Source organism: Actinomycetospora sp. TBRC 11914, from assembly GCF_012933465.1.
Lineage (GTDB): Bacteria > Actinomycetota > Actinomycetes > Mycobacteriales > Pseudonocardiaceae > Actinomycetospora.
In genome coordinates, this window is record NZ_JABBND010000028.1 from 1 (window position 1) to 55,002 (window position 55,002).

The following is a 55,002-nucleotide window of genomic DNA, read 5'->3' on the forward strand; positions in this document are numbered from 1 at the left end:
AGTGCTCACGAGCGGCGGAGCCGCACCTCTGTCGCCTCGGTGACACAACGGGGGTCGGGCAGGAGACGGACGGGCGCGCCCGCCCGGGAGAGGGTTCTCCTCGCACCGCACGCGGACCGCGAGGAGGCCGACCAGATGACCGTGACGACGGACTCGGTGATGACCGACCCGATCCTGCGCGTCGTCGACGGCTCCGGTGGCCTCCCGCTCCACGCCCCCCGCCCGCCCGAGGAGCACGCCGAGTACGCCATGGACGCCCACGCCCTCGCCGAGACCGTCTTCGGCCGCCGCCTCTCCACCCACGAGCGCGGCGAGCTCGACCGCTTCTGGCGCACCGACTGGTCGGCCCACCGGCTGGTGCTCGACGACCACGCCGACCGCTCGCTCGCCGCCACCGCGATCGCCTTCGGCACCCCGGTCTTCCACGGGAGCGGGCCCGGCTACGCGCTGACCTGCCACCCCGACGCCGAGGTGGTCCGCGCGGTCCGGCACGCCCTCGGCCGCCCGTCGACCTGGACGCCCGCCGTGACGACGACCCGCGAGCTCCTGCCGTCGCTCGTCGACCCCGACGCGCTCGAGCCGTCCTTCCTCGCCGCGCTCGACGAGCGACTCGCCCGGGGGCCGGTCGCCCTCACCGTGCCGGCCGCGCCCGGCGTGCCGGCGCACCTCACCAGCCGCGTCGACGGGGTCGCCACGCTCGAGGTCGTCGTGCCCGGCGCCCGCTGCACGTCTGGCGCCCTCGTCGCCGCGGCCCTCGGGCGGGCGGGCACGCGGATGCTCGCCACCACCCGGCCCTACGCGACCTGCCCGACGACGGGGCGGCGCGGCCCGGCGCTCGACCGGGTCGCCGAGATCCAGCGGACCTTCGGGCGGATGCGCCCCGGCGCCGTGGTGCTCGCGCACCGCAGCGAGTGGCGGGCGCGGCGGCGCCAGGTGCCCCTGGCCGACGCCGGCTGACCTGACCCCTGGTTCGCTGGTCCGCCCCGAGTGGACCGCCACGGCTGTTCCGGGAGCCCTGTGTGTCCACTCGGCGGGCGGGCCCGACCCGAGTGGACCGCCACGGCGGCGCCGGGAGCCGTCAGCGTCCGCTCGATGACGCGACCAGCCGGCCCGCGCCCAGCGCCGCACCGAGCTCGACGACGGTGCGCACGTGCGCGGGCATCTCCACCCGCGCGGGCTGGGTCTGCACGACGAGCATCGTCGCCCACTCCCGGGCCGGGTCGGACGCCCAGCGCGCCGCCACCGCCGCGGCGTCCTCCCCGGCGGCCACGGTCCGCGACACGGCCACCCGCGGTTCCTCCGCGCGGCACCGCGTCCAGTAGCGCTCGAGCTCCGCCGTCATGTCCGGCCGGCCGGAGACCAGGCCGATGCCGCGGGCGGCCGCCGCGTCGACCCCGGTCCGCGACGACGTCGCCCACCACAACCGGTCACGCAGGCCGTGCGCCTCGGGCACGACCGGCACCGCCTCGCCGTCGTGACCCTCCAACAGTGCGCAGACCCGGTCGGCGACCGCGGTGCACCCGTCGTGCCGCCGGGCGTGGTCGCGGCCGAAGACGGCGGCCGCCGCGGCGTCCGCCCCGGCCCCCAGCCCCAGCTCCAGCCGGCCGCCGGAGAGGACGTCGAGGGTGGCGGCGTCCTCGGCGAGCCGGCGGGGGTCCTCGAGCGGCGCCGCGACCACGGCGGTGCCCAGGCGGAGGGTGCTGGTCCGGGCGGCGATCGCCGCGAGCAGCACCAGCGGCGAGGGGAGCAGACCCTCGAGGGCGCCGCCGTGGTGCTGGGCGACCCAGAACGCGTCGAACCCGTGCGCCTCGGCGGTGACCGCCAGCTCGATCGTCTCGCGGAACACCTGGCGCGCGGGACGGTCGCCGGCGACGTGGCTCAGGTATCCCAACTGCACGCACCGACCGTAACGAGCGACCACGGAGCGCAGCGGGGCGGGCGTCGCACGACGCGGGGTGTGCCCTCGTGATCATCGGGCACCCTGCGCGGCATGAGCGAGAACCCCGTCGTGCCCGCCCCGTCGTTCGCCGTCACGGGCGCCACCGGCCACCTCGGCCGGCTCGCCGTGGACGCGCTGCTGCGGCGCGGCATCCCCGCCGGCAACGTCTTCGCGCTGGTCCGTGACCCGGAGAAGGCGAAGGACCTGGCCGACCTCGGCGTCGGGATCCGGGAGGCCGACTACGACCGCCCCGACACCCTCGGCCCGGCGCTCGAGGGCATCGAGCGGCTCCTGCTCGTCTCCAGCCCCGACCCGGGGGACCGGGTCCGCCAGCACACCGCGGTGATCGACGCCGCGAACGCCGCCGACGTGGGCCTCGTCGTGTACACCAGCGTGCTCCACGCCGACGAGACCGAGCTGGTCCTCGCCCCCGAGCACGCCGCGACCGAGGACGTCCTGCAGGGCTCCGGACTGCCCTTCGCCGTGGCCCGCAACGGCTGGTACATCGAGAACTACACCGGGCGGATCGAGCAGTTCCTGGCCGACGGCGAGATCGTCGGCGCCGCCGGCCAGGGCCGCATCTCCGCGGCCACCCGCGCGGACTACGCCGAGGCCGCCGTCTCGTTGCTGACCGGCGACATCGCCGACCAGCAGGGCTACTGGGAGCTCGGCGGCCCGGCCTTCACGCTCACCGAGCTCGCCGAGACGATCACCGCGGTCACCGGGACGACCGTCGTCTACCGCGACCTGTCGGTCGAGGAGCTCACCGACCACCTCGTGGCCGCGGGGATGGACCGGGCGACCGCGGAGTTCGTCGCGTCGCTCGACGGGTCGGCGGCGCGCGGCGAGCTGGAGACCGACAGCCCGGCGCTGGAGAACCTCCTCGGCCGGGCGCCGACGCCGTTGGTCGACGCGGTGCGGGCCGCGCGCCTGTAGACCAGGCACCCCGCTGCAGGACGATCAGGCGGATCTCGGGACGATGGTGACCATGACATCGCGCGGGCTCGCCGCCCGGTCCGAGTCCCGCGGTCGGTTGCGCCAGCTCGCCGCGATGGTGGCCGACAACCGGCCGTGGCGGATGGTGCTCGGCATGCGCAGCGCACTCGCCGCGGTCCTCGCCACGAGCGCCTACCTGGTGATCACCTCGACGGTCTGGCAGCTCGCCAGCGCGCTGAGCTGGACCAAGCTCGTGATCACCATGGTGGCCGCGATCGTGATGATGGTCGTCTGGATCATCGGGGCCCACGACCTGTGGCGTCGTCCCTCGCAGCTGCGCGACGACGAGGACGCGGCGCTGCTCAACGCCTCCACGGTGCTCACGCTGCTCGTCGGGGTCCTGACGATGGCCGTGACGGTGTTCGTCTTCAACATCGTCGCCACGGTCTTCTTCCTCGAGCCGCCGGTGTTCGCTACCGACGCGCTCACCCCGGAGGGCGCCGCGGACCACGTGCGGCTGGCCTGGCTGGCGACGGCGTTCGGGACGGTCGCCGGCGCGCTCGGTTCGGGCCTCGACAGCGACGCGGCGGTGGAGGCGTCGACCTACAGCGACGACGAGCAGCGGCGTCGGGAGCGCTCGAGCGTGGACGACGGCGGTCAGTAGCGCGACGAGCGCGCGTCCGGCCGCTGAGTCGCCTGCGCCTCGGCCACGGCGGCGAGGCGGGCGGTGCTCGCCTCGGGGTCCAGCCAGGCGGCGAGCCGTGCGCGGGTGGCGGCGTCGGCGGGGACGAAGGTCTCGACGGACAGCTCGTCGAGCGTGACGTCCCACGCCGCGCCGAAGTGCGTGATCGTCGAGAAGAGCCGCAGGTCGCCGTCGGGGTGGGCCAGGTGCAGCGGGAGCACGACGTGCTCGGTGCGGTCCGGCGCGCGGCCGTCGTCGGGGACGTGGGCCCGGACCTCGGCGAGGAGCTCCGCGAGCCGCGGGTCGCCGGTGAGGTCGGTGAGCCGTTCGAGGCGGTGCACGAGGTGGCCGGCCCACTGGTCGAGGTTGCGGATGTGGGGGGCCAGGCCGTCCGGGTCCAGGCTCAGCCGGTAGACGTTCACGGGCGGCCTCGACCAGGCCGGGTCCAGCATGCGCAGCAGCGGCCCGACGGCCCGGTTGCTCATCACCACGTCCCCGCAGCGGTCGATCACCAGCGCCGGGAACGGTTCGTGGCCGGCCAGCAGGTGACCCAGCGCCTCCCGCACGGCGTCGAGGCCCGCGTCGTCGAGCCGCGTCTCCCCGTACACCGGCGCGTACCCCGCCGCGAGGAGCAGCGCGTTGCGCTCGCGCAGCGGCACCTCGAGGTGGTCGGCGAGGTCGAGCAGCAGCTCCCGGCTGGCGCGGGAACGCCCGGTCTCGACGAAGCTGAGGTGCCGCGTCGAGACCCCGACGTCGAGCGCGAGGTCCATCTGGCTGCGCCGCCGGCGGGTCCGCCAGCCCCGCAGCAGCGCGCCCGGCGCGGCCACCGTGGAGGTCATGGGGGTCGACGGTAGGAGCGCGGGGCGGCGCGATCCATGACCTCGGAGGTCATCGACGCCGCTACCCGGCCACGGCCAGCGTGGTCTCCCACACCGATCAGCCTCGAGGTCCGGGAGGACACCATGACCGAGTTCGCCGACGTCGCGCAGCGCTACATCGCGGCGTGGAACGAGACCGACCCTCAGTCCCGTGCGGACCGGGTCGCGGCGCTGTGGGCCGCCGACGGCAGCTACGTCGACCCGCTGGCCGACGTCCGGGGCCGCGAGGCGGTCGCGGCGCTGATCGCCGGGGTGCAGGACCAGTTCCCGGGCTTCGTGTTCCGGCTGGCCGGGGACGTCGACGGCCACCACCGGCAGGCGCGGTTCTCCTGGGAGCTGGGTCCCGACGAGGGCCCGGCGCCGGTGGCCGGGTCGGACGTGGTCACGCTCGACGACGACGGCCGCATCACCAGCGTGCTGGGGTTCCTCGACCGCGTCCCGGCCTGAGCCGGCCGGGTCGGAGCGCTCCCGCGCGACCGAGTCGCGGCGACCCGGTCGCGCGGGACGTGGTCGGCCGCGTCCCGCACCGAGCCGAGCGAAGGGCACCGTCGCTCGATCTGTCCGACCGACGGTGCCCTTCGCTCAGCACGGGGGAGCGCTCAGTTCTGCGCGGCGATCCCGTTCCCGCAGCCCTTGGCGTTCGTCCCGCCGTTGCCGTGCTCGGTCGCCGTCGAGAGCAGGGGGATGCCCAGGCCGAGGTCCTGGACCGGGACCTGCACGCCCGCGGCGTTGACCGGGACGTCGTTGTTGCAGAGGTCGCCGGTGGTGTTCGGCGCGAAGTCGCTCGAGTTGATCAGGCCCTCCTGGTAGGTGGGGCCGTCGTGGCCGTGGTCGTTCGCCAGGGCGAGCCCGGCGGTCGAGACCATGCCGGTCGAGATCATGGCCGCCGCGAGGACGGTGGTGCGGAGGGTCGCCATGGGTGGCGGGTCCTTCCTGGTGGGGGAGTCCGACCACGGGGACGGGTGTCGGTCGCGGCCGTTGGATGACGTGTCGACAACTTGGAGATCCGCTCGCGGGTCACGGCGTCGATCACCCGTTCACCGCAATGAGTGGTGCGCGGTGCGTCCGCGGGAGGGCTCCGGTGCGGGGCACTTCGTCGGTACCTTGACGCCGGAGCAGACCGGGTCCCCCACGTGACCTCGGCGAGGAGGTCACGCGATGAGCACCGAAGCGCTCCTGCTGGGCCTGGTGAGCGCCGTGCGCGCCACCCCGCTCGCGGTGATCTACGCGTTGCTCCTCGCCCGGCGGCCCGCCCGCCTGCTCCTCGCCTACGTCGTGAGCGGGCTGGTCGTCAGCCTCGCCGTCGGGATCGCGATCGTCGCCGGGCTGCACGTGAGCGCCCCGAGCCGCACCGCCGGCACCGTCCGGGAGGTGATCGACCTCGGGCTCGGGCTGGCCGCCCTGGCCTACGCCGCGGCGTCCGTGGCCGGGTGGGCGCCGCCGTGGCTCGGGACGCGGGAGCCGCGCCGAGGGTCCTGGACCGCGAAGCTGCGCAACCCGTCGGTGCCCCTCGCGGCGACGGCCGGCGCGGTGACCAACCTGCCCGGCGTCTTCTACCTCGCCGGCCTGGTCGCGATCCTGCAGACCGGCCCGAGCTTCGCGAACGGCGTCCTCCAGGTGGTCGTCTACAACCTGCTGCGCTTCCTGGTGCCGGTCGCGGTGCTGCTCGCCGTCGCCCTCGACCCGGACCGCACCCGCCGTCAGGTGGACGCGGTCCGCGCCTGGGGCTCGCGGCACAGCCGGCACCTGACCATCGTCCTCGCGACGGTGCTCGGGCTGTACCTCACCGGGAAGGGCCTGTCGGGGCTCCTCGGTGCCTCCGGCTCGTGAGCACTAAATGTCGGTATAGCGACATTTAGTGCTCACGGGCGCGAAGCGCACCTCGCGAGACCGGCCGCGTCCAGCACGACGATGCGGCCCCGACGCAGCTCGAGCAGCCCGTCCGCGGCCACGGAGCGCAGGACCCGGTTGACCGTGGCACGGCTCGCACCGGCCAGCGACGCGAGCTCGTCCTGGGTGAGCGGGATCCGTGTCGGGTCCCCGCCGGTGCGGTACTGCCGCTCGAGGTCGGTCAGGCGGCGGAGCACCCGCGTCTCCACCGGCAGGTGCAGCGCCTCGACCAGCAGCCCGGACAGGCGCCGGACGTCGGCGGCCAGCGTCTGGAGCACGAACGCGTCGGCGCCCGCGTTGGTCCGCCGGAGCCGGTGGAAGGTCTCGGCGGTGAACGACCAGGCCTCGGTCGCCTCCAGCGCGACCACCGAGGCGCTGCGCCGGGCCCCGCTGTCGATCAGGGCCAGCTCGCCGACCACCTCACCCGGCCCGACGACGGCGAACGTGACGGTGTCGCCCAGCGGGGTCGCGGCGCGCACCGCGAGGCGGCCGACGTCGATCAGCAGGAACGTGTCGGCCGGGTCGCCCTCGTGGAAGACCACCTCGCGCGGCGCGAACCTCCGGCGCCGTCCGCTCGCGAGCACCTGACGCCGGTCCTCGGCCGACATGCCCGCGAGCAGCTCCACGGCGTGGACCCTAATCGGGGGTCCGGAATGTCGTCGCCGTGACACTTCCACCGTCGTCGGCGGGACGGACGGAAGGGACGGAACGGGCGACGCTGGTGCGGTCGATGACGACCGACCACCCGGAGCGTGAGTCCCATGACCGTCACCACCCCGCCCTCGTCCTCCTCCGCCGACGACGCCGCGCGCGACGCTGCCGGTGTCGCCGCCGTGCCCGGCCCGCGCCACGAGCGCGCCGAGCCGGCCGCCGGGTCCGCGACGTCCCGCTCCGAGGCCGCCCCGCCGGGCCGGGTGTACGCCCTGGCCGGGCGGGGCGCGGCGATCGCCCTGCCGCTGGGCGCGGTGCTCGCCGCGGTGTCGACGGTGTTCGACCCGCCCTCGACGGAGCCCGAGCCGCGCGGGATGTACGTCGCCTACGGTGCCGACCCGGCCGGGGCCGACGTCGCGGCGACGATCCTCCACTACGGCTTCCTCTTCCTGGGGGTCGGTCTGCTGCTCGCCGGCCTCGCGCTCGCGTCCCGCCGCGGCCGGGTCCTGACGATCCTCGGCGGCGCGCTGGGCGCCCTCGGCTTCGTGAACCTGTCGGGCGCCGTGGTCGAGGACTGGTTCGACGCCCAGATCGCCGCCGCGTTCGGGCCCGACACCGCGATGGCGATCGGGCAGAAGGCCCTCGGCATGCCGGCGCTCACCGCCGGGTGGCAGATCCCGATGATGGTCGGCTTCACGCTCGGCCCGGTGCTGCTCGCCGTCGGCCTGGCCCGCGGCCGGGTGCTGCCCTGGTGGTCGGTCGCGCTGCCGGTGGTCGGCACGGTCCTGTTCCTGGCGGCCCACGGGCTCGGCCCGGCCGGGTTCCTCGCCACCCTCGCGCTGTGGCTGGTCTTCGGCCTGATCGCCGGTCGGGCGCTGTGGACCGCCCCTCCGCGGTGACGCAGGACTGACGACCTGCCCGACGCGGCCGGGCCCGGGGACGCTCCCGGGCCCGGCCTCGTCGTCGCGCGTCAGGCGGCCGGGACCTCGACGGTCGTCGCCATGACGGCGGCCTCGCGGGCGGCCTTGCGGTTGTGGGCGAGGAAGTCCGGCGCCGTGCAGAGGAACAGGGTGCGCCCGTCGGCGCCGCCGAGCCCGCACGCGTACACCCCGGTGCCGGGGGAGACCTCGTCGAGGATCTCGCCGCCCTCGCGCACCCGGATGGCCCGCCCGTTGCCGGCGTCGGCGATCCAGAGGCAGCCCTCGGCGTCGAACGTCGAGCACCCGTCCGGTGCCACCGACAGCGACCCGAGCACCTTCTCGAGGTCGGTGTCGTCGGGCAGCGGACCGAAGGAGGCCCAGGTGCGGCGGCGCCCGAGGCCGCCGTCGTCGGCGATGTCGAACGCCGAGACGCGGTTGCCGAAGGTCTCGTCGACCACCAGCGTGCGGCCGTCCGGGGACACCGCGCTGCCGTTGGGGAACCACAGGTCGCTCGCGGCGAGGTGGACGCTGCCGTCGGGGTCGACGCGGTGGATCGCCGTCGGCGCCACCGGCGCGCCGCCCATGAGGTCGAACCCGAAGTTGCCCACCCAGCCGCGCCCGCTGCCGTCGACGACCATGTCGTTGAGCTGCGCGGGCACGGCGTCGGAGAGGTCGGCGTGGGTCGCGAGCGTCCCGTCGGACTCGCGGCGCAGGATGCGCTGGTCGAGCTGGGAGACGATGAGGAGGCGCCCGTCGGGCAGCCACCCCAGCCCGGAGGGCTGCTCGGGCACCTCGGCCTCGACGCGCAGGTCGGCGCCGTCCTCGGCCGCGGAGTACACGCGGTGGGTGTAGAAGTCGACGAACCAGAGGCGGTCGGAGTGCCAGCGCGGGCCCTCGGTGAACGACATCCCGTCCACCACCGTGCGGACGTCGTGACTCATGGCGCCTCCCGTCGTCGGGCCGCCTCGGCGCGACCCGCGGGCACCCTAGCGCCGGGAGCTCAGAACCGTCGGGGCCCGAACCGCCCGGCGAGGATGAAGATGATCGGGAAGAAGGCGAGCGCGCCGGGCTGCCCCCCGACGACGACGAGCAGGACCAGCCCGATGACGGCGACGATCGGGAGCAGGGCGAGCGCGGGGTGGTGGTGGCGCACCGGGCGGTGGTCGACGGCCTTGTCGGGCAGCGCCGACGCGTCCGCGTCGGGGGAGTACCGGGGATGGGGCGCGGGCAGGTCGGTGAACAGCGCCTCGATCTCGTGCCGGTACGTGGCGGAGCCCGCGGTGCCGGACCGCTCGCCGTACTCGGTCACGTCCAGCCGGCCCGCCTCGAAGTGCGTGTCGAGCGCCTTCAGCGCGGCGGTCCGCTCGTCGTGGCCGACCCGGAGGCCGTGCCGCTCGGCCGGCGTCCGGTCCCCGTCGTCACCCATGACCCCATGGTGCGCCGCCCGCGGCGAATCCGCCGTGAATCGGGGACCAACGTCCCGACGCGGCCGGGGTCACCCGGGCACGCCCCTAGGGTGGCGGCGGAGTCGGAGCGGGGAGGCGCGTGTGCCCGGAGGACCGGCCCGGCGAGGGCGCTACCACCACGGGGACCTCGCCGCGAGCCTGGTGGACGCCGGTCTGGCGCACCTCGCCGAGGACGGGGTGGCGGGGTTCTCGGTGTCGCGGATCGCGCGGCGGGTCGGGGTCTCGACGGCGGCCCCGTACCGGCACTTCGCCGACCGCGACCGCTTCCTGGCCGCCGTCGTCACCCGGGCCGCGGACGCGCTCGCCGAGGGGATCGCCCGGGCCCTCGTTGCGGCCGGCACCGATCCCGGGGAGCGGCTCGCGGCCGCCGCGGGGGCCTACGCCGAGGTGGTGCGGGCCGACCGCGTCGGCTTCGACGTGATCTTCGCGCCGGACCTGCGGGCGCTGCACGACGAGGAGCTGGCCCGCGCCGGCCGCCACGTCATGGACCTGCTGGTCGCACCGGCCCTCGAGCTGGCCGGGCCGGACGGGGCGCTCCCGTTGGTGGAGCAGGTCGTGGTCCTCGCGCACGGCTACGCGACCCTCGACGCCGGCGGGTTCCTCTCGGCCGACCGGGTCACCGAGGCGCCCACCGCCGAACGGGCGCGGCGGGCGGCGGCGGCGCTGATCGCCGGCGCCCTGCCCGGGTGAGCGGCACCCGCCGTCGTCGGGACCCGATCCCCGGCGGGGCTTCAGGAGGGGCGCGCGGCGGGCCATGATCGGCGGCATGCCCGACGAGCCCGCCGGCGCGCGTCGCGCGCCGTACCCCGGCAGCGGTCTCGACGCCGCGCTGCTGCCGACCTTCACCGCGGAACCGGGGGTGATGCCCGGGGACCGGCTCCCCGAGCACGAGCTCGCCCCGGACGTCGCCCACCAGCTGGTCCACGACGAGCTGATGCTCGACGGCAACGCCCGGCTGAACCTGGCCACGTTCGTCACGACGTGGATGGAGCCGCAGGCCGCGGCGCTCATGGCGGACTGTGCCGACAAGAACATGATCGACAAGGACGAGTACCCGCGGACCGCCGAGCTCGAGCGACGCTGTACCCGGATGCTCGCCGATCTGTGGCACGCCCCCGACGCGGCCACCGCCCCCGGCTGCTCGACCGCCGGGTCCAGCGAGGCCTGCATGCTCGCCGGGCTGGCGCTGAAGCGCCGCTGGGCCGCCCGGGTCGGCCCGGGGTCGGGCCGGCGACCCAACCTCGTCATGGGCGCGGACGTCCAGGTGTGCTGGGACAAGTTCGCCAACTACTTCGAGGTCGAGCCGCGGATCGTCCCGATGCGGGGCGAGCGGTACCACCTCGACGCCGAGCAGGCCGCCGCCCACGTCGACGAGGACACCATCGGCGTCGTCGCCATCCTCGGCTCGACCTTCGACGGCAGCTACGAGCCGATCGCCGACATCTGCGCGGCCCTCGACGACGTGGCCGCCCGCGGCGGTCCCGACGTGCCCGTCCACGTCGACGGGGCCTCCGGCGCGATGATCGCGCCGTTCCTGGACCCGGAGCTGGTGTGGGACTTCCGCCTGCCGCGGGTCGCCTCGATCAACACCTCCGGCCACAAGTACGGGCTGGTCTACCCCGGGCTCGGGTGGGTCGCCTGGCGGGACACCCCCGCGCTGCCCGACGAGCTCGTCTACCGGGTGAACTACCTGGGCGACGAGGTCGCGACCTTCACCCTCAACTTCTCGCGGCCGGGCGCCCAGGTCGCGGCGCAGTACTACCAGTTCCTGCGCCTGGGCCGGGACGGCTACACCCGCGTCCAGCAGCACTGCCGCGACGTCGCCGGCCGGCTCGCCGACGGGCTCGCCGCGTCCGGGTGCTTCCGCCTGCTCACCCGCGGCACCGAGCTCCCGGTGGTCGCCGCGACGCTCGACCCGGCGATCACGCACTACTCGGTCTTCGACGTCTCGGCCGGGCTGCGGGAGCACGGCTGGCAGGTGCCCGCGTACACCTTCCCGCCCGAGCTCGAGGACCTCGCGGTGCTGCGGTTCGTGGTGCGCAACGGGCTCACCCACAGCCTGGCCGACCAGCTCCTCGCCGACCTGCAGCGGGTCCTCGCCCGGCTGGACCGCCAGCCGGGACCGATGCGCGACGCCACGGACAGCTCCTTCAGCCACACCGGCGCGCCCAGCCCGCGCTGACGCTGGCTTCGCCGTCCCGCAGGCCGCGGCGCGAGATCGCCGGCCCGCCAGCGCGTCGACTCGTCCGCCGGGCGGCGGTGCGGAAGGCTCGGCGTCGTGACGGGCGTGGGGGCCGGCGAGGCGCCGTTGGGACTGGTCATCTCGGGCGCGGCGGCGCGCGGGCCCTACGAGGCGGGCGCGATCGCCGAGATCGTGCGGGCGCTCCCGCCGGAGCGCCCGCTGGTGCTGCTCGGGACGAGCTCCGGCGCGATCACCGCCGGGCTCCTCGCGCAGCACGCGGGGGAGGGTCGCGAGGCCGGCGAGCGGGTCTGCGAGGTCTGGCGCGACGTCCACGGCGTCTACACCAACCCCGTCCTGACGTTGCCCGGCACCGGTCTCGCGCTCGGTGCCCGCGCGCTCGGCCTGCCCGGGCACGTGACGAGCGTGCTCGACGTCGCGCCGCTGGAGGACCTCGCGCGGCAGCGGTTCGACCCGGCCGTGGTCGCCCGCGTCGTGGGCGGGCCGCGGGTGCGCTCGCTCGGGGTGGCCGCCACGGTCGTGCCCGGGCGCGGCGTGGCCGCCCGCACCCGGCTCTTCGTCGCCGGGGAACAGCCCGACGTCGGCGAGCCGCTGCACGCCACCGACGTCGTCGCGACCCGCGTCGAGGCCGAGCACCTGCTGGCCTCGGCTGCGATCCCGGTGCTGTTCCCGCCGGTGTGGGTGCCCGAGCCGGCGGCGCAGCGCGGCTGGTACATCGACGGCGGGGTGCGGCTCAACGCCCCGCTCGACGCCGCGCTCCGCTTCGGGGTCGGCGAGCTGCTCGTCGTGTCCGGGCACTCGCTGGACCCGGCCCCGGTCGAGGTGGCCGACGGGCCGCAGCCCGACCTCGACCAGGCCGCCGCGGTCTCGGTGCGGGCGGTGCTCACCGACGCCCTCGGCGACGACGTCGAGGCGCTGCGGCGCCGCAACCGCACCATCCGCGACCTCGCGGGAGACCGGGAGGTCGCGGGCCACCGGCGGGTGCCGTTCCGGGTCGTGGCCCCGGCCGACGGGCAGCTGGCGGGTCTCGCCCGCCGGGCGTTCGACGCGCGGGCCCGCGGTCCGTGGGACGCGAGCTGGGCCATCGAGCGGCTGCTCACCGCCGGCGGCGGCGGGATCGGCCGCGACGAGCTGCTCAGCCTGGTGTTCTTCGACCCCGACTACGCCCGCGCCCAGATCGAGCAGGGACGGGCGGACGCGCGGGCCGTGCTCGCCGAGGACGCCCGGGAATGACGACCGCGCCGCGACGTCGATCCTGATATCGGCTCTGGTCGGCTGATCGCGCCCGGCCCGCGCCGTCAGTCCCCGGCGGCGGCGCGGTCGCGGTGGGCCCGCACGCGGTGCCGTACCCCGCAGACCGCGGCCGAGCACCAGCGGCGGCGCCCGGTGACGTCGTCGAAGAGCATCCCGCAGTCGTGGTCGTCGCAGGTCCGCAGACGACCCGCCGTCGGGCCCGCCAGGTGCTCGGCCGCCTGACGGGCGATGCGGGTCAGGGCCGCCTCCGCCGTCGGGGGAGCGGCCACCGAGAGCGCCGGGGTCAGCTGCAGCGGCGTGTCCCGCGCGAGCACGGCGTTGAGCCCCTCGACGGCGGCCGGGTCCGGCGCGCGGCCGGCCGCCGCGGCCAGGCCGAGCGGGCGGAGCAGCTCGCGCAGCTCGCGGGCGCGGGCGAGGTCGTCGTCGTCCGGGGCCGCGGTGGGGGCGAGGCCCTGGCGCTCGAGCCAGCGCGCCAGGAGCTCGACGCTGCCGAGGCGGTCCACCGGCGCCGGGCCGTAGGCGCTGCCCACGGTGGCGAGCAGGTCGAGCCACGTGGCCCCGGTGTCGTAGCGCAGGTCCGGGTTGGTCGGCACGGATGCATCGTAACGCGTCGACCTGTTACGGTCCTCCTCATGCTGCGTAACACCCCGACCTGTTACGAGGTGCCGGTCCCGACTCCGACCCGGTCCCCGATCCGCCCGCGCCTCGTCGGTCTCGGGCTCGTGACGGCGTTCGTGCTCGTCTGGACGAGCGGCTACCTCGTCGGCGACCTGGGCACCGGCGCCAGCCCGCCGCTGACCCTGATCTTCTGGCGCTTCCTGCTGGCCACCGCGGTGATCGGCACGATCGCGCTGGTGACGGGGGCGCCCTGGCCGGCGCGGCCGCGCGACTGGCTGCGGCCCGCGGCGGCGGGGATCCTCCTGCAGACGGTGCAGTTCGCGGGGATCTACGACGGGCTGGCGCTGGGGGTGTCCGCCGGGCTGGCCTCGCTGATCGTCAGTGCGAGCCCGCTGGTGATCGCCGTGGTGGCGGTGGGTCTCGACGGCGAGCGGCTCCGGCCCGCGGGCCGGCTGGGGCTGGCGGTCGGGCTGGCCGGGGTGGGCGTCGCGGTGAGCGCCGAGCTCTCCGGCGGGGCGCGGGCGGCCGGGATCCTGTTCGTCGTGCTCGGTCTCGCCGGCTTCGTCGCCGGAACGGTGCTCCAGAAGCACGCGCCGGTCTCGGCGGACCTGCGCAGCGCGACGACCATCCAGATGGGTGCCGCGACGCTGACCTCCCTGCCGCTCGCCGCGGTCTCCGGCGGGTTCGCGCTGCCGCTCACGGCGACGGCGATCGGGTCGGTCGTGTGGCTCGCCGTCGTGAACTCGGTCGGCGGCCTGCTGCTGCTCTTCGTACTGCTGCGCCGCCGCAGCGGGGCGGGCGCGACCAGCTACCTCTTCCTCGTCCCGCCGGTGACCGCACTGCTCGCGGTCCCGGTCCTGGCCCAGCCGCTGCACCTCGCCGCGCTGGCCGGGGTGGCGCTGGCGGCGGTCGGGGTGGGACTGGTGAGCCGCTCCGAGCTCCGGCCGGGTTGAGACGCGGCGAGGGGCGCCCTCCGTGCGGAGGGCGCCCCTCGCCGTCGGGATCAGACGGTCGCGGACTCGCGCGTGGGCGTGACCTCGAGCTGGTGCACGACGCGCTCGGTGGTCACCTCGTGGGCGACCAGGTCGGCGAGACCGAGCACCACCGCGGCGACCGCGCCCGCCACGACGAGCCAGCCGAGCGTCGCGCCGGCGAACACGAGCGTGGCCACCAGCGACCAGATGCCCACGGCGGCGAGCAGCCCGTGGGTGGCGTACCCGGTGGCGTGCTGGTCGAGCACCACGCCGAGACCACCGAGCGCGATCAGCCCGATGAAGATGCCGAACGCGATCCAGGTCGCCACGGGCGCGGCGAACGCGAACGCGGCGGTGGTCAGGAAGGCCCCGGCGACGACGGCGGTGGTGTCGACCGCGAAACGACTGCTGAGTGCCATGACAGGCGCCCCTCTCATCCGGTGGTGAGGAGCGAGTCGGGCGAGGCGCGGCTCGGGACCCCGGGTCGTGCTCTGCGGCTCGCCGACGGTGCCGGGGGCACTGCCTCCGTCGCCGTCTTGGTCGACAACACCCGCGGCTCGGACCGTGTGCCGTTCTTCGGGTCACAGACCTCGGGCGTCCGTCTCTCGTGGTGCCGCGTCACCCCGCGGCGCGGCCCGGCTCCTCGAGCTCGGCGCGGACGCCGTCGAGGGTGAGCCCGCGCCCGCGCAGGTACTCGCCGGCCGCGCCGGTCTGCGGGTGCAGGGCGCCGAGCAGCAGGTGCTCGGTGCCGATGTGTCCGTCGCCGCGCCGGACGGCCTCGCGGACGGCGAGCTCGAGGGTCTTCTTCGCGTCGGTGGTGAAGCGCAGGTGGCCCCACGCCCGGCGGCGGGCCCGGCGCCCGGCGGCCCGCGTGCCCTCCAGGGCGCCGGGGCCGAACGTCTCCTCGACGCGGCGTCGGATCTCGTCGAGGTCGATCCCGAGACCGGCCAGCGCCTCGGCGTCGGGGAGCCGGGAGGCGGTGGCCGCGGTCCGCGCCGCGCCTCGGACGTCGTCGCCGGTGACCCCGTGCGCGGCGAGCACCCTCGCTCCCGGGCCCTCGGTCTCGCACAGCCCGATCAGGAGGTGCACGGAGCCGACCTCCTGGGCGCCGAGCATCCGGGCGTGCTCCTGGGCCAGCACCACCACGCGCCGGGCGGGCCGGGTGAACCGTTCGAACATGGGCGTCCCCTCAGACGAGTCCTCGGCGGTGCTTCTTGTGCACCGCCTGCCGGCTGACGCCGAGGGCGTCGGCGATCTGCTGCCAGGACCAGCCGAGCCGTCGGGCCCGCCCCACCTGCAGCTCCTCGAGGGAGTCGGTGAGCGTCCGGAGGGACGCCACCGCTGCCAGTCCGACCGCCGGGTCCGTCGAGGACGCCGAGGTCGCCATCGCCACCGCATCAGCCACGACCGTCAACCTAGGATGACAGCGGTCAGGGTGTCAACCTGGATTGACAGCGAGCTCGTCAGTCGGGGCGGCCTCGAGGGGCACGTGGGGCAGGTCGGACGGTCCTCGGGTGTGCGCCCAGTGCTCGTGATCATGCGGAGAGGACGGGACAGCGCGGGGTGCTGCGCGGGAGCGAGGGCGCGCTCCGGCGAGGGGCACGTAGGGCAGGTCCGACGGTGCTCGCGGGTGCGTCCAGTGCTCGTGATCATGGGCTGGGGGCAGGGCGTCCCGCGGGAGTGAGGGTGCGCTCCGGCGAGGGGTACGCGGGGCAGCCCGGATCCGCCCCGGAGGTGCGCCCAGTGCTCCTGATCATGCGGAATGGGCGCGAACCGTGGGGCGTTCCGGCGAACAGTTGAACCGTCAACTTCGAAGGGAACACGATGAGCACCCGCACGCTGGCCGTCGTGAGCGCCGGGCTCGGGACGCCGTCGTCGACGCGCCTGCTGGCCGACCGGCTGGCCGCCGCCACGTCCGAGGCGGTGCGCGAGCGCGGCGACGAGGTGCACGTCGAGGTCGTCGAGCTGCGCGAGCACGCCCACGACCTGGCCTCGATGCTGCTGACCGGCTTCGCGCCGCCGGCGCTCTCGGCCGCGATCGACAGCGTGACCCACGCCGACGCGGTGATCGCGGTGACCCCGGTGTTCACCGCCTCGTACAGCGGGCTGTTCAAGACGTTCCTCGACGTCCTGGACCCGAAGGCGCTCGTCGGCACCCCGGTGCTGATCGGCGCGACCGCCGGCACCCCCCGGCACTCGCTCGTCCTCGAGCACGCGGTGCGCCCGATCTTCGCCTACCTGCGCGCCGTCGTCGTCCCCACCGCGGTCTTCGCCGCGGCCGAGGACTGGGGCGCCGGGGACGGCGAGCTCACCGACCGGGTCGCCCGCGCCGCGGGCGAGCTGGCCGACCTCGTGACCGGCACACCCGCCCGCCGTCGGGCCGACCCCGCCGATCCCTTCGCCGACACCCCCTCCTTCGACGCCCTCCTGCGGAGGTGAACCCCGTGAGTCCCCTGACGACCGACCGCTGGGACACGGCGACCTTCCACGCCGAGCTCGGCCAGTGGATCGAGGCCGCCGAGGTGCTGGCCGGCCTCGTCGCCGATGAGCCCGACGCCACCGCGGCCCGCCTCCTGCTGGCCCGCGCCTACTTCCACTCCGCGCAGCTGCAGCGCGCCGAGGCCGAGGCGCGGACGCTCGTCGCGGCCAACCCCGCCGACGGCTACGCCCACCTGCTGCTCGGCCGCGCCCTGGCCCGGCAGAGCCGCCACGACGAGGCCGCCGGCCCGCTCAAGCTGGCCGCGGCGCTCGGGGTCAGCTGACCGTCCAGTCCAGGGTCGTGGTGTCGAGCGAGTCCAGCAGGTCGAACTGCGGACCCGTCCTCGGCAGCTCGTAGCGGAAGAAGTACCGGGCGGCGGCGCGCTTGCCCTCGGCGAACGCGCCGCCGCCGTCGGTCCCGTCCCGGGCGTCGACGGCGAGGAGCTGCTCGAGCCAGATCCACGCCGCGACCACGTGCCCGACCGCCTCGAGGTAGACGCTCGCGTTGGCCAGCGTCACGTCGGGGTCGCCCGCGGCGTGCAGCGTCGCCGTGGTCTTCTCGACGCGGACCAGCGCCGACTCCAGCGCAGCCGCGTACTCCGGGTGCTGATCCGCCCGGGCCAGCGTCGACCGGATCGTCGAGAGCAGCAGCTCCAGGCCCGCGCCGCCGCGCATCACCGCCTTGCGTCCCAGCAGATCGATGGCCTGGATGCCGTGCGTGCCCTCGTGGATCGGGTTGAGCCGGTTGTCCCGGTAGAACTGCTCGACGGGGAAGTCGCGGGTGTAGCCCGAGCCGCCGAGCACCTGGATCGCGAGGTCGTTCGCCGCGAGGCACCACTGCGAGGGCCAGCTCTTGGCGATGGGGGTGAGGACGTCGAGCAGCAGCGCCGCCCGGGCGCGGGCCTCGTCGTCGGGCGCGGTGTCCTTCTCGTCGACCAGCCGCGAGCAGTACAGCCCGAGCGCCATCCCGGCCTCGGCGTAGGCCTTCTGCGCGAGCAGCATCCGCTTGACGTCGGGGTGCTCGGCGATCGGGATCATCGGGCTGGTGACGTCGCGGCCGCCGACGGCCCGGCCCTGGGTCCGGGTCAGCGCGTACTCCCGCGCGTGCAGGTAGCCGGTGACGCCGAGCGCCGCGGCGCCCATCCCGACGCCGACCCGCGCCTCGTTCATCATGTGGAACATCGCGGCCAGTCCGCCGTGCTCGGCGCCGACCAGGTACCCGACCGCCCCGCCGGACTCCCCGAAGTTCAGCAGGGTGTTCACCGTGCCGCGGTAGCCCATCTTGTGGTTCAGGCCGGCGAGGGCGACGTCGTTGCGGGTCCCGTCCTCGAGGAACCGCGGCACCGCGATCAGGCTGATGCCCTTCACCCCCGGCGGCCCGCCGGGGATCTTGGCGAGGACCAGGTGGACGATGTTCGGGGTCAGCTCGTGCTCCCCGCCGGAGATCCACATCTTGGTGCCGATGACGCGGTAGGTGCCGTCGTCCCGGGGCTCGGCGCGGGTCGTGATGTCCGCGAGCGACGACCCGGCCTGCGGCTCCGAGAGGCACATCGTCCCGGAGGCGCGGCCGTCGAGCATCGGGGGCACCCACGCCGCGATCTGCTCGGGGGTGCCGTGGGCGAGGAGCAGGTTGACCGCGGCCGTCGTCAGGAACGGGTACGACGCGGTCCCGATGTTGGCGGCCTGGAACCACGCCAGGGCGGCCCGCGCGACGGTGAACGGCAGCCCGGTGCCGCCCTGCGCGGCGGGCACCGACGCGCCGATGAAGCCGGCCTCGGCGAACGCGGTGATCGCCTCGCGGACGCCGTCGACCACCACCACCCGGCCGTCGGCGAGGTGGGGCTCGGCGACGTCCGCGGCGCGGTTGTGGGGCTCGAAGCGCTCGGTGGCGATCTGCTCGGCGAGCTCGAGCACGGCGTCGACGGTGTCACGGTCATGCTCGGCGAAGGGCGGGCGCTCGAGGAGGTCGGCCACGCCCAGCCAGTCGTGGAGCAGGAAGTCGAGGTCGTCGCGCGCGAGGATCCGGGATTCGCTCACGACCGCCAGCGTGGCACGTGAGCGCCGCGCGTGTCGGGCCTCCGTGCGCTGCGTTCGCGTCCCGGCAACGCGGCTCTGGATCACTGCCGCGTCCGCGCGGCAGGCTGACGCCCGTGACCACCGCCGAGATGCGCGTCGTGCTCCTGCGCCACGGCGAGACGCACGGGTACTTCGACGACGTCGGGCTCACCGAGCTCGGCGAGTCCCAGGCGCGGCAGGCCGGGCGGGCGCTCGGGAAGGACCTCGCCGCCACGGTGCCGGCGGGTGAGCGGGTGCGCCTGCCGCATGCGCCGACCGCCCGCGGGACGGCCACGGCGGTCACGCTGCGCGCGGCCCTCGTCGCGACCCTGGACGAGGAGCTGGGAGCCGGCCACAGCGTTGTCGTCGGGGACCTGGAGCCGGACGCCCACTTCGACAGCCTGCAGTTCCTGTACGACGGCGAGGCGCGCGAGTCGTCCGGGGTGGCGGCGCGGCGCCTGGCGCTGGACCCGGAGCGCCCGGCGCCGGACTGGGCCCTCGAGTACGACCGCTTCGACGCCAACTACGGCGAGGCGTCCAGGACGGGCGGGCCGATCGACCGCTGGCTGACCTCGACGACGCGGCACTTCGAGCCCCCGCAGATCGCGGTGTACCGGCTGTGGGCGGGCATCACGGCGCTCGCCGCCGAGCCCGGGCGGGGCCGGATCGCGCTCGTCAGCTCGCACTCCGGGCCGATGCGCGCCTTCGTCGCCGCCGCGATCGGGCACGACCCGGGGGAGCCGGCCAACCTCGAGCAGGTCGACGTCCGCGTGGTCGGCGACACCGCGACGGTGGCCTTCCGCGAGCACCGGGTGCGGGTCGACCTGCCGACGGTGATCCCGCCGTGGATCGACCCGGCCTACCTGGACGGTCGGCGTACCGCCCACGACCGGGCCGGCTGAGCCGGGGGCGCCGCTCCGACGACGGGGCTTTCCTGCCACTGGATGAAAGCGACGACGCTTCGCTGGCATCTCGGGAGGCGCGCTGGACACGATTTGGTCGCGCGCCATTGACCGGAGTGTGTGCGCCTGGCCACAGTGGGTCGATCACCACCACGGCGGAGGGCGGGCACCACCATGAGCGGCGAATCCCTGTACGAGCGTCTCGGCGGCACCTACGCGATCGCGGGGGCGGTCGACGTCCTGGTCGACCGGCTGTTCGAGAACGCGCAGGTCAACGCGAACGAGGGCGTGCACGCCCACCACGGCGACCCGGCGAACGCCCCCGGCTACAAGTTCCTGGTCACGGCGTGGTCGATCGAGGCCGCGGGCGGGCCGAAGTGCTACCCCGGGCTCGACATGGTCGCCGCGCACCAGACGCTGCGGATCACCCCGGAGCAGTTCGACGCGGTGTCGTTCGAGATCCGCGCGACGCTGAAGTTCCTCGGCGTCCCCCTGGCCGAGGAGGACGAGTTCATGGCGATCATCGAGCACTACCGGCCCGAGGTCGTCGAGCAGTCGCCCGTCGCGCCGGAGGGGACGCTGGAGCCGGCGCTGGCCCAGGCGTGACGCCTACCGCGCGGTGAGCGCGCGCACCGCCCGCTCCAGCAGGTCCACCCCCGGGCCGAGCACCGCCTCGTCGACGTCGAAGCCCGGGGTGTGGTGCGGGCCCGCGAGGTCCGAGCCGATCGCGAGGTAGGTGGCGACGCCGCCGTGGGACTGCACGCGGCGCATGAACGCGGTGGCGTCGTCGCTCGCGACGCCCAGGTCGGCGGTGGGGACGACGACGTCGACGCCGCCCTCGCGCGCCGCGCGGGCGACGGCCTCCGAGACCGACGGGTCGCCGGTCGCGGTCGTGACGCTCCCGATCGGCTCGACATCGACGGTGCACCCGTAGGTCGCGGCGGCCCCCTCGAGCGCCGCGCGCACGCGGGACCCGACCTCGTCGTTGACCGCGCCGTCGTCGGCCCGCGTCTCGAGCAGCACGGTGGCGCGGTCGGGGACGATGTTGCTCACCGTGCCGCCGTGCAGGGCGCCGACGGCGACCCGGGTCTCGTGCCCGGGGAACGGCGGCGCGGTGTGGACGGCGAGGGTGGCGGCCGCGGCGGCCAGCAGGGCGGACCGGCCCTCGTGCGGGGCCATGGCGGCGTGGGCGGCGCGGCCGTGGAACGTCGCGCGGTACTTGGTGTTCGCGAGCAGCCCGTCGACGGCCGCCGCGACGGCGCCGCTGTGCAGGCCGATCCCGAGGTGGGCGGCGAGCAGCACGTCGACGTCGTCCACCACCCCGGCGGGCACCATCGCCGCGGCGCCGCGCCCGCCCTCCTCGGCGGGCTGGAAGAGGATCGTGACGCGCCCGTCCGGTGGGGCGGCCGTGAGCCGTTCGGCCAGCTCCACCGCCATCCCGACGTGGCCGTCGTGGCCGCAGGCGTGCATCGCGCCCTCGCGGGTCGACCGGAACCCGGCCGCGGTCGGCGGGTGCCCGGGCTCGGCGGACTCGGTGATCGGCAGTGCGTCGGTGTCCGCGCGCAGCGCCACGTGGCGTCCGGGCCGCCCGGTGTCGAGGGTCGCGACGACGGCCGTGAGCCCGCCGCGCATCGCGCCGAGGAAGCGCTCGTCCCCGGCCCAGGAACCGTCGCCGGCCGCGGCGGTGAAGGCGGCCTCGAGCACGTCGTCGTCGGGCGGGCCGAGCCGGGCGGCGGGGTCGATCGCGTCCGTACCGGTCCGGATGTCCCAGCCGAGGTCGGCGAGGCGGCCCGCGGCGCGCGAGGCCGTCCGGAACTCGGTGAACCCGACCTCCGGGTGGGCGTGCAGGTCGCGGCGCCAGGTCACGGCGGTGCTCATGGCGGCCATCGTGCCCCGGTCGTCGACGTCACGGGGACGGTGTCGGTGACGGGGTCCAGGATGGGCGTCATGGGGAGCGGGCGGAGCGGGGTGGCCCGGTGAGCCGTGTCCTCGTCGTCGACGACGACCCCCACCTGCTGCGCACGCTGCGGATCAACCTCACCGCGCACGGCCACACCGTCGTGCCGGTGGCCACCGGCGCCGGCGCGCTGCGGGCGGCCGCCGACCGGCCCGCGCCCGACGTCGTCGTGCTCGACCTCGGCCTGCCCGACGTCAGCGGTCTCGAGGTGCTGGAAGGCATCCGCGGGTGGAGCTCGATGCCGGTCATCGTGCTCTCGGCGCGCAGCGACGCGGGGGACAAGGTGGCCGCGCTCGACGGCGGCGCGGACGACTACGTGACCAAGCCCTTCGGCATGCCCGAGCTGCTCGCCCGCATCCGCGCCGCGGTCCGGCGGGCGGCCACCGTCGGCGGCGAGGGGGAGCCCAGGGTGAGCACCCCGGACTTCGAGGTCGACCTCGTCGCGAAGAAGGTGCTGCGGCACGGCGCCGAGGGGGAGAGCGCCGAGGTGCACCTCTCGCCGACCGAGTGGGGCGTGCTCGAGTACCTGGTGCGCCATCCGGGGATGCTCGTCACCCAGCAGCAGCTCCTGCACGAGGTGTGGGGCCCGGCCTACGGCACCGAGGGCCACTACCTGCGGGTCTACCTCGGTCACCTGCGCCGCAAGCTCGAGCCGGAACCGTCCCGGCCGCGCTACCTCGTCACCGAGCCGGGGCGCGGGTACCGGTTCGAGCCGGGGGGCTAGACACACGTCGGCGGCGGCACCCCCCTGGGTGCCGCCGCCGATCGTGGCGTGCGCGGGACCTCAGCGGATCCCGGCGATCTCCTGCGCCAGCGCGGCGTGGCGGGTCTGCGCCGCCGAGACCACGCTGTGGCGGTTCTTGTGGGCCTCCTCGTAGTGGATGACCTTGTTGAGGTCGTCCACCGACGTCAGCTCCTTCACCGCGCTCGCGGCGGCCGACGCGGAGAGGTTGTCGTAGTCCGGGATCGGCAGCTCGGACGCCGAGAGGCTGCCCAGCCGCGCCCGGGCCTCGTGGACCGACTCGGCCGCGGCCGTGTCGCCCTGCCGGCGCGCGACCTGCTCCGCGCGCTGCAGCGAGGCGTCCCGGCCGGTCAGGAGCACGTCGCGCGCGTTCTCGCTGAACTGCGCGGCCTTGCCCGCGACCTGGGTGACGCCGGTGCGCACCTGGTCGCCGGTGTCCTGGACGCGGCCCAGGGCGCGGTTGACCTGGTCGCGGGCGAACCGGACCGGGTAGTTGACCGCGCGCGTGACGCCGCCGGCGACCGCCTGGACCGGGGTCGCGCGCAGCGCGGACGGGCCACCGAGGGCCTCCTCGGCGAGCACCGTGGTCAGCCACTCGACGGTCGCGCTGTGAGCGGTGATCAGCCGCTCGGCGAGCTGGCTGGTCGGCTTCTCGCGGGAGGCCTCGGCGAGGGCCTTGAGGTAGGTGGCGCGGTCGTGGAGCTGGTGCTCCAGGACGAGGTCGCCCAGCAGCGCCTCGTCGACCGGCTCGGCCTGCTCGAAGGTTCCCTTGACGAACGCGGCGACGCGGCCGACCAGCGGCGAGACGACGTCGGCGACACCGCCGAGACGCTGCAGCTCGCGGGTGATCTCGGCCGTGCGGCGCTCGGCGTTCTCCGCGTTCTCCCGCAGCTCCTTGCGGACCGCGTCGGTCCGGGCCTGCGCGACCCGGATGCGGGCGATCTGCACCTCGGTCTGGGTGAGCTGGAGCAGCGAACGGAGCTGGCCGATCATCGTGGCGTGGGTCATGCGTTCTCCCATCGTCGCGTGGTGTCGTTCTGACGGGGTCCGCCGTCGCGGCATCGGGGTCGACCGGTACCGACGGCGTCGTGGTTCCGGCTACCCGTGGGTCGCGGGCGACTCCACGTGACACGGCGCACGGACATACGACGAACGGCCTATCCGGGCCGTGGAGCGGTGTCTCAGGTCGGGCGGTCCCGCGGGGCTCACCCGACGACGCGGGCGAGCAGGAACCCGTCCCAGCCCTTGGCGCCGACGGTCTGCAGCGCGGTCGCCTCGAGCCGGGGTTCGGCGGCGATCAGCTCGGTGACCTCGCGGGAACCGGTGACGGCGGGCGAGGTGTCGCCGGGATCGGCCACCGCACCTCCCCGGACGACGTTGTCGACGACGATCACCGTGCCCGCGCGGGAGAGGTCGACGGCGGCCCGGACGTAGGCCGGGTTCGAGGGCTTGTCGGCGTCGATGAACACGAGGTCGAAGGGGCCCTCGAGCCCGGGCAGGGTGTCGGCGGCGCGACCCACGACGACGTCGACCTTCCCGGCCACCCCGGCCTCGTCGAACACCGCGCGGGCCACCTCGGCGTGGTGCGGGTCGACCTCGAGCGTGACCAGGGCACCGTCGTCGGGGAGCGCCCGGGCCATCACCGTGCCCGAGTAGCCGCCGAGCGTCCCGACCTCCAGCACCCGCCGCGCCCCGGTGAGCCGCACCAGCAGCGCGAGGAACGCGCCCTGCAGCGGGGAGACGGCGATGTCGGGGAGGCCACCGGCGCGGGCCCGTTCCCGGGCGCGGTCGAGGAGCGGGTCACCGATCCCCAGCGTCGTCTCGAAGTACGCGTCCACCTCGCTCGCGTCGGCCATGGTCCCCATCGTGCCCGTCCGCTGCGGGTGATCATCAGGACGTGGGGCAGCCCGGAGCGCCGGCCAGGCTGCGCACCGTGCCCCTCGGCGGCCCACTCACGGGAACGGCCAGCCGGTGATCGGCTTGGGCCGGGGCGGCGCGTAGGTCCGCACCTTCGAGGTGGTGAGGCCCAGCCGCACCAGGGACTCGGCCACCGTGACGGCGGCGGGGACCCCGTCGACCACGGGCACGCCCGCCCGCGCGCGGACCGCCTCGGCCAGCCCGGCCATGCCGCCGCACCCGAGCACGACCACCTCGGCGCCGTCGCGGGCGACCGCCTCGGCCGCCTGCCCCGCGATGGCCTCCACCGCGCGGACCGGCTCGCGCTCGAGCTCCAGCACCCCCAGCCCGGACGCCCGCACCGCGGCGCAGTGCGCGGCGAGCCCCGCGAGCAGCAGCCGGTCCTCGATGAGCGGGACGGTGCGGTCGAGCGAGGTCACCACCGCGTAGCGCCGCCCCAGGTACATCGCCGTCGACGCGGCCGCGTCGGTGATGTCGACGACCGGGACGTCGAGCACCTCCTGCAGCGCCTCCCGCCCGTGCTCCCCGAACCCGGCCTGGACCACGGCGTCGTAGGGGCCGTCGTGGCGCAGGACGGCGTCGAGCACCCCGAGGGCGGCCAGGTGGCTCTCGAGGTTCCCCTCGACCGACTCGGCCCCGACCCGTGGGGTCAGCCCGACGACCTCGGTCCCGGGAGCGGCGACGGCGGCGGCCTGCTCGACGATCCCGGTGGTGACGGCGTCGGTGGTGTTGACGTTGACCAGGAGGATCCGCACGAGCCCCAGCCTCGCCGTTGCGCGCGCGTTCCGCGTGTGAGGATCCCGTTAACAGACCCTTCGGGATCTGGCGCGTGTGGGTGACGGCGCCGGACCGTCTGCTCCGGGATGGCCACCGGCACGGAGGGCGCGCACATGACCGATCAGCTGACCCCGTCGGGCGAGGGCGCGGCACCGCGCGGGAAGGGCCTCACGGCCGGGCACGACGACCTCGTCGAGGCCGCCGGGCACCCCATCGGCGCCGGCGCCGTGAAGCCGGGCTACGACCCGCGGCTGACCAACGAGGACCTCGCGCCGCTCCGGGAACAGACCTGGTCGTCGTACAACTTCTTCGCGTTCTGGATGTCCGACGTCCACTCGGTGGGCGGCTACCTGACGGCCGGGTCGCTGTTCGCGCTCGGGCTCGTCGCGTGGCAGGTGCTGGTGGCGCTGCTGATCGGCATCGGGATCGTCTACCTGCTCTGCAACCTCGTGGCGCGGCCGTCGCAGGCCACCGGCACGCCGTACCCGGTCGTGTGCCGCTCGGCGTTCGGGGTGCTCGGCGCCAACGTCCCCGCGATCATCCGCGGGCTCATCGCCGTCGCCTGGTACGGCATCCAGACCTACCTGGCGTCGGCCTCGCTCGTCGTCGTCGCCCTCAAGCTCTGGCCCGGGCTCGCCCCCTACGCCGACGCGGACACCCACGGGTTCACCGGGCTCTCGGCCGTCGGCTGGGTGGCGTTCGCGCTGATGTGGGTGCTGCAGGCCCTCGTCTTCTGGAAGGGCATGGAGGCCATCCGGCGCTTCGTCGACTTCTGCGGCCCGGCCGTCTACGTCGTCATGTTCCTGCTGGCCGGCTACCTGGTGTTCCAGGCCGGGTGGTCGAACATCGACCTCAACCTGTCCGACCACGTGATCACCGGCTGGGCGGTGGTGCCGGTGATGCTGACCGCCATCGCGCTCGTCGTCTCCTACTTCTCCGGCCCGATGCTCAACTACGGCGACTTCTCCCGGTACGGCCGGAGCTTCGCCGCGGTCAAGCGGGGCAACTTCCTCGGCCTGCCGGTGAACTTCCTGGTGTTCGCGCTGCTCGTGGTGATCACGGCCGCGGCGACGAAGCCGGTGTTCGGCGAGCTGATCGACGACCCGGTGCAGACCGTGGCCCGGCTCGACTCGACGACCGCGGTGGTGCTCGGCGCGCTGACGTTCATGATCGCGACGATCGGCATCAACATCGTGGCGAACTTCGTGTCGCCGGCGTTCGACTTCTCCAACGTCAACCCGCGACGCATCAGCTGGCGGATGGGCGGCATGATCGCGGCGATCGGGTCGGTGCTGCTCACGCCGTGGAACCTGTACTCGAGCCCCGACGTCATCCACTACACGCTCGACACCCTCGGCGCCTTCATCGGCCCGCTCTACGGGGTGCTCATCGCCGACTACTTCCTCGTGAAGCGCCAGCGGATCGACGTCGACGAGATGTACACCCTCTCGCCGACCGGCAAGTACCACTTCCGCGGCGGCTACAACCCGATCGCGATCGCGGCGACGGCGGTCGGCGCGGTGCTCGCGATGCTGCTGGTGCTGCTCGGGTCGTCCGACGTCGCCGCGTTCTCGTGGTTCCTCGGGGCGGGCGTCGCGTTCCTGCTGCACTGGGGGCTGAGCCGGCGCTAGGTGCGCTCCGCGCCCGTGAGCAGAAAGTGTCGGTATACCGACACTTTCTGCTCACCTGCCCGAAGGGCACCTCGTCCCACCATGTGGAGAGTCGACTCGGATGGTGGGAAGCGCGCAAGCGTGCCGGGTACGGTCGGCGGCGTGAGTACGGCAGTCGGAATCCCCGCGCTCGAGGACACCTACGCCCGGGCCGTGCCCGGGCTCGTCGTGCCCTTCACCGCCGCCCAGGCCCCGGACCCGCAGGTAGTCGTGCTCGACGACGACCTCGCGCGCGACCTGGGCTTCGACCCCGAGGCGCTGCGCACCTCGGGCCTGCTGGTGGGGCGCGTGCCCGAGGGCGTCCGCACCGTCGCGCAGGCCTATTCCGGGCACCAGTTCGGGATGTACCAGCCGCGGCTCGGCGACGGCCGCGCGCTGCTGGTGGGCGAGGTCGTGGCGCCCGACGGCTCGCGCCACGACCTGCACCTCAAGGGCTCCGGGCGCACCCCGTTCGCCCGGGGCGGCGACGGCAAGGCGGCGCTGGGCCCGATGCTGCGCGAGTACCTGATGGGGACGGCGATGCACGCCCTGGGAATCCCGACCAGCCGGGGCCTCGCCGTCAGCACCACCGGGGAGCGGGTGCCGCGCGACACCGGGCCGCTGCCCGGCGCCGTGCTCGCGCGGGTCGCGTCGAGCCACCTGCGGGTCGGCACCTTCCAGTACGCGGCGGTCAACGGTGACCGCGACCAGCTCCGCGCCCTCGCCGACCACGCCATCGCCCGCCACCACCCCCACGCCCGCGACGCCGAGCAGCCCTACCTCGAGTTCTTCCGCGCGGTGGTCGAGGCGCAGGCCGCGCTCGTGGCGCAGTGGATGCTCGTCGGGTTCGTCCACGGCGTGATGAACACCGACAACACGACGATCTCCGGCGAGACGATCGACTACGGGCCCTGCGCGTTCATGGACCGGTTCGACCCGGACACGGTCTTCAGCTCGATCGACCACGCCGGGCGCTACGCCTACGGGCACCAGCCCCCGGTCGTCCGCTGGAACCTCGCCCGGCTGGCCGAGGCCCTGCTGCCGCTGATCGACGACGACACCGACGCCGCGATCGCGGCCGCCAGCGCCGTGCTGGAGGGCTTCGCCGCGCGCTACGACGCCCACTACGGCGCCGGCATGGCCGCGAAGCTGGGCCTCCGCGAGCCCGACGAGTCCCTGGTCACCGACCTGCTCGCCCTCCTCCACGCCCAGCAGGTCGACTGGACGACCTTCTTCCGCGCCCTCCCGCGCGGGACGGCCCGGGACCTCTTCCTCGACCGCGACGCCTTCGACGCCTGGGCCGCCCGCCGGGAGGCCGCGCGCGACCCGGAGGCCGACCCCGACCGCGTCAACCCGGTGTACATCCCGCGCAACCACCTCGTCGACGAGGCCCTCACCGCGGCCGAGCGGGGTGACCTCGCGCCCTTCGAACGGATCCTCGACGTCGTGCGCGCGCCCTTCACGGAGCGTCCCGGGCTGGAGCGCTACACCGAGCCGGGCACCGGGCCGTTCGTCACCTACTGCGGGACGTGACGGTGGGCGCCACCGTCCGCGGTGTCCGCGCCCGGGCCGTCCTCGCCCCGCTCGACCCGCCGGTGCAGACCGCGAGCGGCGAGGTGCCGAACGCGCCGCTGGTCCTGGTCGACGTGACGACGTCCGACGACGTCGTCGGGCACGCCTACCTGTTCTGCTACACCCCGACGGTGCTCCCGGCCCTGACCAGCCTGGTCACCGAGCTCGGGGCCGCCGTCGTCGGGACCCCGGCCGCACCTCGGGCGGTCGAGGCGGACCTGCGCGCCCGGCTGCGGCTGCTGCGCCCGCAGGGCCTGGCGACCATGGCGATCGCCGGGATCGACATGGCCTGCTGGGACGCCCTGGCCCGGCGCGTGGCGCTGCCGCTGGTCCGGCTGCTCGGCGCCGAGCCGCGGCCCGTCCGCGCCTACGGCAGCCTGCGCTCGATGGCGCCCGACGACGTCCGGGCCGAGGCGACCGGGCTCGCCCGGCTCGGCTTCGGCGCCTACAAGGTCAAGGTCGGGGCGGCCGGGCTCGCGCGTGACCGCGAGGTGATCGCCGCGCTGCGCGAGGCGGTCGGGCCCGACGCCGAGATCGCCGTCGACTACAACCAGACGCTCCCGGTGCCCGAGGCGATCCGGCGCGTCCACTCCCTGGCCGACGAGCACCTGCTGTGGGTCGAGGAGCCGACGCGCGCCGACGACGCCGCCGGCCACGCCCGGATCCGCGCCGCCGTGTCCACCCCGATCCAGCTCGGCGAGAGCTGGTGGGGCGCCGACGAGATGGCGGCGGGCCTGCGGGCCGACGCGGGTGACCACGCGATGCTCGACGTGGCCCGGATCGGCGGGATCACCGGCTGGCTGCGCGCGGCGCCGCTGGCCCACGCCGCCGGACGGCCGGTCTCGAGCCACTTCTGGCCCGAGGTCAGCGCCGCGCTGCTCGCGGTGACGCCGGGCGCGTTCCTCCTCGAGTACCTCGACGTCGCCGCCGGGGTGCTGCGCCGCCCGGCCCGCGTCGTCGACGGAGCGGTGGTCCTGCCCGACGAGCCGGGCAGCGGCGTGGACTGGGACGAGGACGCCGTCGACCGTCACCGGGCCTGACCCGGCACCAGCGCCACCCCCACCCCGAGGACGAGGGTGGCACCGCCGGCCACCGCGAGCAGCAGCGGCAGTCCGAGGACCGGGATCAGGCTCCCGACGACGACCGGGGAGACGATCGCCCCGACCGCACCCACCACCATGGCGACCGAGAGCGCCCGTCCCGGGTCGGCCGGGGCCACCTCCGCGGTCCACACCGCCAGCACCGCCGCGCCGACCAGGTAGACGACGGCGAACACGGCCGCACCCAGCAGGACGAGCACGACCGACCGCGCGCCCACGGCGAACAGCCCGAGCGAGACCCCGAGGACCACCAGGCAGCCGGCCGCGACCCGGCCGGCGCCCAGCCGCGCGGCCAGCAGCCCCGTGGCGAGCCCGGTGAGGCCGACCACCCCGATGATCACGAAGAGCACCGGGCGGGCGTCAGCGGCCAGGCCGGCGGCGCGGGCGACGTCGGCGGCGTAGGTGAAGCCGAGCGCGACCGCCGCCTGGTAGACGACCGCGAACCCCGCCGGGAGGGCGAGCCCCGCCCACGGCAGCGGCCGGCGGTGACGCTCGGCGGGGCGCTCGACCCGGGGCACCCAGGCGAGGTTCAGCACCGCCGCGGCCACCGACGCCAGGGCCACGGTCGCCCACACCGCGCGCCACCCGTCGCCCGCGAGGATCGCCACCACCCCGGTGAGCACGAGGCCGCCGGAGGTCCCGGTGCTGATCGCCGACACCAGGCCCGGGCGGACGGCCGGGCGCGCCAGCGCCGCGGCCAGGTCGGAGTAGGGCGCCCAGACCCAGCCCGCCGCGCTGCCGGCGAGCACCGCGCCCACGGCCAGCAGTCCCGGGGAGCCGGCGACGGTCACCAGCAGCGCGCCGAGCGCCCCGCAGACGCCGCCGAGCGTGGTCGGGGCCCGCGGACCACGGCGGGCGGCGAGCAGCGGGGCCCCGACGATGCCCACCAGGAACCCGGCGAACGTGCCGCCCGCGATGGCCCCCAGCACGGGGTCGGGGAGTCCGGTGGCCGAGAGCGAGGGATCGTGGCGCAGAGCGGGGAGGGTGAGCCCGAAGGTGAACCGGGCCATCCCGAACGCCACGCCGACCACCGCGGCGCCGGCGGCCGCCAGGCGCCTCTCTGCGGGCTGCACCGCCTGATCATCCGTCACCGCCCGCGGAGGCGCGACGACCTCGTGTGGGGCGCACCGTCACCGGTCGGGCGACGCGGGCCACCCGCCCGTCAGCGGAGCCCCTTCCGGTCGTGGTCGCGCAGCACCGCGCCGATCTCCCGGACGGGCCACCAGTCGGCGACGACGACCACCGCGACGGCGAGCGCGGCGATGAGGAAGGCCTGCCACGGGAGGTCGAGCCAGAGCAGCCCGACGAACAGCACGAGGGCGCTGACGGTGACCAGCACGCCGCGCCGCCGCCGCCGCTCGTGCCGCCACCCGTCGCGCAGCCGGCGCGCCAGACCCGGGTCGTGCTCGGCCAGGGAACGTTCCGTCTCGTCGAGCACCGACCGTTCCTCGTCGTCGAGAGGCATCGTCGGCTCCTTCCTCGGCTCCCTCCCCGGCCCGCGGCCATCGTCCGCCCGCGTGCGGCGGTCGCGGGTCACCCGCGGGGGGTGAGGTCGGGGAAGGTCGTCCGTCGCGGGTGATGCCCGGGGCGGGCCCGCCGACCCACGCTCGGTGGCACAGCACCGCGACCGGACCCCGGTCGGCGGCGCCCGAGGAGCCTGGAGGACGTATGCCCACCCTGACCGCCTGGAAGTTCCCCACCGTCACCGGCGCCGAGGACGCGCTGGCGACCCTCGAGCGCCTCCAGAAGGAGGAGCTCATCAAGGTCGACGACGGTGCCGTGGTCACCTGGCCGGAGGGGCGCTCGAAGCCGAAGACGCGGCAGATGCACAACCTCACCGGCGTCGGGGCCCTCGGCGGCAGCTTCTGGGGTCTGCTGTTCGGGCTGATCTTCTTCGTACCGCTGCTGGGCGTGCTCGTCGGCGCGGCGGCCGGCGCGCTCTCGGCGTCGTTGCGCGACGTCGGGATCGACGACGACTTCATCGCCGAGGTGCGGGCCAAGGTCACCCCGGGCACCTCCGCGCTGTTCGCGCTCACCCACGACGCGGTCTTCGACAAGGTCGCCGCCGCGTTCGAGGGGAGCCAGGCCGAGCTGCTGCGGACCAACCTCAGCGGCGAGCAGGAGGCGCGGCTCCGCGAGGTCTTCGCCGACACCGAGGCCTGAGCGCGGTGGGGGATCCCGGCCGCGGGCTGCGGGGCGGGTCGGGCCCGGGGGCGGCCGGGACCGCCGACGGGACGGGAGTCGCGGGGAGCGCCCCGCGGGCCGCGGATCCCGCTCCGCGGCCCGCGGGGCACGCGGCGCCCGCCGGGCCCCCGTCGGACGCCGACGTCGCCGCGGTGCTGCGCTCCCCGGCCTACCTGCGCCTGCTCGCGCTCGCCGCGCTGCTCGGCGTGCCGATCTCGGCCGCGTCCTACGGCTTCCTGGTCGCGGTCACCGCCCTGCAGCGGGTGCTCTTCGCCGACCTGCCCGTCGCCCTGGGGCTGGGCCCCGACCCGCTGTGGTGGCCGTTCCCGCTGCTCGCCGTGGGCGGCCTCGTCGTCGGCGCGGCCATCCGCTACCTGCCCGGACACGGGGGTGCCTCCCCGGCGGACGGCTTCGGCCACCACCCGGCCCCGACCGCCCGGGAGCTGCCCGGGGTGGTGCTGGCCGCCGCCGGGACCCTCGTCTTCGGCGCCGTGCTCGGGCCGGAGGCACCGCTGATCGCGATCGGCGGCGGCCTCGCGCTGCTCGCGGTCCGGGCCGCCCGGCAGTCACCCCCGCAGCGCTCCCTGGCCGTGGTGGCGAGCGCCGGGAGCTTCGCCGCCATCAGCACCCTGCTGGGTTCCCCGCTGCTCGGGGCGTTCCTGCTCATGGAGTCCGCGGGGCTCGGCGGCGCGATGCTGAGCCTCGTGCTGGTCCCGGGCCTGCTCGCCGCGGGCATCGGGTCGCTGGTCTTCCTGGGCCTGGGCGTCCTGACCGGCCTGGGCACCTTCTCGCTCGCCCTGCCCGGGCTCCCGCCGTTCGTGCATCCCGACCTGGCCCAGTTCGGCTGGGCCGTCGGGATCGGCCTGGCCGCGGCGCTCCTCGGCAGCGGCATCGGCGTCCTTGCCCGCCGGCTGCGCGCCGTGGTGGCACGCTCCGCGCTGCTCCTCACGGTCGTCGCCGGGCTCGTCGTGGCCGGGCTGGCCGTCCTGTACACGACGGTCACCGCACACCCGGTGGCCGACGTCCTGTTCTCCGGCCAGGACGCGCTCCCGCGGCTGTTGACCGACGCGCCCTCGTACGGGGTCGGTGCGCTCGTCGTCCTGCTCGCGTGCAAGGCCCTGGGCTACTCGGTGTCGATGTCCGCCTTCCGCGGCGGTCCGGTGTTCCCGTCGCTGTTCCTGGGAGCGGCCGGCGGGCTCGCGCTCTCGGGGCTCCCGGGCCTGTCCCTGGTCCCGGCGGTGGCGATGGGCATCGGGGCGATGTGCGCGGTGATGCTGCGCCTCCCGCTGACCGCGGTGCTGCTCGCGGTCCTGCTCCTGGGCGCCGACGGCCTCGCCGTGACCCCGCTCGTCATCGTGGCCGTCGTCGTCGCGCACGTCGGCGCCGCCTGGCTGCGCCCGGCACCGGCACCGGCACCGACACCGGCACCGGCTCCGGCGGCGGGCGCCGAGGCGCGGGAGGGCTGACGCCGCCCCGACGCCTCAGTTCGGCGCGGCCCGCAGCGAGACACCTGGACGCCGAGGGAGTGCAGGCACGCCAGGAGGGCGCGGAGCGTCATCCGCCGCGGGTGACCCGATGGGCCCGTGCGGCGCGGGACCTTGGTCACTACTGCGCGTCGCCGGGCAGGCCAGCATGCCGGGGCATGTGGGGTAACTTCGGCCGCCGCTCCTCCTCGACGGTCACCGTGTGCTGGCTCCGCCGGTCGATCCGACGGCAGACTGGACCCCCGGAATTGACTCCACAGTTCCCGAGGTGATCATGCGGCACTCCAAGACCGCCGTGCCCCCGCCCCCGTCGCAGCTGGTGGAGCGGGCCGGGGTCCGCGCCCTGCTCGAGGAGTACGGTGCCCCGGACGAGCTCGGGCGGGTCGTGCTCGTCAGCGCCCCCGTGGGATACGGCAAGACCGTCGCGGTGGCCGACTGGGTGCGCAGTACCCCGGGCGTCCCGACGGCCTGGGTCTCCCTCGACACCGGCGACCGTGGCCACGCCGCGTGGTGGGACTGCGTCCTCGGCGCGCTCGCCACGTGCGACGGTGTCCCCGAGGACAGCCCGCTGCGGCGGGTGCCGCCCCCGGGACCGGACGACGACGGGCCGGACGTGGTCACGGCGGCCGTCCTCGACGGCCTCGACCGCCTACCAGGCCCGATCCGGCTGGTCCTCGACGACGTCCACGAGATCGTGGGCCACCCCGCCGAACGGGGCCTGCACGCGCTGGTCCGCTACCCGCTGCCCGGGGTGACCCTGGTGCTCTGCAGCCGGTTCGACGCCCCCGTCGGGGTCGACCGGCTCCGCCTCCAGGGCCGCCTCACCGAGCTGCGGGCCCAGCGGCTGATGTTCGACGTCGAGGAGGCGACGCGGCTCTTCGAGGCGGCCGCGGTGGACCTGGCGCCCGAGCAGGTGCAGACCCTGGTGGACCGCACCGAGGGCTGGGTCGCCGCCCTGCGGCTCGTCGCGCTGTCCCTGCGGTCGGCGCCCGACCGCGCGGGCGTCGTCGCCGCCTTCGCCGGCGATGACCGCTCGGTGGCCGACTACCTCACCGACGAGGTGCTCGACCGCCTCGACGGCGAGGAGCGCCGGGCTCTGGAGGCCGCCAGCGCCTGCGGCCCCGTCGCCGTGGACCTCGCCACGACGCTCACCGGCGACGCCCACGCGGGCGACGTGCTGGCCCGGCTGGACGCCACCACCGCCCTGGTCACGGCCACCGACCGGCACCGGGAGCGCTACCGGGTCCACGAGCTGCTGTGCTCCCACCTGCTCGCCCGGCTCCGCCGCGAGCACCCGGAGCGGCTCCGCGCGATGTACCACCGCGCCGCGGCCTGGTACGAGGCGGACGACGACACCGCCGCCGCGGTGCACTTCGCGGCGCTCGCCGGCGACGTCGCCGGCACCGAGGCGCTGCTGCGCGACGACGCCGTCGAGCTGCTGGCGTCGGGCCGCTTCGCCGCGCTGCGCGAGCCCGGGCGGCTGGTCGAGGCGCGGGGCGAGGACGTCCGCGCCCGGCTGGCCCTCGCGCTGGCCGCCCTCGAGGACGGCGACGTCGAGCACGCCGGTGCGCTCGTGGCGGCCCTCGGCCCGGAGCCCGCGGACGGGACGCACGAGTCGACCGTGCTGGCGAGCATCGTCGGGGTCCGTCTCGCCCTGGCCCGCGACGAGCGGGGCCGGGCGCGCGACCTCGCCCGGGGGATCCGCCCGGAGTCGGTGGACGTCGCGCCGCTGCGGGCCCTCGCGCTGGTGAACCGGGGCCTCGCGCTCGCCGGGGTCGACCCCGAGCAGGCCCGACGCGACGCCGCGCAGGCCCTCGCCGCCACCGAGGACCGCGACCGGCCGCTGCTGGTCCTGCAGGCGCGGACGGTCCTCGGGCTCGCGGCCGTGTACGGGCACCGGCCGCGCGACGCGGGCACCCACGCGGCCGCCGCGCTCGATCTCGCGGCCCGCCACGGCGGCGACCGGACGCCCTGGGCGGCCGCGGCGCTGCTCGTCCAGGCCGTGGTGCACCTGCTGGCCGGCCGCCCGGACGAGGCCCTCGCCGACGTCGCCCGGACCGGCGGCCGCAGCCCGGCCCCGGAGGTCCTCGCCGCGGTCCGGCGGGCGGCGGAGCACGACGCGGGCAGCGCGATGCCGGACGGGCTGCGCCGCCCCGACGCCGCGGCGCCGGCGGACGCCGAGGGCCGGGCGGCCCTGGCCGTCGCCGCGCTGCTCGACCAGGACCTGGCCCTGGCACGCGGGCGGGTGCGCGACGCCGGCGAGGTGACCCACGCCGTCCGGCACCGGCTCGAGGGCACGGGCGACCTCGCGGTCCTGCGGGCCCGGGACGCCTGGGCGGCGGACCAGGACGCCGAGGCCCGCCGGTTCCTGGGGCCCGTGCTCGACCGGACCCACCCGTGCACCGTCACGGGGCTCGCCACCGTGCAGGCCTGGGTGCTCGACACCGAGATCGCCCTCGCCCGCCGGCAGATGCCGCTCGCGCGGCAGCGGATGCTCGCGGCCCTCGACGTCGCGGGGGAGCAGGCGCTGCTGCGTCCGCTGCTGCAGGCGAGCCCGGCGCTGCACCACTACCTCGCCGCCCGGCGCGGCATGTTCGGCGAGCACGAGGGCCACGTCGGCCGGGTGCTCTCGGGGGCGCGGGTGCAGCCCACGGCCGGCTGGGTGGCGCTGACCGACCGGGAGCGGGAGGTCCTGGCCCTCCTGCCCACGACGCGCTCGGCCGCCGAGATCGCCGAGGACCTGGCCGTCTCGACGAACACGGTCAAGACCCACCAGCGAGCGATCTACCACAAGCTGGGCGCCGGGGGCCGGCGGGACGCCGTGACCCTCGCCCGACGCGCCGGCCTGCTGACCCACTCGGCGTGAGGACCGGGCCGCTCGTCCGGTGCGGGTGAGGCGCTCCCTCACCCCTGCCGGGCGGCGCGGGCACGGCGGGCCGTCGTGAGCATCGCGTTCACGACGAGCCCGAGGAGCAGCAGGTCGCCCACCATCTGCAGGGTGACCACGATCCGGGCCCCGGGGGAGAGCGCGGTGATGTCCCCGAAGCCGACCGTCGCGAACACCGTGACGGTGAAGTACAGCGCGTCGACGCGCGACAGGTGCTCGGAGAACGCCCCGGGAGTGCCCTCCGACCACCGGAGGTAGGTCGCCGCGAAGAGCACGATGAACAACGTGACGGCGATGGCGAGCGCCTCGGCCGCCCGGAGGCCGGGGTGCTGGGCGCCGCTGATCGCCAGGAACTGCCACACGACGATGGCGGCGAGCGCCAGCAGGCCGACGACGAGCAGCGCCACCGCGACCGCGATGGGGGCCGCCGCGAGCGGCAGCACCGAGTACAGCGTGAGCAGCACCGCGACGCTGAGCACCGACCGGACGACGGACGCCGCGACCTTGCCCCACGGCGGGAACATGCTTTCGGTGCCCGGCGCCTCCCCGCTCATCCGCCGAACCTGGCACGCCGCGTCCCAGGGGGTCTCACCCACCCCGGATGAGTTCGACGCTCACTCTCCACGGGTGAGGACCGCGACGGGGTGCGCCGGTCACCCTCGCGGGCGTGATGCTCTGGCTCTACCTGCGCTACATCGCCCGACACGCTCACGACCTCCCGTGGGTCCACCTCGTCGTCGGCGCGTTCGGCAACGCCGCCTTCGTGGTGGGCAGCATCTTCTTCCTCTACCCGTCCCTGACCCGCACCGGGACGTGGCTGTTCGTGGTGGCGTCCTGGGGCATGCTCATCGGCGTCACGGGGGAGATCGCGGTGCGCTACGAGGCCCGCCGCCGGGCGCGGGGCGAGGCGGTCACGCCGCCCGGCCCGACGACGACCCCGACGACCCCGACGACGCCGGCGTCCTGACCCGTCGATCAGGCCCCTTCGGCGCCGTCGAGGGCGGCGGTGACGATGCCGTCGGCGTCGATGCCGTGGAGGGCGTAGGCGCCGGCGAGGTCGGAGGACTGGCCGAAGGTGGTGACGCCGAGGTGGCGGGCGTGGACCCGGTGGATACCGGCGAGGAAGGCCAGCGTGTGGGGGTGGCCGTCGATGACGGTGACCAGCGGGGCGGCCCGGTCGGCGGGGAACGCGGCGTCGAGGACCCGGCGCTCACGGTCGCCGTGGTGGGCGCGGAAGAGCAGGTCGGCGCTGGTCACGACGACGACGTCGGCGGGTACCTCGAGCGCGTCGAGCCGGTCGGCGGCGGCGAGCGCGGCCGGGACGGTGGCCCCCTGGGCGGCGATGGTGACCTGGGGGCGGCTCGAGCTGCGGCGGAGCAGGTAGCCGCCGCCGACGACGCCGCGGCGGCGGCGTTCCCGGGCGGCCGGGTCGGTGGGGACGGCGGCGAGCGACTGGTCGATCGGGGCGGTCGAGAGGCGCAGGTAGGTGGAGGACCCGTCGGGGCGGCCGAGGCGGCCCAGCCCGTCGAGCAGGCACCAGGTGACCTCGACGGCGAAGGCCGGCTCGAACGCCACGCAGCCGGGCTGCTCGAGCCCGATCGACGGGGTGGTGATCGACTGGTGGGCGCCGCCCTCGGGGGCGAGGGACACCCCCGACGGGGTGCCGACGAGAATCGACTGGCCGCCGGCGTACATGCCGAAGGCCCAGGGCTCGAGGGCGCGGGAGACGAACGGGTCGTAGAGCACCCCGATCGGGAGCAGCGGCTCGCCCCAGCGTGACCAGGTGGCGCCGAGCTCGCCGAGCAGCCCGACGAGGTTGGTCTCGGCGATGCCGAGCTCGATGTGGCGCCCGGAGGGCTTCTCGCGCCAGTGCAGGATGGTCTCGGCGTCGTCGTCGAACCAGTCGCGGCGCTCGCGCACCGACCACGTCCCGACCTTGTTCAGCCAGCCGCCGAGGTTGGTCGAGGACGCGACGTCGGGCGCGACGGTGACCAGCCGCGCGGCGACCTCGGGGGCCTCGCGGGTGAGGTCCAGCAACGCGCGGCCCAGGGCCTGCTGGGTGGTGCCGTGTCCCGACGGGGTGCGCCCGGCGTCGGTCGGCACCTCGGGCGTGGTGACCGTCCCGGCGTCCTGCGGGCGGTCCAGGCGGGCGGCGGTCTCCTGGCAGAGGCGGGCCGCCGCGGAGTCGGGGGGCAGCGGTCGCCAGGGGTCGTCGAGGTCGGCGCCGACGTGGGCGGCGAGCTCCCGCATCTGTGCCTCGGTGAGCAGGCTGGAGTGGTTCTGCGGGTGGCCCTGGGTGGCGAGCCCGTAGCCCTTGACGGTGTAGGCGAACACCACGGTGGGGCGGGTGTCGTCGATGGCGTCGAACGCGTCGAGCAGGGCGCCCAGGTCGTGCCCGCCGAGGTTGCGGATGGCGGCGTGCACGGCGTCGTCGTCGATCGTCGCGAGCAGCGCGGCGATCGCCTGCGGGTCGTCGGGGTGGGAGGTGCTGCCCTCGCCGGGGACGCGCTCGCGCAGCTGTTCGGGGGTGCAGCGCAGCAGCCGCTGATACTCCGGGTTGGTCATGCCGTCGATGCGCCGCCGCAGCGCGGACCCGCCGTCGCGGGCGTAGAGGTCCTCGAGGAGCCGGCCGTACTTGACGGTGATGACCTGCCAGCCGGCCGCCTCGAACAGGCCGTGCAGCCGGGTGACCGAGATGTCGGGGACGACGCGATCGAGCGACTGGCGATTGAAGTCGACGACCCAGCAGACCTCGCCGAGCTCGCGGACCATCGGGTCCAGGACGGCCTCCCACACCGCGCCCTCGTCCAGCTCGGCGTCGCCCACCAGCGAGAACTGCCGCCCGAGGACGCCGCGGGAGGCGGCGCGGGCCCCGACCCCGTGGGCGTAGCGGCGGGCGATCGCCCCCCAGATCGGGGCGGTCGCGCCGATGCCGACCGAGCCGGTGGAGTAGTCCACCGGGTCGGGGTCCTTCGAGCGGGACGGGTAGGACTGCAGGCCGCCCTTCTCCCGCAGGGTCGTGAGGTAGCGGGCGTCGAGGCGGCCGAGCAGGTGGTTGATCGCGTGCAGCACCGGGCTCGCGTGGGGCTTGACCGAGACCCGGTCCTCCGGGCGCAGCGCCCCGAACCACAGCGCGGTCATGATCGAGGTGATCGACGCCGACGACGCCTGGTGGCCCCCGACCTTCAGCCCCCCGGGATTGGGCCGCACCCGGTTGGCGTGGTCGATGATCGCGGTCGCCAACCACAGCACCCGGTCCTCCACCGCGCGCAGCACCTCGAGGTCCTCCGCGCCGGTGGCGGCGGGCGCGGGCATCGTCGTCGACATCGGGTCCCCTCGGTCGGCACGGCGGTGGGGCCCAGTCTCACACTTCGCGGCTCCGCCGCGTGTGCGTGTGTTTCCGTGCCGGGGCACGGGAACGCACGCACCAGGGCGGAGCCCTAAGGTGCCGCCGTGCCCGAGACGATGCGCGCCCTGGCCCACCACACCGCCGGCGGGCCCTTCAGCGAGGTCGAGCTCCCCGTCCCGACGCCGGGTCCGCGCGACCTGGTGGTCGAGGTGCGGGCGGTATCGGTCAACCCGGTCGACACGAAGGTCCACGGCGGCGACCCCGGCGGCGAGGCGAAGGTGCTGGGCTACGACGCGGCGGGCGTCGTCACCGCCGTGGGCGACGAGGTCACCCTGTTCTCGGTCGGCGACGAGGTCTACCACGCCGGCTCGATCGCCCGGCAGGGCACGAACGCCGGGTTCCACGCGGTCGACGAGCGCATCGTCGGGCCGAAGCCGCGCACGCTGTCGTTCGCCGAGGCCGCCGCGCTGCCGCTCACGACGATCACCGCGTGGGAGACGCTGTTCGACCGCTTCCGGGTGCGCCCCGACGACGGCGGCACCCTGCTGGTGATGGGCGCCGCCGGCGGGGTCGGCTCGATGGTCATCCAGCTCGCCCGGGCGCTGACCGGGCTCACCGTGATCGGGACCGCGTCGCGGGAGGAGTCGCGTCGCTGGGCCACCGACCTCGGCGCCCACCACGTGATCGACCACCACGACCTCGTGGCCGGCACGGCGGCGGTCGCCCCGGACGGCGTCGACCTGGTCTTCTCGCCGCGCACCGCCGGGATGATCGAGACCTACGCCGAGCTGCTGAACACCGGTGGGGAGATCGTCGCGATCGACGAGCCGGAGGGCCTCGAGACCCTGCCGCTCAAGGACAAGAGCCAGACGCTGCACTGGGAGCTGATGTTCACCCGGCCGCTGTTCGAGCCGCCGGACATGGTCGCCCAGCACGACCTGCTCGCCCGGGTGGCGGAGCTGGTGGACGCCGGGACCGTGCGCAGCACCCTCGTCGAGCAGCTCGAGGGCCTCACCCCCGAGAACCTGCAGCGGGCCCACGAGCGGGTCGCCGACGGGCACATGGTGGGGAAGATCGTGCTCACCATGTGAACGGATGTTGTCGCCCGAGCGACAACATTCGTTCACCTGGCACGTCACGGTCGTGTCCCTACGCTGTTCGGGGTGGACTGGTCGATCCGCGACGTGGCGCCGCAGGAGCGCGAGGCGCTCGTCGGTCTCTGGCGCCGCGCCGTCGAGGCCACCCACCACTTCCTCGGTGCCGCGCAGGTCGACGAGCTCGAGCCGCAGACTCGCGCCGAGCTGGCCCGGGCCGCGATCCGCGTCGCCGTCGGCCCCGACGGCGCGCTCGCGGGCTTCCTCGCCGGGACCGGCGGCGCGGTGGACGGGCTCTTCGTCGACCCGGCCGTCCACGGGCGCGGGGTGGGGACGGCCCTGCTCGACGATGCCGCCGCCCGCCACGCGGTGCTCACCCTGGACGTCAACGAGCAGAACCCGGCCGCACGCGACTGGTACGCGCGGCGCGGGTTCGTGCAGACCGGCCGGTCCGAGACCGACGACGACGGGCGCCCCTACCCGCTGCTGCACCTGCGCCGGGTGACCCCGCCCCGACCGGGTCCGGACCGGGCGCTCCAGAATGACCGACGAAGGGACCCGCGCGAGGGGACGCGGGACCCCGAGTGAGAACGAGGGCGATGTGACCACCCATCCGACGAACGTCGTGACCGCCGACCTCGCCCCGCCGCGGGCGTTCGACCAGGCCTGCCGCATGGTCGTCGACTACCTGGCCGAGGCGCTGCCGATGGGCGCCTGGGCCGTGACCCGGGTGGCGGGGGACCGCCAGACCATCCTGGTGTCGCACGACGAGTCGTACGGGCTCGTGCCCGGGGTCGAGGGCCGGTGGGCGCTGTCGATCTGCCGCACGATGGTGTCGGGGGAGACGCCGCGCGTCATCCCCGACACCGGGCGCCTGCCGGTGCTCTGCGACGTCGTCGAGGCCGCGGCCGAGGGCGGCACGACGGTGGCGGCCTACGTCGGGACGCCGGTGCTCTATCCCGACGGCGAGCTGTTCGGCACCGTGATCGGGATCAACCAGGAGCCCCTCGACGCGGGCTTCGTCAGCCACGAGTCCCTGCTCGACCTGCTCTCCAGCCTGCTCTCGAGCGTGCTCGAGGCCGACACCAACGCCGTGCACTCCGCGCGGGAGCTCGAGCTGGCGGTCTCCGACGCCGAGACCGACACCCTGACGGGCCTGCTGAACCGGCGCGGCTGGGAGCGCTGGCTCACGCGCGAGGAGGAGCGGTTCCGCCGCTTCGGCGACCCGGCCTCGGTGGTGATGATGGACCTCGACGGGCTCAAGCGGGTCAACGACACCCAGGGTCACGACGCGGGCGACGCCTACCTGCGACGCGCCGCCGAGACGCTCCGGTCGGTGACCCGGCGCGGCGATCCGGTCGCGCGGCTCGGCGGGGACGAGTTCGCGATGGTCGCCACCCTCGACCCCGACGACGTCGGGTCGCTCGTCGCCCGCCTGCAGGAGGCCCTCGACGCCGCCGGGACGCCGTGCTCGGCGGGGGTCGCTCCGGTCGGCGTCGCCTCGGGGTTCGCGGAGGCGATCGCGGTGGCCGACGCCGCGATGTACGAGGACAAGCGGGCCCGGCGGACCCCGGGTCGTGACGCGGGCGGCCCCGTCGTCGTCGATCCGCCGACCACCACCCCCTATGCCCCGGAGGGGTCCTGACCGACCCCGACGGGGTGGTTCGGCCGCCCTCGGAGGCGTCGGTGTCGGTTCCCGGTGGTACGAGGGAGTCGACCGGTGGGAGGGCGCCGGCGATCAGGGGGGTGGTGGTGATGCGCGCGTCCACGCCGCAGGTGGCGCCCGAGCTCGCGCCGCCGCGGGCCTTCGACCAGGCCTGCCGCATGGTCGTCGACTACCTCGCGGCCGCCGCGCCGATGGGGGCCTGGGCGGTCACGCGGGTGGCCGCCGAGCGGCAGACGGTGCTGGTCGCCGCCGACCACGCCTACGGCATCCGGCCGGGGGCGGACATCGCCTGGTCGCGGTCGCTGTGCCGGACGATGGTCGGGGGCACCACCCCGCGGATCGTCCCCGACACGGCCGTGGTCGCCGGGCTCACGGCGGCGGTCGAGGCCCAGGGGGAGGCGTCGATGCCGGTCGGGGCCTACGTGGGCACGCCGATCGTGGCGCCCGACGGCGAGCTGTTCGGCACCGTCGTCGGGATCGACCCCCACCCGCTGCCCGCGGCCGAGCTGGCCCGGGAGCCGCTGCTCGACCTGCTCTCCAGCCTGCTCTCGAGCGTCCTCGCGGCCGACGGGGCGGCGGTGGAGGCGGCGCGGGAGCTCGAGCGGGCGGTGTCCGACGCCGAGACCGACCCGCTGACCGGCCTGCTGAACCGGCGGGGCTGGGAGCGCTGGCTGGAGCGCGAGGAGGAGCGGTTCCGCCGCTTCGGGGACCCGGCGTCGGTGATCATGATGGACCTCGACGGGCTCAAGACCGTCAACGACGTCGAGGGCCACGACGCCGGCGATCGCTTCATCTGCCGGACGGCCCACACGCTCGCCCACGCGGTGCGCACCGGGGACCCGCTCGCACGGCTGGGGGGCGACGAGTTCGGGCTGGTGGCCTCGGTCGGGATCGAGGACGCGGCCCGGCTCGCCGACCGGCTGCAGGCGGTGCTGCTCGACGCCGAGGCGCCCTGCTCGGTGGGTGTCGCACCGTTCCGGGTGGACGCGGGCTTCGCGACGGCCATCGCGGAGGCGGACGCGGCGATGTACGAGAACAAGCGGGCCCGGCGGGCGGGCGGCCTCGCGCCGGTCGTGGTGCGCGGCGTGCCGGAGGCGCTCTCCGAGGCGACACGTACAGCGTCGTGAGTGGTCGGCCCGGTCGGGCTTGATCACGGGCACACGGGGCAGCCCGGGAGCCTGTTGATCATGCGCCGTGTGCCCCTCGGGGGCGGGGCGGGCCGGGCCCTCGACGCTCAGTCGGCCGGGACGAGCTCCAGCAGGTAGGCGGCGTCCGGGTCGACGGTGGCCTCGTCGGGGAGCCGGCCGATCTCCGCCGGGTCGGCGCCGTCGACGACGCAGCTCACCCGCGCGACCCGCCAGTCGGCCCGGCCCGCGGGCACCGCGCGGGCGAGGACGCCGTCCGCGGCCCACAGGTAGGGCTCGGCGGTGAGCCAGCCGGACACGACGACGTCCTCCCCGGGACGCAGCGGGGTCGCCGCGAAGGGCACCACCGCCCACGTGCCGGCGCAGAGCACCGTGCCGGCCCGGACCCCGTCGCCGTCGTGGGGGCACTCCACCCGCCCGCGCGCGGTCGTGAACCCGGGTTGCTCGCCGGCCTGCCGGAGCCCGGGCGGGTCGGCGGGCTCGGCCGAGGCCGAGGCCGAGGTGCCCGTGACGGCGAGGGCGAGCCCGGTGGTGACCTGCTCGCCCACGCCCAGGCCGACGTACTCGCCGTCGGCCAGCATCCACGCGGGCACGATCGCCACCACTGCCACCCGCGTCACCGTAGTGACGACCACGACGGGCCCGCGTCAGTCGAGCGGCGGGAACGCCGTCGTGTCGCGGACGCCGAGCGGACGCAGCCGGGCCACGAGGACCGCGTCGGCGGGTGGTGGGTCGGGCACCGACGGGATCTCGACCGGCGGCGAGGGGGCCCAGCCGTTGCGGGAGGCGCGCAGCAGGCCGGTCACCCGGTAGCGCCGGCGGCACAGCGCGACCACCTCCCCGTGCTCGGTGCCCGGCGCGAGGTCGGGGTCGAGGTAGAGGGCGCCCCCGATCCCGGTGCGGCCCTCGACGGGCGCCGTGCCGGACCAGAAGAGCGGGAAGAGCCGGCCGCCGGTGTCGAGCACGCTCACCGGCGAGGCGGGGTCGGCGCCGCCGGGCAGCGAGGTGAGCACGGTGCCGATCGCGTCGACGAGCCCGATCTCGTCGATCGACCAGCCCGAGGCCCCGGGGACGGCAGGGGTCACGGCGGCGACGAAGATCGCCGGTGCGACCTCGAGCTCCTCGCCCACGACCAGCCGGGGCAGCGCCCCGCTCTCCAGGAACGGGGGCGGGAGCTGGACGGCGAGCTCCTCGTCGCCGTCGGTGCTCAGCCGCTCCGCCGCGCGGGCGGCGGCCAGGGCGGCCTCCCACCGCCGCCGGTCCGCGCGCTCGAGGTCACCGGCGACCCGTACGGGGCGGCGTCGGGGTCGACCTGCGGGCCGCCTCACGGTCGTCCGCGCAGCGGGAGCGACGGGATCATGGAGCGCCTCCGGGGGATCGGGTGCCGATACCCCTTGGAGGCCCGCGGCGGCCGATCGGTTCCCGCTCAGGCCCGACGGATCGTCGCGCCTCGCAGGCGCAGGCCGCCCGGGCCGTGGCTGGCGGGGCCGGTGACCACCACCTCCTGGCCGAGCAGCCCGGCGACCGCCGCCGGGTCGGGCGCCGTGCCGAACAGCGCGGGGTCGGTCTCGGGGACCACGCCCTCGACGACGACGTCCCGCCCGGCGTCGTCGAGCACCCGGACGATCCCGCGGCGCAGGTCGACCCGGTCGAGGCGGCCGCGGACCGTCTCCGCCGCACCGTAGGTCCGTGGCGGGCCGGAGCGCGGCCACCGCGCGCGGGAGAGGTCGCCGGGCCGGAAGCTCGCCTCGCGGAACCGGGATCCGCCGAGCGACGCCGTGCGCGAGGTCCGCTCCAGCGCGTCGAGCAGGTCCACGCAGGCGTCGCCCAGCAGCGGCGTCGTCCACGGCGGCGGCACCTCGTTCCACAGCCCGCGGACCAGCTCGAACAACGCGTCGGTGACCTCGTGCTCCAGCCCCTCGCCGAGCACGTCGTCCTCGCCCACCGCGAAGCGCAGCACCGTCGCACCCGGATCGACACCGACAAGGCGCAGCCGCGCGGACCGCTCCACCACGCCGGCGCTGCGGCCGGGCCAGCTCTGGTCGACCAGGTGGCGCGCGATCCGCGTCGTCAGCAGCTGGAGGGCGCCGACGAGCGCGACGAGGCCGCCCGCGTCGATCTCCCCGTCGCGGTCCGGCCCGCCGTGGAGGCGGACGACGAGGTCGTCGGCCACCGCGTCAGTCCCGCGTCGCGAGCACGGCCCGTCCGCGGGGCGAGAGCTCGTAGCCGACCGGGAGCGAGTGGGTGAGGCCGAGCGCCTTGAGCTTGCGGACGTCGGCCTTGAACGGCGCGGTCTCGCGACCGAACGCGGCGGCGAGGTCGGGCGCCCGGCGCCCGGGCTCGGCCGCGATCGCGCGGAGCGTGGACCAGGCCCACGGGCCGTGTCCGCTGCGCCGGTCCATCGCGTCGAGCTTCCCGGCGACGACGGCGGCCTCGGACGGCGACGGTTCGCTCGCCGCCAGCTCGGTGCGGGGGTCGGGCTCGTCGAGGCGGTGGAACGGACCCGGAAGAGCGGCGTGGCCTCGTCGGCGTGCCGGCCGGCCTCGGCGAGCAGCGTGGCCGCGGTGTCGAAGCCGGCGCGCCGGGCGTCGTCGTCGGTCACCGACGCGGGGTCGACCTCGGCCACCTCGTCGACGGCGAGCCGGCCCGCGACCGTGCGGTACGGGCGGCCCGGGCGGACCTGGGCGCGCTTCCAGCGGCGGAAGGTCAGGTCGACCTCGCCGCGCGCGATCGGTTCGGCGAAGCGCTGGGCGAACAGCACCGGGCCATCATCGCGCACCTACGCTGGAGGACGTGGCGCGGACGGGGCTGGGGTCGAGGACCCCGGAGGTCGTCTGGAACCGGCTGGCGCACCGCCGCGGGGAGCTGTTCAGCCGCGAGCTCGCCCCCGAGCGGCACGCCCACTGGTGGGCCCGGCGCCACGACGGCTGGGCCGGACGGCTCAACCGGTGGGTCGACCGGCTGCGCGACACGACGCTGGAGAACATCCCCTACGTCGACCCGACCGCCGCCGGCGACGGCGCCCGGGTGCTGCTCCTCCTGCACGAGCCGGCCGCCGACGCCGAGGACGGGTGCGGCTTCGTCAGCCGCTACGCCAACGACGCGGTGTCGGCCAACCTCTACCGCGCGGCCGACCGCGCCGGGCTCGAGCAGGAGGTGACGCTGCACTGGCACCTCGTGCCCTGGTGGATCGCGAACCCCACCCACGAGCCGCGCCGCCTCTCGGGCGAGGTCCTGCGCGCCGCGCCACGCCTCGGCGAGTTCCTCGACCTGCTCGGACCGTCGCCGCGGGAGGTGGTCCTGCTCGGCGCTCCGGCGGCCAAGGCGTGGGAGGTGCTGACCCGCCGCGGCCGGGTGCCCTGGCAGCTCACCACGGCCACCGTCTCGCGGGCACCGCACCCGAACCCGCTGGTGCACGACCGCCTCGACCCCGTGACCGGGCGCCGCAACGGCGACCGCCTCGTCGAGATGCTGCGCGACGCCGGCCGCCGCGCCCGCGGCGAGGAGGTGCGCCCGGCCCGCACCTCACCGGTCGCGCGTCGCCCCTTCTGACGGCGGCTCCCTCAGGCCGAGGGGCGCTCCACCGCGGTGTGGTGGGCGGCGACGAGGCGCACGACGTCGTGGGCGGTGCCCCAGCACAGCGCGAGCCCGCTCCCGCCGTGGCCGTAGTCGTGCACGACGAGGCCGTTCCCCCGCTGTTCGACCTCCACCCGCGTCGTGGGGCGGGCCGGCAGGATGCCGGTGTCGATGCGCAGGACGCGGGCGTCCTGCAGCGCCGGCTCCGCCTCGCGGCAGCGGTGGAGGATCTCGCGGGCCTCCTCGCGGTCCGGGGTGGCGTCCGTCCGGCCCGGCACCCGGACGCCGCCGAGGTGGACGCGGTCGGCGTGGGGGATCACCGAGGTCCACCGCCGCGCGTCGGAGATCTCGACGAGGACGCGGTGCACGCCGGGGTTGTCGGTGACGACGTACTGGGAGAACAGCGGGCGGACCGTCGGGTCCCCGGCGAGCTCCCGGGCGCCGAGGCCGGCGGCGAGCACGACGACGGGTGCCTCGGCCAGCGCCTCGTCGAGCGACTCCACCCGCCGGAGCACGACGGTCCCGCCGAGCGCGGCCAGCCGCTCGAGCATCCACCGCAGGTGGCGGGGCAGGTCGACGACGGGGGCGCGGTGCGCGAGCCCGCGGTCGAAGCCCGGGGGCAGCGTCGTCGGGACCGCGAGATCGGGGAGCATCGACAGCTGGTCGGGGAGGGCGTGCCGGTCCGGCACCTCCCCGACGGTGAGGGCGTCGACCATCCGCACGCCGGTCTCGGGATCGACCGCCAGGCGCCGGTAGTGCTCGAGGGAACGGGACGCCCACGCGAGCGACGAGGCCAGGGGGGCCTGGTAGGTGGGCTTCCAGACGCCCGCGGCGTGGGCGGACGCGGTGGCGGTCGGATCGTCAGCGGTCCAGACGCGCACCCGGTGACCGGCCTCGGCCAGGGACACCGCACAGGACAGCCCGACGACACCGGCGCCGACGACGACCACCTCGGTCTTCGTCACACGGGCCTGCTCACGCACGCGCGGACGGTAACCCTCTGCGGTTCGCCCCGTGGTTGGGAGGCGCTCCGTGTCACCCGGATGGAGGTCGTGCTCTGGTCGGAGCGAGCGGCGAGTCACGCCAGGTCTCCTGAGGGGGACCGACACGACGGCGCCCGGGCCGGCGTTGGCCGCGGGCGCCGTCGGGGCGGGATCTCAGTCCTTGAAGACGTCCTTGATCTTCTCGCCGGCCTGCTTGATGTTGCCCTTGGCCTGGTCGCCCTTGCCCTCGGCCTCGAGCGACTCGTTGCCGACGGCCCCGCCGACGGCCTCCTTCGCCTTGCCCTTGAGCTCCTCGCCCTTGTTCTCGACCTTGTCGGCGTCGCTCACGGCGTCTCCTCTCGGTGCCGGCTCCGGGTCGGCTCGACCCGGACGCCCGCGGTGGTACCCGAAGTCCACCGCGGCGGAACCCCGCGTTCGCGGCACCGCGCGGTCAGAGGCGCGCTCAGCGCTGCGCGAACCCGGTGAGCCCCTCCTCGGGGCGCTCCTCGACGTCGACCCCGGTGACCTCGGCGCGGGCCGGCCCGCGGCCCGCCCAGGCGAGCATCTGCTCCACCGCCGCGTCGTCGCCCTCCACCAGCAGTTCGACCGAGCCGTCGGGGAGGTTGCGCACCCAGCCGGCGACCCCGAGACGCTGCGCCTCCTGCTCCGCGCTCGCCCGGTAGAAGACGCCCTGGACCGTGCCGTGGACGACGGCGTGTCTCGCGCTCATGACCGGCTCCGTACCCGCCACCGGGCGCGGCCGATCCTCGGCAGGGCGGGGTTGCCGGTGTGTCGAACATGTGTTCGACTCTAGCGCATGACGGCCGTGTTCACCCCCTCCCTGTTCGACGCGGTGCCCGACGACACGGGCCGGGTCGCGGCGGACGCCCTGCCCACCGGGCCGGCGGACGTCTCGTGGGCGGCGCTGCACCGCACCGAGCTCGACGAGCGGTCCTGGGTCGACGTGGTCCCGGGATGGATGCCGGGTGCCGACGTCTGGTTCCACGAGCTCGCCGTCGAGGTGGCGTGGAACCAGCGGCGCCGCCGCATGTTCACCCAGGAGATCGTGGAGCCGCGGCTGACCTGCGGGTGGGCGCTCGACGAGGCGCCCTCCCCGGCCGAGCACCTCGCGGCCGCCCTCGTCGACCGCTACCGCGAGCCCTTCGACCGGGTGTCGGCGAACTTCTACCGCGACGGCGCGGACTCGGTGGCCTGGCACGGGGACCGCGTGCGGTTCGTGCACCCGCGCCCGGTGGTCGCGATCGTCTCGCTCGGGGCGCCCCGGCGCTTCGGGCTGCGCGCGCTCGCCGGCGGCGACACCCGGTGGCTCACCCTGTGCGGGGGAGACCTGCTCGTCATGGGCGGGCGGTGCCAGCACGAGTGGCAGCACACCGTGCCCAAGGAGCCCGGTGCGGGGCCGCGGATCAGCGTGACGTTCCGGCACGGCGACCGCGGTCCGGCCGGCGCGCGCACCGAGCGGGCCCGGGACGTGCCGGCCTGGGCGCTGCGCTGAGCGCCGGCTCCCGTCCCGGTGGCGGCGGGCGCGTCGCCGCCCGGACCCGGCCGGGCCGGTCGGTAGCGTGCCCGCCATGCGGGTGCTGGGAGTGGACCCCGGGCTGACGCGCTGCGGGCTCGGGGTGGTCGAGGGCGCCGGCGGGCGCACGGTCCGCGCCGTCGCCGTCGACGTCGTCCGCACCCCGCCCGACGACGAGGTCGCGGCGCGCCTGGGCGCGGTCGCGGACGCGGTGGAGCGCTGGATCGCCGAGCACCGGCCGGACGTCGTCGCGGTGGAGCGGGTGTTCAGCCAGCACAACGTCCGCTCGGTCATCGGCACCGCGCAGGCGGGCGGGGTGGTCGCGCTGGTCGCGGGACGGGCCGGTCTGCCGGTGGCCTTCCACACGCCCTCCGAGGTGAAGGCCGCCGTCACCGGGTCCGGCCGCGCCGACAAGGCCCAGGTGACCGCGATGGTGCGCCGGGTGCTCGCGCTGGAGACGGCGCCGCGGCCCGCGGACGCCGCGGACGCGCTGGCGCTGGCGGTCTGCCACTGCTGGCGGGCGCCGATGAGCGCGCGGATGGCCGAGGCCGAGGCGCGGGCGAAGGAGGTCGCGCGGACGCACGCCGCGAAGCTCGCCGCCGCGCGTCGCGCCGCGGGCTCGACGGCGAGCGGAAGGGCGGCCCGGGGGCGCTGACGCCCGGGGCCCGTGGCGTGTCGTAGCGCCCCCGACGTCGGGCCCGCCCCGGCCGTGGTCCCCGGCCCCGTCCCGTGGCAGCGATGGCACATTGCCGGCGCTGGATGCGTGGACGGCGCCGTTCACCCAGGAGCCCGCGCCCCGTCCCGTGGCAGCAATGGCACATTGCTGGCGCTGGATGCGTGGACGGCGCCGTTCACCCCGCGGGCCCGCGCCTCGTCCCGTGGCAGCGATGGCACGTTGCTGGCGCTGGATGCGAGGACGGCGCCGTTCACCTCCGCGGCTCGGCCCCGTCCCGTGGCAGCGATGGCACATTGCCGGCGCTGGATGCGAGGACGGCGCCGTTCGCCCCGGGGACCCGCGCCTGTCCGGGCGGGCGGGCGGCACCCTCGCCGCGTCCGTGCGTACGACCGTGCCGCTCACCCGTCGGTGTCCCCACCGGCCTCCGCGTGGCGCCGCCGAGGGTGTCGGGGGCGCGCGGTAGCGTCGCGCTCGAACAGGTGTTCGCCGGTCGGGCCGGCAGCAGGGAGGTGGGGGTCGTGATCTCGTCCGTGCGCGGGGAGGTCCTCTCGGTGGGCCTGGACCACGCGGTCGTCGAGGTCGGCGGGGTGGGGATGGCGGTGCAGGCCACGCCGACCACGCTGGCCGGCCTCCGGCGCGGGCAGCACGCGCGGCTGGACACGGCGCTCGTCGTCCGCGAGGACTCGCTCACCCTCTTCGGCTTCGCCGACGCCGCCGAGCGGGAGCTGTTCGGGCTGCTCCAGACGGTGACCGGCGTGGGGCCGCGGCTCGCGCTGGCCACCCTCGCGGTGCTCGATCCGGCGGCCCTGAGCCGGGCGCTGGCCGACGGCAACCTGACGACGTTGATGAGCGTGCCGGGCATCGGTCGCAAGGGCGCCGAGCGGCTCGTCGTCGAGCTGCGGGACAAGGTCGCCCCGCCCGACTCCGCGTCGCCCGACACCGCGGACCCCGGGACGGCCGCCCCCTCGGTGGTCGCGGGCGGGACGATGCGCGACCAGGTCGTGGAGGCCCTGGTCGGGCTCGGGTTCGCCGTCAAGCCGGCCGAGAAGGCCGTGGACGAGACGGTGGGCGACCTCGGGGAGGGCGCCGGGTCGTCCGCCGTGCTCCGGGCCGCGCTGCACCGCCTGGGCCCCCACCGATGACGACGGGGCCGATGACGACGAGGCCGACGACGAGGCCCTCGACGACGGGGGCGAGGACGACGGGGGAGGCACCGTGAGCGGGGACGAGCTCTCGGCCGACCTCGAGCGGGCGCTGGCCGCCACCCGCGAGGCGGGGGACTCGGACCTGGAGAACCGGCTGCGGCCCGCGCGGCTCGCCGAGTTCATCGGGCAGCCGCGGGTCCGCGAGCAGCTCGACCTCGTGCTACAGGGGGCCCTGCGGCGCGGCCGGCCGCCGGACCACGTGCTGCTCTCCGGCCCTCCCGGCCTGGGCAAGACGAGCCTCGCGATGATCATCGGGACGGAGCTGGGCAGCGCCGTGCGCATCACCAGCGGCCCGGCCCTCGAACGGGCGGGCGACCTGGCGGCGATGCTCTCCAACCTCGTCGAGGGCGACGTCCTCTTCATCGACGAGATCCACCGTATGGCCCGCCCGGCCGAGGAGATGCTCTATCTCGCGATGGAGGACTTCCGGGTCGACATCGTGGTGGGCAAGGGCCCCGGGGCCACGTCGATACCGCTCGACGTCGCCCCGTTCACGCTGGTCGGGGCGACGACGCGGGCCGGCTCGCTCACCGGACCGCTGCGCGACCGGTTCGGGTTCACCGGGCACATGGAGTTCTACGAGCCGGAGGACCTCGAGCTCGTCGTCGCCCGCAGCGCGGACATCCTCGAGGTGGACCTGCGGCCCGACGGCGGGCGCGAGATCGCCTTCCGCTCGCGCGGCACCCCGCGCATCGCCAACCGACTGCTCCGGCGCGTGCGCGACTACGCCGAGGTGCGCGCCGACGGCACCGTGACCCGGGAGGTGGCCCGGGCGGCGCTCGCGGTCTACGACGTCGACGAGCTGGGCCTCGATCGGCTCGACCGCGCCGTCCTCGCCGCCCTCGTGCGCTCCTTCGGCGGCGGCCCCGTCGGGGTGTCGACGCTGGCGGTCGCCGTGGGGGAGGAACCGGGCACCGTCGAGGAGGTGTGCGAGCCCTACCTGGTGCGGGCGGGGATGCTCGCGCGGACGCCGAGAGGACGAGTCGCGACACCCGCGGCGTGGCGCCACCTGGGGGAGACGCCCCCCGAACGGGACGCACCGGACGAAATCGACGAGCAGGGCCCGCCGACGTTGTTCGGATGAGCTGGCAGACTCGGGGGGAGTACGTACGACGGATCGCTGGTAGCGCGGTCGGTCGGACCGCACGGATCCGAACGGAGCGAGATGGACCTCCTCTTCCCTCTGCTGATCGTCTTCATGATCGGCATGATCTTCTTCTCGAACCGGCAGCGGAAGAAGCAGCAGCAGCAACAGCAGTCCCTGCAGGACTCGATCGCGGTGGGCGACGTCGTCGTCATGACCTGCGGTGTCTCGGGCACCGTCGTCGACACCGACGACGAGAAGACCATCGACCTGGAGATCGCCCCCGAGGTCATCACCACGTGGCTGCGCGCCGCGGTGCGGGAGAAGCTCTCCACCGACCTCGACACGGTGCACGGCGGTGACCACCTCGAGCACCACGACCTCGACGCCGAGCACGCCGAGCTGACCGACACGGTCCGCCCCACGGGCGGCGCGGCCCCGCACGCCGGCACCTCGAACGGCGTCCCGGCCGCGGCCTCGGAGCCGCACGACGCCACGGCGACGGGGTTCTCCGACCCCACCGCCACCCCGAGCAGCAACGGCACCGACGGCGTGTCGGCCGGCTCGACCACGCCGCGGGACCCGCGGTCCTGAACCGCGGGTAGCCCGTCGCGCCCAGGGGGCCGCGCCGGGCTCCTACCGCACGGCCCGGCCCGGGGCGCACCGGGCCGGGTGCGATCGGCCGGACGGCGGCGGCCTACTCTGCGGGCTGGTCCTCGGCGTGCGCCGCCCGGCGTGCCCCGCGGGGTGCCGGATAGGCGCCGGTGCCGTGCCACGGCCCCGGCGCCGACGGCCGGCCGGTGCGCCCGCGGCGGGGACGAGTCCGAGGACCCGACCGTCGCACGATCCTGGAGTTCGCAGCGTGGCCCCTCCCACCGTCCGGTTCCGGCCGGGCCGCTACCTCGCCGTCTTCGCGGGGATCGTGGTGGTCCTCTATGCGCTCGTGTTCCTGACCGGGGACGGGTCACCCACCCCGAAGCTCGGGATCGACCTGCAGGGCGGCACGACCGTCACGCTGACCGCCCGCACCGAGACCGGCGCCGCCCCCACGCCCGACCAGCTGAACCTGGCGCGCCAGATCATCGAGCAGCGCGTCAACGGGCTCGGCGTCTCCGGCGCCGAGGTCGTGCAGAACGGCAACAACCTCGTCATCACGGTGCCGGGAACGGCGGGCGACCAGGCGCGCAGCCTCGGCCAGACCGCCCGGCTCTACTTCCGGCCCGTCGAGCAGGGCCCGCTGGCCGCCGCGCCGCAGCCGGCCGCGGGCGCGACCGGCGGACAGACCACCCCGGGCGCGGGTGGCGGCGGGGGCACGCCCGGGCGGGCGCCCGCGGGTCAGAGCGTGCACCTGCCGGTGCAGGCGCCGACCCCGCCCGCGCCCCCGGGAGGCGGCGGCACCTCGCAGGACCCGCGTCAGGCCGCGGCGATCGCGGCGGCCAAGGCCACCCGGCAGAGCACCGACCCGGCCGTCCAGGCGCAGGCCCTGCAGACGCTCAATTGCGCCGTCGAGGACCCGCTGCGCGGCTACGACGACCCGACGAAGCCGCTGGTCGCGTGCGACCGCAACGGCCAGGCCAAGTACGTGCTCGGCCCGTCGATCCTCTCGGGCACCGAGGTCGCCGACGCCGTCGCCGCCCCCAACCAGCAGGGCGCGGGCTACGTCATCAACGTGACGTTCAAGTCCGCCGGCGCCGGCATCTGGGCGCAGTACACCGCCGCCAACATCGGCAAGGCCGTGGCGTTCACGCTCGACTCGCAGGTCGTCTCCGCGCCGACCATCGAGGCCGCCCAGCCGGCCGGCAACTCGCAGATCAGCGGGAACTTCAACCAGCAGTCCGCGACCGACCTGGCGAACGTCCTCAAGTACGGCTCGCTGCCGCTGTCGTTCGACACCTCGGACGCGCAGACGATCTCGGCGACGCTGGGGCTCGCGTCGCTCGAGGCCGGCCTCATCGCCGGCGTCATCGGCCTCGTCCTGGTGTTCGTCTACTCGCTCTTCTACTACCGGGCGCTGGGCGTGCTGACGATCCTCTCGCTGGTCCTCTCCGGGGTGATCGTCTACGCGGTGCTCGTGCTGCTCGGCCGCAGCATCGGGTTCACGCTCGACCTCTCCGGCGTCGCGGGCTTCATCGTCGCGATCGGTATCACCGCGGACTCGTTCGTGATCTTCTTCGAACGCATCAAGGACGAGATGCGTGAGGGCCGCAGCTTCCGCTCGGCGGTGCCCCGCGGGTGGACCCGGGCCCGCCGCACGATCCTCTCGGGCGACGCGGTCAGCTTCCTGGCCGCCGTCGTGCTCTACGTCCTCGCCGTCGGCCAGGTCCGCGGGTTCGCGTTCACCCTCGGCATGTCGACGATCCTCGACCTCGTCGTGGTCTTCCTCGTGACGCACCCGCTGCTGGCCCTGGCGTCGAACTCGCGCCTGTTCGCGAGCCCGGCCTGGTCGGGCCTCGGCAAGGTCGCCTCGCAGAGCACCCGACCCGGCGTCGGCACCCGTCCGGGGAGCGGGGGCAGCGCGCCCCGCCCCGGCGCCCGGCCCGGCCAGACCCGTCGCCCGACCGCGTCCGGCGGCCGGTCG

At 75.6% G+C, this 55,002-nt stretch carries 59 protein-coding genes (1 of these 59 only partly in view); 33 read left to right on the top strand and 26 right to left on the bottom strand.

The window, feature by feature from the left end; translation table 11 throughout:
* Positions 1-135: 135 nt before the first annotated feature.
* Positions 136-957, top strand: a complete 822-nt coding sequence (locus tag HH311_RS28470; protein ID WP_169187105.1) for a hypothetical protein — start codon at positions 136-138, stop codon at positions 955-957.
* Positions 958-1,078: 121 nt separating this feature from the next.
* On the opposite strand, the gene HH311_RS28475 is transcribed toward HH311_RS28470, so the two are convergent.
* Positions 1,079-1,897, bottom strand: a complete 819-nt coding sequence (locus tag HH311_RS28475) for an LLM class flavin-dependent oxidoreductase (protein ID WP_169187106.1) — start codon at positions 1,895-1,897, stop codon at positions 1,079-1,081.
* A 93-nt stretch (positions 1,898-1,990) separates the two neighbouring features.
* Between HH311_RS28475 and HH311_RS28480 the strand changes: the two genes are divergently transcribed.
* Complete coding sequence (locus tag HH311_RS28480; RefSeq protein ID WP_169187107.1) at positions 1,991-2,875, top strand: SDR family oxidoreductase; 885 nt, start codon at positions 1,991-1,993, stop codon at positions 2,873-2,875.
* Between the two features lie 52 nt (positions 2,876-2,927).
* On the top strand, positions 2,928-3,539 hold the full coding sequence (locus HH311_RS28485) for a hypothetical protein (RefSeq protein WP_169187108.1): 612 nt from the start codon (positions 2,928-2,930) through the stop codon (positions 3,537-3,539).
* Here HH311_RS28485 and HH311_RS28490 read toward each other — a convergent pair.
* Positions 3,533-4,396 carry a helix-turn-helix transcriptional regulator gene (locus tag HH311_RS28490; RefSeq protein ID WP_169187109.1) on the bottom strand — a complete coding sequence of 288 codons (864 nt, stop codon included), beginning with the start codon at positions 4,394-4,396 and terminating at the stop codon, positions 3,533-3,535. The genes HH311_RS28485 and HH311_RS28490 overlap by 7 nt on opposite strands.
* A gap of 123 nt (positions 4,397-4,519) precedes the next feature.
* On the opposite strand from HH311_RS28490, the gene HH311_RS28495 reads away from it, so the two are divergent.
* Entirely contained in the window at positions 4,520-4,882 is a 363-nt protein-coding gene (locus HH311_RS28495) for a nuclear transport factor 2 family protein (protein ID WP_169187110.1), read from the top strand.
* 152 nt (positions 4,883-5,034) lie between these two features.
* Here the strand turns inward: HH311_RS28495 and HH311_RS28500 are convergent, their stop codons facing one another.
* On the bottom strand, positions 5,035-5,352 hold the full coding sequence (locus HH311_RS28500; RefSeq protein ID WP_169187111.1) for a hypothetical protein: 318 nt from the start codon (positions 5,350-5,352) through the stop codon (positions 5,035-5,037).
* Between the two features lie 241 nt (positions 5,353-5,593).
* On the opposite strand from HH311_RS28500, the gene HH311_RS28505 reads away from it, so the two are divergent.
* A complete protein-coding gene (locus HH311_RS28505) occupies positions 5,594-6,265 on the top strand; it encodes a GAP family protein (RefSeq protein WP_169187112.1) in 672 nt (223 codons plus the stop codon).
* A 32-nt stretch (positions 6,266-6,297) separates the two neighbouring features.
* Here the strand turns inward: HH311_RS28505 and HH311_RS28510 are convergent, their stop codons facing one another.
* Complete coding sequence (locus HH311_RS28510; RefSeq protein WP_169187113.1) at positions 6,298-6,951, bottom strand: Crp/Fnr family transcriptional regulator; 654 nt, start codon at positions 6,949-6,951, stop codon at positions 6,298-6,300.
* Positions 6,952-7,086: 135 nt separating this feature from the next.
* On the opposite strand from HH311_RS28510, the gene HH311_RS28515 reads away from it, so the two are divergent.
* Entirely contained in the window at positions 7,087-7,875 is a 789-nt protein-coding gene (locus HH311_RS28515; protein WP_169187114.1) for a hypothetical protein, read from the top strand.
* A gap of 71 nt (positions 7,876-7,946) precedes the next feature.
* Here the strand turns inward: HH311_RS28515 and HH311_RS28520 are convergent, their stop codons facing one another.
* Positions 7,947-8,837 carry an SMP-30/gluconolactonase/LRE family protein gene (locus tag HH311_RS28520; protein WP_169187115.1) on the bottom strand — a complete coding sequence of 297 codons (891 nt, stop codon included), beginning with the start codon at positions 8,835-8,837 and terminating at the stop codon, positions 7,947-7,949.
* Positions 8,838-8,896: 59 nt separating this feature from the next.
* A complete protein-coding gene (locus HH311_RS28525) occupies positions 8,897-9,322 on the bottom strand; it encodes a DUF1707 domain-containing protein (protein ID WP_169187116.1) in 426 nt (141 codons plus the stop codon).
* A 121-nt stretch (positions 9,323-9,443) separates the two neighbouring features.
* On the opposite strand from HH311_RS28525, the gene HH311_RS28530 reads away from it, so the two are divergent.
* The 3 genes from HH311_RS28530 (at position 9,444) to HH311_RS28540 (ending at position 12,795) form a co-directional block, all read left to right on the top strand.
* Entirely contained in the window at positions 9,444-10,052 is a 609-nt protein-coding gene (locus HH311_RS28530; protein ID WP_169187117.1) for a TetR/AcrR family transcriptional regulator, read from the top strand.
* A 76-nt stretch (positions 10,053-10,128) separates the two neighbouring features.
* On the top strand, positions 10,129-11,544 hold the full coding sequence (locus HH311_RS28535; RefSeq protein WP_211190938.1) for a glutamate decarboxylase: 1,416 nt from the start codon (positions 10,129-10,131) through the stop codon (positions 11,542-11,544).
* Positions 11,545-11,640: 96 nt separating this feature from the next.
* Positions 11,641-12,795 carry a patatin-like phospholipase family protein gene (locus tag HH311_RS28540; RefSeq protein ID WP_169187119.1) on the top strand — a complete coding sequence of 385 codons (1,155 nt, stop codon included), beginning with the start codon at positions 11,641-11,643 and terminating at the stop codon, positions 12,793-12,795.
* A 65-nt stretch (positions 12,796-12,860) separates the two neighbouring features.
* On the opposite strand, the gene HH311_RS28545 is transcribed toward HH311_RS28540, so the two are convergent.
* A complete protein-coding gene (locus tag HH311_RS28545; protein ID WP_211190939.1) occupies positions 12,861-13,409 on the bottom strand; it encodes an ABATE domain-containing protein in 549 nt (182 codons plus the stop codon).
* A 39-nt stretch (positions 13,410-13,448) separates the two neighbouring features.
* Here HH311_RS28545 and HH311_RS28550 point away from each other — a divergent pair, with 39 nt between their 5' ends.
* Positions 13,449-14,387: a DMT family transporter gene (locus HH311_RS28550; RefSeq protein ID WP_169187120.1), complete on the top strand. Its 939-nt coding sequence runs from the start codon at positions 13,449-13,451 to the stop codon at positions 14,385-14,387.
* Between the two features lie 50 nt (positions 14,388-14,437).
* On the opposite strand, the gene HH311_RS28555 is transcribed toward HH311_RS28550, so the two are convergent.
* The 3 genes from HH311_RS28555 to HH311_RS28565 form a co-directional block, all read right to left on the bottom strand.
* On the bottom strand, positions 14,438-14,827 hold the full coding sequence (locus HH311_RS28555) for a hypothetical protein (RefSeq protein ID WP_169187121.1): 390 nt from the start codon (positions 14,825-14,827) through the stop codon (positions 14,438-14,440).
* Between the two features lie 199 nt (positions 14,828-15,026).
* Positions 15,027-15,587: a Clp protease N-terminal domain-containing protein gene (locus HH311_RS28560; protein WP_169187122.1), complete on the bottom strand. Its 561-nt coding sequence runs from the start codon at positions 15,585-15,587 to the stop codon at positions 15,027-15,029.
* A 10-nt stretch (positions 15,588-15,597) separates the two neighbouring features.
* Positions 15,598-15,813: a helix-turn-helix domain-containing protein gene (locus tag HH311_RS28565; RefSeq protein ID WP_312030470.1), complete on the bottom strand. Its 216-nt coding sequence runs from the start codon at positions 15,811-15,813 to the stop codon at positions 15,598-15,600.
* Positions 15,814-16,232: 419 nt separating this feature from the next.
* Here HH311_RS28565 and HH311_RS28570 point away from each other — a divergent pair, with 419 nt between their 5' ends.
* On the top strand, positions 16,233-16,847 hold the full coding sequence (locus HH311_RS28570) for an FMN reductase (protein ID WP_169187123.1): 615 nt from the start codon (positions 16,233-16,235) through the stop codon (positions 16,845-16,847).
* A 5-nt stretch (positions 16,848-16,852) separates the two neighbouring features.
* Entirely contained in the window at positions 16,853-17,170 is a 318-nt protein-coding gene (locus tag HH311_RS28575) for a tetratricopeptide repeat protein (RefSeq protein WP_312030471.1), read from the top strand.
* Here HH311_RS28575 and HH311_RS28580 read toward each other — a convergent pair.
* Positions 17,163-18,923, bottom strand: a complete 1,761-nt coding sequence (locus HH311_RS28580; RefSeq protein ID WP_312030472.1) for an acyl-CoA dehydrogenase — start codon at positions 18,921-18,923, stop codon at positions 17,163-17,165. The two genes, HH311_RS28575 and HH311_RS28580, sit on opposite strands and share 8 nt — an antisense overlap.
* A 113-nt stretch (positions 18,924-19,036) precedes the next feature.
* Here HH311_RS28580 and HH311_RS31130 point away from each other — a divergent pair, with 113 nt between their 5' ends.
* Entirely contained in the window at positions 19,037-19,843 is an 807-nt protein-coding gene (locus tag HH311_RS31130) for a histidine phosphatase family protein (RefSeq protein WP_211190940.1), read from the top strand.
* A 174-nt stretch (positions 19,844-20,017) separates the two neighbouring features.
* A complete protein-coding gene (locus HH311_RS28590) occupies positions 20,018-20,449 on the top strand; it encodes a group 1 truncated hemoglobin (protein WP_169187125.1) in 432 nt (143 codons plus the stop codon).
* Positions 20,450-20,452: 3 nt separating this feature from the next.
* On the opposite strand, the gene HH311_RS28595 is transcribed toward HH311_RS28590, so the two are convergent.
* Entirely contained in the window at positions 20,453-21,721 is a 1,269-nt protein-coding gene (locus tag HH311_RS28595) for an amidohydrolase (protein ID WP_169187126.1), read from the bottom strand.
* A gap of 98 nt (positions 21,722-21,819) precedes the next feature.
* Between HH311_RS28595 and HH311_RS28600 the strand changes: the two genes are divergently transcribed.
* Positions 21,820-22,524, top strand: a complete 705-nt coding sequence (locus HH311_RS28600; protein WP_169187127.1) for a response regulator — start codon at positions 21,820-21,822, stop codon at positions 22,522-22,524.
* Between the two features lie 60 nt (positions 22,525-22,584).
* Here HH311_RS28600 and HH311_RS28605 read toward each other — a convergent pair whose 3' ends face one another.
* The 3 genes from HH311_RS28605 to HH311_RS28615 all read right to left on the bottom strand — a co-directional run bounded on the left by HH311_RS28605 (position 22,585) and on the right by HH311_RS28615 (position 25,214).
* Positions 22,585-23,550: a ferritin-like domain-containing protein gene (locus HH311_RS28605; RefSeq protein WP_169187128.1), complete on the bottom strand. Its 966-nt coding sequence runs from the start codon at positions 23,548-23,550 to the stop codon at positions 22,585-22,587.
* Positions 23,551-23,747: 197 nt separating this feature from the next.
* Positions 23,748-24,398, bottom strand: a complete 651-nt coding sequence (locus HH311_RS28610; protein ID WP_169187129.1) for an O-methyltransferase — start codon at positions 24,396-24,398, stop codon at positions 23,748-23,750.
* Positions 24,399-24,494: 96 nt separating this feature from the next.
* Complete coding sequence (locus HH311_RS28615; RefSeq protein WP_169187130.1) at positions 24,495-25,214, bottom strand: aspartate/glutamate racemase family protein; 720 nt, start codon at positions 25,212-25,214, stop codon at positions 24,495-24,497.
* A gap of 135 nt (positions 25,215-25,349) precedes the next feature.
* Here HH311_RS28615 and HH311_RS28620 point away from each other — a divergent pair, with 135 nt between their 5' ends.
* The 3 genes from HH311_RS28620 (at position 25,350) to HH311_RS28630 (ending at position 29,497) form a co-directional block, all read left to right on the top strand.
* A complete protein-coding gene (locus HH311_RS28620) occupies positions 25,350-26,867 on the top strand; it encodes an NCS1 family nucleobase:cation symporter-1 (RefSeq protein ID WP_169187131.1) in 1,518 nt (505 codons plus the stop codon).
* 141 nt (positions 26,868-27,008) lie between these two features.
* Positions 27,009-28,418 (top strand): protein adenylyltransferase SelO family protein, encoded by a 1,410-nt coding sequence (locus HH311_RS28625; RefSeq protein WP_312030473.1) that lies wholly within the window; start codon positions 27,009-27,011, stop codon positions 28,416-28,418.
* Positions 28,419-28,420: 2 nt separating this feature from the next.
* Positions 28,421-29,497: an enolase C-terminal domain-like protein gene (locus HH311_RS28630; RefSeq protein ID WP_169187133.1), complete on the top strand. Its 1,077-nt coding sequence runs from the start codon at positions 28,421-28,423 to the stop codon at positions 29,495-29,497.
* Here the strand turns inward: HH311_RS28630 and HH311_RS28635 are convergent.
* On the bottom strand, positions 29,485-30,630 hold the full coding sequence (locus HH311_RS28635; protein ID WP_169187134.1) for an MFS transporter: 1,146 nt from the start codon (positions 30,628-30,630) through the stop codon (positions 29,485-29,487). The two genes, HH311_RS28630 and HH311_RS28635, sit on opposite strands and share 13 nt — an antisense overlap.
* An 89-nt stretch (positions 30,631-30,719) precedes the next feature.
* A complete protein-coding gene (locus HH311_RS28640; RefSeq protein ID WP_169187135.1) occupies positions 30,720-31,022 on the bottom strand; it encodes a DUF3040 domain-containing protein in 303 nt (100 codons plus the stop codon).
* Positions 31,023-31,225: 203 nt separating this feature from the next.
* Between HH311_RS28640 and HH311_RS28645 the strand changes: the two genes are divergently transcribed.
* The 3 genes from HH311_RS28645 to HH311_RS31135 all read left to right on the top strand — a co-directional run bounded on the left by HH311_RS28645 (position 31,226) and on the right by HH311_RS31135 (position 36,091).
* Positions 31,226-31,720: a DUF1269 domain-containing protein gene (locus HH311_RS28645; RefSeq protein WP_169187136.1), complete on the top strand. Its 495-nt coding sequence runs from the start codon at positions 31,226-31,228 to the stop codon at positions 31,718-31,720.
* Between the two features lie 5 nt (positions 31,721-31,725).
* Positions 31,726-33,207 carry a chloride channel protein gene (locus HH311_RS28650; RefSeq protein WP_312030474.1) on the top strand — a complete coding sequence of 494 codons (1,482 nt, stop codon included), beginning with the start codon at positions 31,726-31,728 and terminating at the stop codon, positions 33,205-33,207.
* Between the two features lie 292 nt (positions 33,208-33,499).
* Positions 33,500-36,091: a LuxR C-terminal-related transcriptional regulator gene (locus tag HH311_RS31135; protein ID WP_248304337.1), complete on the top strand. Its 2,592-nt coding sequence runs from the start codon at positions 33,500-33,502 to the stop codon at positions 36,089-36,091.
* Positions 36,092-36,129: 38 nt separating this feature from the next.
* Here the strand turns inward: HH311_RS31135 and HH311_RS28660 are convergent, their stop codons facing one another.
* Complete coding sequence (locus HH311_RS28660) at positions 36,130-36,666, bottom strand: potassium channel family protein (RefSeq protein WP_169187137.1); 537 nt, start codon at positions 36,664-36,666, stop codon at positions 36,130-36,132.
* A gap of 116 nt (positions 36,667-36,782) precedes the next feature.
* Here HH311_RS28660 and HH311_RS28665 point away from each other — a divergent pair, with 116 nt between their 5' ends.
* Positions 36,783-37,079, top strand: a complete 297-nt coding sequence (locus HH311_RS28665) for a YrhK family protein (RefSeq protein ID WP_169187163.1) — start codon at positions 36,783-36,785, stop codon at positions 37,077-37,079.
* An 8-nt stretch (positions 37,080-37,087) separates the two neighbouring features.
* Here the strand turns inward: HH311_RS28665 and HH311_RS28670 are convergent, their stop codons facing one another.
* Positions 37,088-39,439 (bottom strand): transketolase-like TK C-terminal-containing protein, encoded by a 2,352-nt coding sequence (locus tag HH311_RS28670; RefSeq protein WP_169187138.1) that lies wholly within the window; start codon positions 39,437-39,439, stop codon positions 37,088-37,090.
* A gap of 126 nt (positions 39,440-39,565) precedes the next feature.
* On the opposite strand from HH311_RS28670, the gene HH311_RS28675 reads away from it, so the two are divergent.
* The 4 genes from HH311_RS28675 to HH311_RS28690 all read left to right on the top strand — a co-directional run bounded on the left by HH311_RS28675 (position 39,566) and on the right by HH311_RS28690 (position 43,348).
* Positions 39,566-40,552: a zinc-binding alcohol dehydrogenase family protein gene (locus HH311_RS28675; RefSeq protein ID WP_312030475.1), complete on the top strand. Its 987-nt coding sequence runs from the start codon at positions 39,566-39,568 to the stop codon at positions 40,550-40,552.
* Positions 40,553-40,624: 72 nt separating this feature from the next.
* Positions 40,625-41,143: an acetyltransferase gene (locus HH311_RS28680; RefSeq protein ID WP_169187139.1), complete on the top strand. Its 519-nt coding sequence runs from the start codon at positions 40,625-40,627 to the stop codon at positions 41,141-41,143.
* A gap of 13 nt (positions 41,144-41,156) precedes the next feature.
* On the top strand, positions 41,157-42,200 hold the full coding sequence (locus tag HH311_RS28685) for a sensor domain-containing diguanylate cyclase (RefSeq protein WP_312030476.1): 1,044 nt from the start codon (positions 41,157-41,159) through the stop codon (positions 42,198-42,200).
* 110 nt (positions 42,201-42,310) lie between these two features.
* Positions 42,311-43,348 carry a diguanylate cyclase gene (locus tag HH311_RS28690; RefSeq protein ID WP_169187141.1) on the top strand — a complete coding sequence of 346 codons (1,038 nt, stop codon included), beginning with the start codon at positions 42,311-42,313 and terminating at the stop codon, positions 43,346-43,348.
* A gap of 107 nt (positions 43,349-43,455) precedes the next feature.
* Here HH311_RS28690 and HH311_RS28695 read toward each other — a convergent pair whose 3' ends face one another.
* The 4 genes from HH311_RS28695 to HH311_RS31140 form a co-directional block, all read right to left on the bottom strand.
* Positions 43,456-43,977 (bottom strand): hypothetical protein, encoded by a 522-nt coding sequence (locus HH311_RS28695; protein ID WP_169187142.1) that lies wholly within the window; start codon positions 43,975-43,977, stop codon positions 43,456-43,458.
* A gap of 36 nt (positions 43,978-44,013) precedes the next feature.
* Positions 44,014-44,694 carry a hypothetical protein gene (locus HH311_RS28700; RefSeq protein WP_169187143.1) on the bottom strand — a complete coding sequence of 227 codons (681 nt, stop codon included), beginning with the start codon at positions 44,692-44,694 and terminating at the stop codon, positions 44,014-44,016.
* 98 nt (positions 44,695-44,792) lie between these two features.
* Positions 44,793-45,539, bottom strand: a complete 747-nt coding sequence (locus HH311_RS28705) for a hypothetical protein (protein WP_169187144.1) — start codon at positions 45,537-45,539, stop codon at positions 44,793-44,795.
* A gap of 4 nt (positions 45,540-45,543) precedes the next feature.
* A complete protein-coding gene (locus HH311_RS31140; protein WP_211190943.1) occupies positions 45,544-45,768 on the bottom strand; it encodes a hypothetical protein in 225 nt (74 codons plus the stop codon).
* A gap of 391 nt (positions 45,769-46,159) precedes the next feature.
* Here HH311_RS31140 and HH311_RS28715 point away from each other — a divergent pair, with 391 nt between their 5' ends.
* Positions 46,160-46,918 (top strand): uracil-DNA glycosylase family protein, encoded by a 759-nt coding sequence (locus HH311_RS28715; RefSeq protein WP_169187145.1) that lies wholly within the window; start codon positions 46,160-46,162, stop codon positions 46,916-46,918.
* An 11-nt stretch (positions 46,919-46,929) separates the two neighbouring features.
* Here HH311_RS28715 and HH311_RS28720 read toward each other — a convergent pair whose 3' ends face one another.
* The 3 genes from HH311_RS28720 to HH311_RS28730 all read right to left on the bottom strand — a co-directional run bounded on the left by HH311_RS28720 (position 46,930) and on the right by HH311_RS28730 (position 48,655).
* On the bottom strand, positions 46,930-47,907 hold the full coding sequence (locus tag HH311_RS28720) for an FAD-dependent oxidoreductase (protein WP_211190944.1): 978 nt from the start codon (positions 47,905-47,907) through the stop codon (positions 46,930-46,932).
* 192 nt (positions 47,908-48,099) lie between these two features.
* Positions 48,100-48,273, bottom strand: a complete 174-nt coding sequence (locus HH311_RS28725; RefSeq protein ID WP_169187147.1) for a CsbD family protein — start codon at positions 48,271-48,273, stop codon at positions 48,100-48,102.
* A 115-nt stretch (positions 48,274-48,388) separates the two neighbouring features.
* Positions 48,389-48,655: an acylphosphatase gene (locus HH311_RS28730; protein WP_169187148.1), complete on the bottom strand. Its 267-nt coding sequence runs from the start codon at positions 48,653-48,655 to the stop codon at positions 48,389-48,391.
* Positions 48,656-48,742: 87 nt separating this feature from the next.
* Here HH311_RS28730 and HH311_RS28735 point away from each other — a divergent pair, with 87 nt between their 5' ends.
* The 6 genes from HH311_RS28735 to secD form a co-directional block, all read left to right on the top strand.
* Positions 48,743-49,438, top strand: coding sequence for an alpha-ketoglutarate-dependent dioxygenase AlkB (locus tag HH311_RS28735; RefSeq protein WP_169187149.1), 696 nt, complete (start codon positions 48,743-48,745; stop codon positions 49,436-49,438).
* Positions 49,439-49,514: 76 nt separating this feature from the next.
* The gene (gene ruvC / locus HH311_RS28740) at positions 49,515-50,114 is read left to right on the top strand and encodes a crossover junction endodeoxyribonuclease RuvC (protein WP_169187150.1); all 600 of its coding nucleotides are present in this window, start codon (positions 49,515-49,517) and stop codon (positions 50,112-50,114) included.
* A 539-nt stretch (positions 50,115-50,653) separates the two neighbouring features.
* Complete coding sequence (gene ruvA, locus HH311_RS28745; RefSeq protein ID WP_169187151.1) at positions 50,654-51,277, top strand: Holliday junction branch migration protein RuvA; 624 nt, start codon at positions 50,654-50,656, stop codon at positions 51,275-51,277.
* 73 nt (positions 51,278-51,350) lie between these two features.
* On the top strand, positions 51,351-52,424 hold the full coding sequence (gene ruvB, locus HH311_RS28750) for a Holliday junction branch migration DNA helicase RuvB (RefSeq protein WP_169187152.1): 1,074 nt from the start codon (positions 51,351-51,353) through the stop codon (positions 52,422-52,424).
* An 81-nt stretch (positions 52,425-52,505) separates the two neighbouring features.
* The gene (gene yajC, locus HH311_RS28755; protein ID WP_169187153.1) at positions 52,506-53,018 is read left to right on the top strand and encodes a preprotein translocase subunit YajC; all 513 of its coding nucleotides are present in this window, start codon (positions 52,506-52,508) and stop codon (positions 53,016-53,018) included.
* Between the two features lie 268 nt (positions 53,019-53,286).
* Positions 53,287-55,002, top strand: partial view of a protein translocase subunit SecD gene (secD, locus tag HH311_RS28760; protein WP_169187154.1) — the 5' portion only. The gene runs 36 nt beyond the window's last position; only the first 1,716 of its 1,752 coding nucleotides appear in the window; its start codon is at positions 53,287-53,289; its stop codon lies off the right edge, out of view.

Bases quoted from the DNA above. Each gene is read 5' to 3' on its own strand.
- HH311_RS28505 (WP_169187112.1), top strand. From the start codon at position 5,594: ATGAGCACCGAAGCGCTCCTGCTGGGCCTGGTGAGCGCCGTGCGCGCC.
- HH311_RS28640 (WP_169187135.1), bottom strand. From the start codon at position 31,022: ATGCCTCTCGACGACGAGGAACGGTCGGTGCTCGACGAGACGGAACGT.
- ruvC (WP_169187150.1), top strand. From the start codon at position 49,515: ATGCGGGTGCTGGGAGTGGACCCCGGGCTGACGCGCTGCGGGCTCGGG.
- HH311_RS28595 (WP_169187126.1), bottom strand. From the start codon at position 21,721: ATGAGCACCGCCGTGACCTGGCGCCGCGACCTGCACGCCCACCCGGAG.
- HH311_RS28610 (WP_169187129.1), bottom strand. From the start codon at position 24,398: ATGGCCGACGCGAGCGAGGTGGACGCGTACTTCGAGACGACGCTGGGG.
- HH311_RS28665 (WP_169187163.1), top strand. From the start codon at position 36,783: ATGCTCTGGCTCTACCTGCGCTACATCGCCCGACACGCTCACGACCTC.
- HH311_RS28560 (WP_169187122.1), bottom strand. From the start codon at position 15,587: ATGTTCGAACGGTTCACCCGGCCCGCCCGGCGCGTGGTGGTGCTGGCC.
- HH311_RS28620 (WP_169187131.1), top strand. From the start codon at position 25,350: ATGACCGATCAGCTGACCCCGTCGGGCGAGGGCGCGGCACCGCGCGGG.
- HH311_RS28730 (WP_169187148.1), bottom strand. From the start codon at position 48,655: ATGAGCGCGAGACACGCCGTCGTCCACGGCACGGTCCAGGGCGTCTTC.
- HH311_RS28525 (WP_169187116.1), bottom strand. From the start codon at position 9,322: ATGGGTGACGACGGGGACCGGACGCCGGCCGAGCGGCACGGCCTCCGG.
- HH311_RS28645 (WP_169187136.1), top strand. From the start codon at position 31,226: ATGCCCACCCTGACCGCCTGGAAGTTCCCCACCGTCACCGGCGCCGAG.
- HH311_RS28670 (WP_169187138.1), bottom strand. From the start codon at position 39,439: ATGTCGACGACGATGCCCGCGCCCGCCGCCACCGGCGCGGAGGACCTC.
- HH311_RS28605 (WP_169187128.1), bottom strand. From the start codon at position 23,550: ATGACCCACGCCACGATGATCGGCCAGCTCCGTTCGCTGCTCCAGCTC.
- HH311_RS28555 (WP_169187121.1), bottom strand. From the start codon at position 14,827: ATGGCACTCAGCAGTCGTTTCGCGGTCGACACCACCGCCGTCGTCGCC.
- HH311_RS28470 (WP_169187105.1), top strand. From the start codon at position 136: ATGACCGTGACGACGGACTCGGTGATGACCGACCCGATCCTGCGCGTC.
- HH311_RS28590 (WP_169187125.1), top strand. From the start codon at position 20,018: ATGAGCGGCGAATCCCTGTACGAGCGTCTCGGCGGCACCTACGCGATC.
- HH311_RS28480 (WP_169187107.1), top strand. From the start codon at position 1,991: ATGAGCGAGAACCCCGTCGTGCCCGCCCCGTCGTTCGCCGTCACGGGC.
- HH311_RS28550 (WP_169187120.1), top strand. From the start codon at position 13,449: ATGCTGCGTAACACCCCGACCTGTTACGAGGTGCCGGTCCCGACTCCG.
- yajC (WP_169187153.1), top strand. From the start codon at position 52,506: ATGGACCTCCTCTTCCCTCTGCTGATCGTCTTCATGATCGGCATGATC.
- HH311_RS28735 (WP_169187149.1), top strand. From the start codon at position 48,743: ATGACGGCCGTGTTCACCCCCTCCCTGTTCGACGCGGTGCCCGACGAC.
- HH311_RS28520 (WP_169187115.1), bottom strand. From the start codon at position 8,837: ATGAGTCACGACGTCCGCACGGTGGTGGACGGGATGTCGTTCACCGAG.
- HH311_RS28570 (WP_169187123.1), top strand. From the start codon at position 16,233: ATGAGCACCCGCACGCTGGCCGTCGTGAGCGCCGGGCTCGGGACGCCG.
- HH311_RS28660 (WP_169187137.1), bottom strand. From the start codon at position 36,666: ATGAGCGGGGAGGCGCCGGGCACCGAAAGCATGTTCCCGCCGTGGGGC.
- HH311_RS28535 (WP_211190938.1), top strand. From the start codon at position 10,129: ATGCCCGACGAGCCCGCCGGCGCGCGTCGCGCGCCGTACCCCGGCAGC.
- HH311_RS28500 (WP_169187111.1), bottom strand. From the start codon at position 5,352: ATGGCGACCCTCCGCACCACCGTCCTCGCGGCGGCCATGATCTCGACC.
- HH311_RS31140 (WP_211190943.1), bottom strand. From the start codon at position 45,768: ATGGACCGGCGCAGCGGACACGGCCCGTGGGCCTGGTCCACGCTCCGC.
- HH311_RS28515 (WP_169187114.1), top strand. From the start codon at position 7,087: ATGACCGTCACCACCCCGCCCTCGTCCTCCTCCGCCGACGACGCCGCG.
- HH311_RS28690 (WP_169187141.1), top strand. From the start codon at position 42,311: ATGCGCGCGTCCACGCCGCAGGTGGCGCCCGAGCTCGCGCCGCCGCGG.
- HH311_RS31135 (WP_248304337.1), top strand. From the start codon at position 33,500: ATGCGGCACTCCAAGACCGCCGTGCCCCCGCCCCCGTCGCAGCTGGTG.
- HH311_RS28485 (WP_169187108.1), top strand. From the start codon at position 2,928: ATGACATCGCGCGGGCTCGCCGCCCGGTCCGAGTCCCGCGGTCGGTTG.
- HH311_RS28490 (WP_169187109.1), bottom strand. From the start codon at position 4,396: ATGACCTCCACGGTGGCCGCGCCGGGCGCGCTGCTGCGGGGCTGGCGG.
- HH311_RS28495 (WP_169187110.1), top strand. From the start codon at position 4,520: ATGACCGAGTTCGCCGACGTCGCGCAGCGCTACATCGCGGCGTGGAAC.